The 57,671-nt window shown below is 63.2% G+C and carries 48 protein-coding genes and 1 tRNA gene (2 of these 49 running past the window's edge); 26 read left to right on the top strand and 23 right to left on the bottom strand.

Annotation, left to right across the window (positions count from 1 at the left end; all coding sequences use genetic code 11):
- Together CFE35_RS17745 and CFE35_RS17740 are read left to right on the top strand one after the other, a co-directional pair.
- Positions 1-10, top strand: the end of a protein-coding gene (locus CFE35_RS17745; protein ID WP_292932617.1) for an ATP-binding protein. 2,468 nt of this gene lie to the left of the window's left edge; only the last 10 of its 2,478 coding nucleotides appear in the window; its start codon lies off the left edge, out of view; the stop codon is at positions 8-10.
- Complete coding sequence (locus tag CFE35_RS17740) at positions 7-468, top strand: response regulator (RefSeq protein ID WP_292932615.1); 462 nt, start codon at positions 7-9, stop codon at positions 466-468. Before CFE35_RS17745 ends, CFE35_RS17740 begins: the two co-directional genes overlap by 4 nt.
- 98 nt (positions 469-566) lie before the next feature.
- Here CFE35_RS17740 and CFE35_RS17735 read toward each other — a convergent pair whose 3' ends face one another.
- Complete coding sequence (locus CFE35_RS17735; protein WP_292932613.1) at positions 567-980, bottom strand: hypothetical protein; 414 nt, start codon at positions 978-980, stop codon at positions 567-569.
- A gap of 261 nt (positions 981-1,241) precedes the next feature.
- Between CFE35_RS17735 and CFE35_RS17730 the strand changes: the two genes are divergently transcribed.
- Positions 1,242-2,123: a TIGR00730 family Rossman fold protein gene (locus CFE35_RS17730; protein WP_292932611.1), complete on the top strand. Its 882-nt coding sequence runs from the start codon at positions 1,242-1,244 to the stop codon at positions 2,121-2,123.
- Here CFE35_RS17730 and thiD read toward each other — a convergent pair.
- From thiD to glmM, 3 genes are read right to left on the bottom strand one after another with little or no spacing between them, the layout of a single operon-like run.
- Positions 2,120-2,866, bottom strand: coding sequence for a bifunctional hydroxymethylpyrimidine kinase/phosphomethylpyrimidine kinase (gene thiD / locus CFE35_RS17725; protein WP_292932609.1), 747 nt, complete (start codon positions 2,864-2,866; stop codon positions 2,120-2,122). The genes CFE35_RS17730 and thiD overlap by 4 nt on opposite strands.
- Positions 2,863-3,087: a DUF1272 domain-containing protein gene (locus tag CFE35_RS17720; protein ID WP_292932607.1), complete on the bottom strand. Its 225-nt coding sequence runs from the start codon at positions 3,085-3,087 to the stop codon at positions 2,863-2,865. The genes thiD and CFE35_RS17720 overlap by 4 nt, the downstream gene beginning before the upstream one ends.
- Before the next feature lie 13 nt (positions 3,088-3,100).
- Complete coding sequence (gene glmM, locus CFE35_RS17715) at positions 3,101-4,438, bottom strand: phosphoglucosamine mutase (RefSeq protein ID WP_292932605.1); 1,338 nt, start codon at positions 4,436-4,438, stop codon at positions 3,101-3,103.
- A gap of 79 nt (positions 4,439-4,517) precedes the next feature.
- Between glmM and CFE35_RS17710 the strand changes: the two genes are divergently transcribed.
- Positions 4,518-5,813 (top strand): dicarboxylate/amino acid:cation symporter, encoded by a 1,296-nt coding sequence (locus tag CFE35_RS17710; protein WP_292932603.1) that lies wholly within the window; start codon positions 4,518-4,520, stop codon positions 5,811-5,813.
- On the opposite strand, the gene CFE35_RS17705 is transcribed toward CFE35_RS17710, so the two are convergent.
- A complete protein-coding gene (locus CFE35_RS17705; protein WP_292932601.1) occupies positions 5,810-6,970 on the bottom strand; it encodes an AI-2E family transporter in 1,161 nt (386 codons plus the stop codon). The two genes, CFE35_RS17710 and CFE35_RS17705, sit on opposite strands and share 4 nt — an antisense overlap.
- A 110-nt stretch (positions 6,971-7,080) precedes the next feature.
- Positions 7,081-8,259, bottom strand: coding sequence for an N-acetyltransferase (locus CFE35_RS17700; protein WP_292932599.1), 1,179 nt, complete (start codon positions 8,257-8,259; stop codon positions 7,081-7,083).
- Between the two features lie 134 nt (positions 8,260-8,393).
- On the opposite strand from CFE35_RS17700, the gene CFE35_RS17695 reads away from it, so the two are divergent.
- A complete protein-coding gene (locus tag CFE35_RS17695; protein WP_292932597.1) occupies positions 8,394-9,515 on the top strand; it encodes a fatty acid desaturase in 1,122 nt (373 codons plus the stop codon).
- On the opposite strand, the gene CFE35_RS17690 is transcribed toward CFE35_RS17695, so the two are convergent.
- Genes CFE35_RS17690 through CFE35_RS17680 form a run of 3 tightly spaced genes read right to left on the bottom strand, consistent with a single transcriptional unit; the run spans position 9,494 to position 11,142 of the window.
- On the bottom strand, positions 9,494-10,270 hold the full coding sequence (locus tag CFE35_RS17690) for a sulfite exporter TauE/SafE family protein (protein WP_292932595.1): 777 nt from the start codon (positions 10,268-10,270) through the stop codon (positions 9,494-9,496). The genes CFE35_RS17695 and CFE35_RS17690 overlap by 22 nt on opposite strands.
- A 4-nt stretch (positions 10,271-10,274) precedes the next feature.
- Complete coding sequence (locus CFE35_RS17685) at positions 10,275-10,799, bottom strand: rhodanese family protein (protein WP_292932593.1); 525 nt, start codon at positions 10,797-10,799, stop codon at positions 10,275-10,277.
- Positions 10,800-10,803: 4 nt separating this feature from the next.
- Positions 10,804-11,142 (bottom strand): metalloregulator ArsR/SmtB family transcription factor, encoded by a 339-nt coding sequence (locus CFE35_RS17680; protein ID WP_292932591.1) that lies wholly within the window; start codon positions 11,140-11,142, stop codon positions 10,804-10,806.
- 69 nt (positions 11,143-11,211) lie between these two features.
- On the opposite strand from CFE35_RS17680, the gene CFE35_RS17675 reads away from it, so the two are divergent.
- Positions 11,212-12,105, top strand: a complete 894-nt coding sequence (locus tag CFE35_RS17675; RefSeq protein ID WP_292932589.1) for an MBL fold metallo-hydrolase — start codon at positions 11,212-11,214, stop codon at positions 12,103-12,105.
- On the opposite strand, the gene lptG is transcribed toward CFE35_RS17675, so the two are convergent.
- The 5 genes from lptG to phaC form a co-directional block, all read right to left on the bottom strand.
- Positions 12,089-13,189, bottom strand: a complete 1,101-nt coding sequence (gene lptG, locus CFE35_RS17670; protein WP_292932587.1) for an LPS export ABC transporter permease LptG — start codon at positions 13,187-13,189, stop codon at positions 12,089-12,091. The two genes, CFE35_RS17675 and lptG, sit on opposite strands and share 17 nt — an antisense overlap.
- Positions 13,179-14,411: an LPS export ABC transporter permease LptF gene (gene lptF / locus CFE35_RS17665; protein WP_292932585.1), complete on the bottom strand. Its 1,233-nt coding sequence runs from the start codon at positions 14,409-14,411 to the stop codon at positions 13,179-13,181. The genes lptG and lptF overlap by 11 nt, the downstream gene beginning before the upstream one ends.
- A gap of 99 nt (positions 14,412-14,510) precedes the next feature.
- The gene (gene clpS, locus CFE35_RS17660; RefSeq protein WP_292932628.1) at positions 14,511-14,939 is read right to left on the bottom strand and encodes an ATP-dependent Clp protease adapter ClpS; all 429 of its coding nucleotides are present in this window, start codon (positions 14,937-14,939) and stop codon (positions 14,511-14,513) included.
- 198 nt (positions 14,940-15,137) lie between these two features.
- A complete protein-coding gene (locus CFE35_RS17655) occupies positions 15,138-15,938 on the bottom strand; it encodes a phasin family protein (protein WP_292932583.1) in 801 nt (266 codons plus the stop codon).
- A gap of 193 nt (positions 15,939-16,131) precedes the next feature.
- Entirely contained in the window at positions 16,132-18,027 is a 1,896-nt protein-coding gene (gene phaC / locus CFE35_RS17650; protein WP_292932581.1) for a class I poly(R)-hydroxyalkanoic acid synthase, read from the bottom strand.
- Between the two features lie 163 nt (positions 18,028-18,190).
- Here phaC and CFE35_RS17645 point away from each other — a divergent pair, with 163 nt between their 5' ends.
- The 12 genes from CFE35_RS17645 (at position 18,191) to CFE35_RS17590 (ending at position 29,618) form a co-directional block, all read left to right on the top strand.
- A complete protein-coding gene (locus tag CFE35_RS17645; RefSeq protein WP_292932580.1) occupies positions 18,191-19,390 on the top strand; it encodes an LL-diaminopimelate aminotransferase in 1,200 nt (399 codons plus the stop codon).
- A 41-nt stretch (positions 19,391-19,431) separates the two neighbouring features.
- Positions 19,432-20,244, top strand: a complete 813-nt coding sequence (locus tag CFE35_RS17640) for a crotonase/enoyl-CoA hydratase family protein (RefSeq protein ID WP_292932578.1) — start codon at positions 19,432-19,434, stop codon at positions 20,242-20,244.
- 87 nt (positions 20,245-20,331) lie between these two features.
- Positions 20,332-20,405: transfer RNA gene (locus CFE35_RS17635), tRNA-Cys, on the top strand.
- Between the two features lie 167 nt (positions 20,406-20,572).
- Positions 20,573-21,769, top strand: coding sequence for an integrase arm-type DNA-binding domain-containing protein (locus tag CFE35_RS17630; protein WP_292932576.1), 1,197 nt, complete (start codon positions 20,573-20,575; stop codon positions 21,767-21,769).
- On the top strand, positions 21,766-22,665 hold the full coding sequence (locus tag CFE35_RS17625; protein ID WP_292932575.1) for a hypothetical protein: 900 nt from the start codon (positions 21,766-21,768) through the stop codon (positions 22,663-22,665). Before CFE35_RS17630 ends, CFE35_RS17625 begins: the two co-directional genes overlap by 4 nt.
- Before the next feature lie 172 nt (positions 22,666-22,837).
- Positions 22,838-23,011 (top strand): helix-turn-helix domain-containing protein, encoded by a 174-nt coding sequence (locus CFE35_RS17620; RefSeq protein WP_292932574.1) that lies wholly within the window; start codon positions 22,838-22,840, stop codon positions 23,009-23,011.
- A gap of 14 nt (positions 23,012-23,025) precedes the next feature.
- Positions 23,026-23,727, top strand: a complete 702-nt coding sequence (locus CFE35_RS17615; RefSeq protein WP_292932573.1) for a hypothetical protein — start codon at positions 23,026-23,028, stop codon at positions 23,725-23,727.
- A gap of 207 nt (positions 23,728-23,934) precedes the next feature.
- On the top strand, positions 23,935-24,306 hold the full coding sequence (locus CFE35_RS17610) for a hypothetical protein (RefSeq protein WP_102156544.1): 372 nt from the start codon (positions 23,935-23,937) through the stop codon (positions 24,304-24,306).
- Positions 24,303-26,135: a type IV secretion system DNA-binding domain-containing protein gene (locus CFE35_RS17605; RefSeq protein ID WP_366557156.1), complete on the top strand. Its 1,833-nt coding sequence runs from the start codon at positions 24,303-24,305 to the stop codon at positions 26,133-26,135. The genes CFE35_RS17610 and CFE35_RS17605 overlap by 4 nt, the downstream gene beginning before the upstream one ends.
- The gene (gene mobF / locus CFE35_RS17600) at positions 26,135-28,900 is read left to right on the top strand and encodes a MobF family relaxase (protein WP_292932567.1); all 2,766 of its coding nucleotides are present in this window, start codon (positions 26,135-26,137) and stop codon (positions 28,898-28,900) included. The genes CFE35_RS17605 and mobF overlap by 1 nt, the downstream gene beginning before the upstream one ends.
- Before the next feature lie 73 nt (positions 28,901-28,973).
- A complete protein-coding gene (locus CFE35_RS17595; RefSeq protein ID WP_292932565.1) occupies positions 28,974-29,279 on the top strand; it encodes a type II toxin-antitoxin system RelE/ParE family toxin in 306 nt (101 codons plus the stop codon).
- A gap of 9 nt (positions 29,280-29,288) precedes the next feature.
- Complete coding sequence (locus CFE35_RS17590) at positions 29,289-29,618, top strand: HigA family addiction module antitoxin (RefSeq protein ID WP_292932563.1); 330 nt, start codon at positions 29,289-29,291, stop codon at positions 29,616-29,618.
- A gap of 39 nt (positions 29,619-29,657) precedes the next feature.
- On the opposite strand, the gene CFE35_RS17585 is transcribed toward CFE35_RS17590, so the two are convergent.
- From CFE35_RS17585 to CFE35_RS17560, 6 genes are all read right to left on the bottom strand, one after another.
- Positions 29,658-31,196, bottom strand: coding sequence for a hypothetical protein (locus CFE35_RS17585; protein ID WP_292932561.1), 1,539 nt, complete (start codon positions 31,194-31,196; stop codon positions 29,658-29,660).
- Positions 31,193-32,221, bottom strand: coding sequence for an ImmA/IrrE family metallo-endopeptidase (locus tag CFE35_RS17580; RefSeq protein WP_292932559.1), 1,029 nt, complete (start codon positions 32,219-32,221; stop codon positions 31,193-31,195). Before CFE35_RS17580 ends, CFE35_RS17585 begins: the two co-directional genes overlap by 4 nt.
- Positions 32,221-36,264, bottom strand: coding sequence for a TaqI-like C-terminal specificity domain-containing protein (locus CFE35_RS17575; RefSeq protein ID WP_292932557.1), 4,044 nt, complete (start codon positions 36,262-36,264; stop codon positions 32,221-32,223). Before CFE35_RS17575 ends, CFE35_RS17580 begins: the two co-directional genes overlap by 1 nt.
- Positions 36,261-39,545, bottom strand: coding sequence for a helicase-related protein (locus tag CFE35_RS17570; protein WP_292932555.1), 3,285 nt, complete (start codon positions 39,543-39,545; stop codon positions 36,261-36,263). Before CFE35_RS17570 ends, CFE35_RS17575 begins: the two co-directional genes overlap by 4 nt.
- Before the next feature lie 142 nt (positions 39,546-39,687).
- Entirely contained in the window at positions 39,688-40,932 is a 1,245-nt protein-coding gene (locus CFE35_RS17565) for a type II toxin-antitoxin system HipA family toxin (protein WP_292932553.1), read from the bottom strand.
- Positions 40,929-41,141, bottom strand: coding sequence for a type II toxin-antitoxin system Y4mF family antitoxin (locus CFE35_RS17560; protein ID WP_292932551.1), 213 nt, complete (start codon positions 41,139-41,141; stop codon positions 40,929-40,931). Before CFE35_RS17560 ends, CFE35_RS17565 begins: the two co-directional genes overlap by 4 nt.
- A 350-nt stretch (positions 41,142-41,491) precedes the next feature.
- On the opposite strand from CFE35_RS17560, the gene CFE35_RS17555 reads away from it, so the two are divergent.
- The 4 genes from CFE35_RS17555 (at position 41,492) to CFE35_RS17540 (ending at position 46,220) form a co-directional block, all read left to right on the top strand.
- A complete protein-coding gene (locus CFE35_RS17555; RefSeq protein WP_292932549.1) occupies positions 41,492-42,394 on the top strand; it encodes a zincin-like metallopeptidase domain-containing protein in 903 nt (300 codons plus the stop codon).
- Positions 42,395-42,844: 450 nt separating this feature from the next.
- Positions 42,845-44,911 (top strand): Tad domain-containing protein, encoded by a 2,067-nt coding sequence (locus tag CFE35_RS17550; RefSeq protein WP_292932547.1) that lies wholly within the window; start codon positions 42,845-42,847, stop codon positions 44,909-44,911.
- Positions 44,911-45,531: a TadE family protein gene (locus CFE35_RS17545; RefSeq protein WP_292932545.1), complete on the top strand. Its 621-nt coding sequence runs from the start codon at positions 44,911-44,913 to the stop codon at positions 45,529-45,531. Before CFE35_RS17550 ends, CFE35_RS17545 begins: the two co-directional genes overlap by 1 nt.
- Positions 45,522-46,220, top strand: a complete 699-nt coding sequence (locus CFE35_RS17540; RefSeq protein ID WP_292932543.1) for a hypothetical protein — start codon at positions 45,522-45,524, stop codon at positions 46,218-46,220. Before CFE35_RS17545 ends, CFE35_RS17540 begins: the two co-directional genes overlap by 10 nt.
- Here the strand turns inward: CFE35_RS17540 and CFE35_RS17535 are convergent.
- Entirely contained in the window at positions 46,217-46,750 is a 534-nt protein-coding gene (locus CFE35_RS17535; protein ID WP_292932541.1) for a hypothetical protein, read from the bottom strand. The two genes, CFE35_RS17540 and CFE35_RS17535, sit on opposite strands and share 4 nt — an antisense overlap.
- A gap of 143 nt (positions 46,751-46,893) precedes the next feature.
- Here CFE35_RS17535 and CFE35_RS17530 point away from each other — a divergent pair, with 143 nt between their 5' ends.
- Positions 46,894-48,039: an aminotransferase class I/II-fold pyridoxal phosphate-dependent enzyme gene (locus CFE35_RS17530; protein WP_292932539.1), complete on the top strand. Its 1,146-nt coding sequence runs from the start codon at positions 46,894-46,896 to the stop codon at positions 48,037-48,039.
- Between the two features lie 55 nt (positions 48,040-48,094).
- On the opposite strand, the gene CFE35_RS17525 is transcribed toward CFE35_RS17530, so the two are convergent.
- Positions 48,095-51,196 (bottom strand): autotransporter domain-containing protein, encoded by a 3,102-nt coding sequence (locus CFE35_RS17525; protein WP_292932537.1) that lies wholly within the window; start codon positions 51,194-51,196, stop codon positions 48,095-48,097.
- Between the two features lie 439 nt (positions 51,197-51,635).
- Here CFE35_RS17525 and CFE35_RS17520 point away from each other — a divergent pair, with 439 nt between their 5' ends.
- Complete coding sequence (locus tag CFE35_RS17520) at positions 51,636-52,325, top strand: response regulator transcription factor (protein ID WP_292932536.1); 690 nt, start codon at positions 51,636-51,638, stop codon at positions 52,323-52,325.
- Between the two features lie 8 nt (positions 52,326-52,333).
- A complete protein-coding gene (locus CFE35_RS17515) occupies positions 52,334-53,737 on the top strand; it encodes a HAMP domain-containing sensor histidine kinase (protein WP_292932535.1) in 1,404 nt (467 codons plus the stop codon).
- Here the strand turns inward: CFE35_RS17515 and CFE35_RS17510 are convergent.
- Complete coding sequence (locus tag CFE35_RS17510; protein WP_292932534.1) at positions 53,693-57,112, bottom strand: glycosyltransferase; 3,420 nt, start codon at positions 57,110-57,112, stop codon at positions 53,693-53,695. The two genes, CFE35_RS17515 and CFE35_RS17510, sit on opposite strands and share 45 nt — an antisense overlap.
- A 248-nt stretch (positions 57,113-57,360) precedes the next feature.
- Between CFE35_RS17510 and CFE35_RS17505 the strand changes: the two genes are divergently transcribed.
- Positions 57,361-57,671: the start of an FAD-binding domain-containing protein gene (locus tag CFE35_RS17505; RefSeq protein WP_292932533.1), read on the top strand. Its footprint extends 922 nt past the window's final position; the window shows 311 of its 1,233 coding nt (coding positions 1-311); the start codon lies at positions 57,361-57,363; the stop codon falls past the right edge of the window.

Below are 57,671 nucleotides of genomic sequence, written 5' to 3'. Positions count from 1 at the left end.
TGCAGCATGACCTATCAGGGCCAGATCCCGACCGCGTCTTCGGCTGAAACCCCGGCGCAAGATGCGCAGGCGATCCAGATCAAGGCGCTCTACATTGAGGATGATCCGATCAACCGGCTGGTCGTGCGCGATATGCTGGGGGTGGTCGGCATCGGCTACGAGGAAGGCGTCGACGGGCCGGATGGCCTCGCCAAGCTTGAAGGGGGCGAGTTCGATATCGTGCTGGTCGATCTGCGTATGCCGGGGATGGACGGGCTGGAAGTCACGCGGCAGATCCGCGCGCGCTGCGATGCCAAGGCGGCCGTACCGATCGTGGTGATCACCGCCGATACCGGGTCCGGCATCCAGCAGGATTGCCAGGATGCAGGGGCGCAAGACTTGCTGCTCAAGCCCGTGGCGATGCAGCCGCTGCTCGATACGATCTGCCTGCAGGTCCTGTCGTCCAACCCTGACATGGAAATGATCTGAGAGCGCAAGCAGTCACTCCGCCGCGCGCAAGGCAACAGCCGGCCTGCATAGAGCAGACCGGCTGGGCCCGGCGGTGGGATTGCAGTGCCGTGCGCGGCTCAGCAACCCGGGCTATCGTCGTGGCCGTGGCTGTGGCCATGATCGTTGTCGTGACCGTGATCCTTGTCGTCATCGCGATCATGATGGCCGAAATGGTGGCCTTCGTTGTTCTTGCCCTTCTCATATTCGTGCCAGTCGCGCGGCCCTGCGTGGCGGCGATTGTCGAACTGCCCGCGATTGTCCCCGCCGCGCTCATACCTGTCGCTGCGTCCGCGGCTGGCAAAGTCATCGCGGTTCGTCCGGGCGGAGCTTCCAACGTTGACCGAGGCGCGAACCGGGGCGGGAGCGGGCGCGCTGAAGCGGACGGCAGCGGGGAAGCTCTGGGAGGAGCGGCGCGCTTCGGCATGGGCGGTACCGGCACTCAGCAGTGCAGCGGTGGCAAGGGGCAGCAGCAAGCGGTGAAGAGGGGGCATTGCGGGGTCCTTCTCGGTTGGATCCCGTTCGTGTTGGGCCTGAGTCCGTTGAAACTTCTTGTTAGGGCCGGGTTATCAATCATGGTTGATTTCGCCCTAATGCGCGGCCCCGCAAGGCGCTGAACGGCCCGAACGCCGGTCTTTTGCATGTGCGAAACGGCGTTAATCGCACCGCTTCGGGGCTATCTGCGGGGAGCAAAAAGTTAAGCGGCGCGCGCGGCCCATTGCGGTTTGAGGCAGCCCTTGCGAAACGTTTCGGCCATGACCGAGGAAGAAATCGCCCACGAACTGACCCGCCGCCGCTTCTACAAGGCCGAGCAGGAAGCCGGGTTCGTCGAATCGCACGAATGCATTACCCCGCAGCAGCAGGACCCGGCCTATCGGCTGGCTTTCCGCGACATCGATTTCCTGCTGCGCGAAGAATTGCGCCCCGTCCGCTTCCAGCTCGAACTGCTCAAGCCGGAAATGCTGCTCGATGAAGCGGGGATCGGCTCGACGCTGGTGATCTACGGCTCGGCGCGCATTCCCGCTCCTGACGCAGCGGAGGCCCGGCTGGCTGCGGCGACAACGCCGGAGCAGCGCAAGGTGGCCGAGCGGCTGGCGGCCAAGGCGCGCTATTACGAGGAAGCGCGCAAGCTGGCGCAGATCGCCAGCCGCAGCGCGATCGTGGAAAATGGCCAGCGTCATTTCGTGGTCTGTTCGGGCGGCGGGCCTTCGATCATGGAAGGGGCCAATCGCGGAGCGGCGGAAGTGGGCGCGGAATCGATCGGGCTCAACATCGTGCTGGAGCACGAGCAGAGGCCCAATGCCTATGTGACGCCGCACCTTTCGTTCCAGTTCCACTATTTCGCGCTGCGCAAGATGCATTTCCTGCTGCGCGCGCGGGCGGTGGCGGTGTTTCCGGGCGGTTTCGGGACGTTTGATGAACTGTTCGAACTGCTCACGCTGGTGCAGACGGGCAAGATGAAGCCGGTGCCGATCCTGCTGTTCGGCGGCGACTTCTGGGGCCGCGTGGTGAACTTTCAGGCGCTCGTCGAAGAAGGCGTCATCGGCCAGCAGGATCTTGACCTGTTCCGCATCGTGGAAACGGCGGAAGAAGCCTGGTGCCACATCACCACGTTCTACGGGCTCGACGTGCCCTAGCGGACGGCAAAGTGCCCCAGCGGGCCGCTCCCTGCGCCAAAGCCGGGCGCAGCGAGGAGGGCGGCGCGCACGAACTGCCGCGCCTCGGCCACCGCGTCCGCCAGCGAAGCCCCGCGCGCAAGATGCGTGGCGATGGCGCTCGATAGCGTGCAGCCGGTGCCGTGGGTGTGGCGAGTTTCGATGCGCGGCGCGGTCCAGACCACGTCTTCTGCGCCTGGCACAGCCAGCCGGTCGGTTACCTCCGGTCCTTCGGCATCGCCGCCTTTCGCCAGCCATGCGATCCCCCGCGCCCGCAGCGCCGCGTCGCCGCCCAGCGCGGCCAGTTCGGGCACGTTCGGCGTGGTCAACGTGGCGAGCGCCATGAGCCGCTCGAAGGCCGCAATCGTCGCGGCATCGGCCAGCGCCGCGCCGCTGGTGGCGATCATCACCGGATCGAACACCACCGGCACGCCGAGGCGCTCCAGCCGCTCCGCCACCACGGCGGCGATTTCGGACGAACCCAGCATTCCGATCTTCACCGCATCGACGCCAAGATCGCCCACGCAGGCATCGATCTGCGCGGCGACCATCGCGGGGCTGGCCGCCTCCACCATGCTGACGCCGGTCGTGTCCTGCGCGGTGAGCGCGGTAATGGCGGTCATCGCGTAGCCGCCGAGCATCGTGATCGTCTTGATATCGGCCTGAATGCCCGCCCCGCCGCCGGAGTCCGAACCGGCGATGGAAAGGACGCGGGGGACAGTCATCCCTTGTACTTTCGCACCGCCGATGGGGGGTGTTTGGCGTGCAGCGCCTTGGCCCGGCTGGGCCGGTCCATCAGCTCGCCGCCGCAATTGGGGCAACGATCATCCAGCGCCTCGGCGCACTCCGCGCAGAAGGTGCACTCGAACGAGCAGATGAACGCGCCGGGCGCTTCCGCCGGAAGATCGGTGCCGCAGCGTTCGCAATCGGGGCGCATTTCCAGCATGACGGGTGCTCCTTCAGGCGGCCTTGCGCACGGCGTCGCAGATCATCTCCACCACCTGTTCGACTTCGGCGGCATCGTCGGCTTCGGCCATCACGCGGATGACGGGCTCTGTGCCCGAAGGGCGGATGACGAGGCGGCCGCGCCCCGCCAGCTGCGCTTCTGCCTGCGCAATCACCGCCTTGACACTGTCGGCTTCGAGCGGCTTGCCGCCTGAAAAGCGCACGTTCTTGAGGAGCTGCGGCACGGGATCGAACAAGTGCAGCGTCTCGCTCGCGGGCTTGCCCGAAGCGATGAGCGCGGCCAGCACTTGCAGCGCGGCCACGGTGCCATCGCCGGTCGTACCATGATCGGTCAGGATCATGTGGCCCGATTGCTCCCCGCCCACGTTGAAGCCGCCCTCGCGCATCTTTTCGAGCACGTTGCGATCGCCCACCGCCGCGCGCACAAGATCGAGGCCGAGGCCGTTGAGATAGCGTTCGAGGCCAAGGTTCGACATGACCGTGGCGACCACGCCGCCGCCGCGCAGCGCGCCAAGGGCATGCATCCGCCCACCGATCAGCGCCATGATCTGGTCGCCGTCGACCGTCTGGCCCTTTTCGTCGACCACGATCAGCCGGTCCGCATCGCCATCGAGCGCAATGCCGATATCGGCGCGCACTTCGCTGACGCGGGCCTTGAGCGCATCGAGATGGGTGGAGCCGACGCCCGCGTTGATGTTCTTGCCATTGGGTTCGACGCCGATGGCGATCACTTCCGCGCCCAGTTCCCACAGGGCGGAGGGCGCGACATGATAGGCCGCACCATTGGCGCAATCGACCACGATGCGGAGGCCATCAAGCCGGACATTGTGCGGGAGCGAGGCCTTGACCGCATGGATATAGCGGCCGCGCGCATCCTCGATCCGGCGGGCGCGGCCGACATCAACCGCATCCGCCAGCGCAAGATCCTGCGCGAGCATCGCCTCGATGGCGAGCTCGTCCTCATCCGAAAGCTTGAAGCCATCGGGGCCGAACAGCTTGATGCCGTTGTCCTCGAACGGATTGTGGCTGGCCGAGATCATCACGCCGACATCGGCGCGCATCTCACGCGTCAGCAGCGCCACGGCGGGCGTGGGCATCGGCCCCAGCAGCACCACGTCCATGCCCACACTGGTGAAGCCTGCGGTCATCGCGTTTTCCAGCATGTAGCCGGAAAGGCGCGTGTCCTTGCCGATCACCACGCGGTGGCGGTGATCGCCGCGCAGGAAATAGGTGCCCGCCGCCTGGCCCACCTTCATTGCGGTTGCCGCCGTCATGACCCCGGCGTTGGTCCGGCCCCGGATCCCGTCGGTGCCGAAAAATTTGCGTGCCATTGCCTGAAACAAGTCCTTGCGAGAAGCGCCCATCGGCGCGGATTGCCATATGCCCCTACACGCTTAATGTCACCGAGCCATGAACCAAGCGATTAATGATCCATCATCCGGTGAGGCCCCTAGCGGCTTTGTCCTGCCACCGATTGCGCAAGTGCCTGCGCTGTGGACGTTCGCGTCGCTCGCCATCGGGCTGGGTGGGGGGCTGGCGCTGGCGTTTGCAGCTCCGCAAGCCTTGCCGGCTGTGCTGATGGTGTCAGAACCGATTGGCGATTTGTGGCTGCGCGCGCTGCAGGCAACCATCGTGCCGCTGGTGGCGGCGCTGCTGTTCACCGGCACGGTGCAAGTGGTCGCCACGGCCAATGCCGGGGCGCTGGCGCGGCGCAGCCTTGGCCTGTTCCTCGCCGTGTTGGGGCTCAGCGCGGCGACGGCGCTTTCGCTTACGCCGTTTCTGCTCACGCTCATGCCGATCCCGGGTGAGGCGGGGGCCGCGCTGCGCGCCACGCTGGCCGCGCCGCCCTCCGGCCCGCTGCCGGGCATGGCCGAATACTTGCGCGCCATCGTGCCGACCAATGTGATCGACGCCGCCGCGAATGACCGGATGCTGCCGATGATCCTGTTCGTGGCGGTGTTCGCGCTCGCCAGCACGCGGATCGAGGCCCGCCAGCGCGCGATGCTTGCCACGTTTTTCGCCGCCATCGCCTCGGCCATGCTGGTGGTGATCGGCTGGGTGCTGGCGGCAGCGCCGGTGGGCGTGCTTGCGCTCAGCCTGACGGTCGCGGCCAAGACTGGCTCCGCCGCCATAGGCGCGCTGGCGCATTATGTGCTGGTCGTGATCCTCACCGGCTCCGCCGTGCTCTTGATCGGCTATCTCGTCGCCGTGCTGCTGGCGCGGCTTTCGCCGCTGGCATTTGCGCGGGCGATGGTGCCGGTGCAGGTCTTCGCGCTGTCCACGCAGTCCTCGCTCGCTTCGCTCCCGGCGATGCTGGGGGCGTGCAGCAAACTCGATGTGCGGCCCGCCACGTCCGAATTCGTGATGCCGCTCGCGGTCGCCTTGTTCCGCGCGACGAGCCCGGCGATGAACCTTGCGGTCGTGGTCTATGTGGCCAAGTGGTACGGCGTGCCGCTGACCGCGCCGATGCTGGTTTCGGGCTGGATCATGGCGATCCTCGTCTCGCTCAGCTCGGTCAGCCTGCCCGGCACGATCAGCTTCATCGCCTCGGTCGGGCCGATTGCCATTGCCATGGGCGTACCGGTCGCGCCGCTGGCGCTGCTGGTGGCGGTGGAAGTGCTGCCCGATCTGATGCGCACGCTGGGCAATGTGACCAATGATGTGGCGGTGACCGCGGCGGTCGACCGCTGGAACCGGGAAAGCTAGCCGGAGCGGGCGGCAGCCGTCGTCGTTCCGGGGCGGAACAGCGGTTCGCCCAGCAGGAAGCCGATCACGTTGGGGCGGCCAAGATTGTCGAGCATGGCCTCGAGGATCAGCAGGATCGGCACCGAAAGCAGCGCGCCGGGCACGCCCCAGATCCACGAGAAATAGCTGATCGCGAGCAGGATCGAAACCGGGCTCACCGTCAGCCGCGCGCCGAGGATCGCGGGCGTCACGAAATTCGCCTCGATGGCGTGGAGCCCGAGGAACGCAAGCATCGGGACGATACCCACCGCCACCGAACTCGCGGTGCCCAGCCCGACCAGCGCGAGCAGCGCCATCATCGCCAGCGGGCCGAGGTAGGGCAGGAAATTGAACACGAACGCGAGGCCGCCCCACATGATCGGCGCGCTCAGCCCGAAGGCATATGCCCCGCCCGCCACGATCACGCCGACGCCGAGGTTGATCAGCGCAACCGTCAGGAGGTAGCCCGCCACGCGGTCCTGCACATCGCGCATGACGCGGGCGATGCGCACCGATGCGTTGGCGCTGTGGCCATCGCGGGCAAGGCGGCGCTGCACGCGCAGGCGCGTGTCGATCATGAAGAACGTCATCAGCAGGGTGACAAGCACTTCGAGCACCACGCTGGGCGTGGCAAAGGCGACCTGTTCGATCACCGAGGGGCTGGCTAGCACCACTTCGCGCGGGCTGTGGCCCATCAGGCGCGCCAGTTGGCGGTTGAAGTCATTGATCCAAGCAAGATTGCCGCGCAGTTCGGCAAAGCGGCGGCTGACGACCTGCAGCATGTCGGGCACCTGATCGACCATCGCGAACGCCGGCTGGAGGATCAGGCCGAGCGCGGCGACGATAACGCCGGTCATGATGAGGAGCGCCATCAGCGCAGCGAGCATGCCGGGCAGGCCGATGCGGCTCAGCCGATCAGCCAGCGGGGCGAGGATGATGGTCATGACCAGCGCCGTCACCGGCGGCAGGAACACCACCGATCCGATCGAGAGCACGAAGGGCAGCGCGAGGAACAGCCCCGCCATCAGCAGCAGCACGATTGCCGATTGCAGCCGGGCGCGCGTGTCGCCCGTCCATTCGTCATGGGCACGGGGCAGGACGGCGGGGGCTTCCAGATCAGGATCGGGCATATCGGCCATGTCCGGCGTTCTGCGCCTCGCGTGTGGCGGGATCAAGGCCGGACAGGCGTATTAACGTCTTGTTCGCCGTGCAGATAAACCGCCCCAGCCTGCTCCCCCGGCCTGCTCGCTCAGCTTGCGAGGCTTTTCCCGTAAATCACGTATTCCTTGTTGACCTTGCTATCGATGGCATCGGCGATGGCGACCATCCCCTGATTGTCATCGAGGATCCAGCCGATCTCGCCGCGTGAGGAACCGTAGCGAGCGACAGCATTGCGGCGGATGTATTCGATCATCATGAAAGCGAGCTGGCTTGCAAGGCGGGAGGCCTGCAGCCGCTTGCGCACACCCATCAGCGGCACGCGCATGGTGCGGCTTTGCGGTTTGCGCAGCCACAGCAGCAGCTTGGCCCAATTGAACGGGAACAGCGATCCGCCCATGGGTTTGAGCACTTCGTTAAGATCGGGCAGCGTCATCATGAAGGCCACCGGCTCGCCGTCGTATTCGGCGATCATGATGAGGTCTTCGCGCACGATCGGTTTGAACTTCTTGCCCGCATAGGCAATCTCGGTATCGGTGAAGGGCACGAAGCCCCAGTTGTCCGACCACGCGTCGTTCAGGATATCGAGGATCAGCTTGGCCTCGGCATCGAACTTGCTCTTGTCCACGCCGCGGGTGCGGATGCGCGGGTTCTTCTCGCCCGAGGCGACGATGCGCTGGATGAGCGGGGGGAACTCCTTCGAGATGTCCAGCTCATACGTGAGCAGCGACTTGGCGGGCGCATAGCCCATGGCTTCGATATAGGGCGGATAGCGCTTGCTCTGGTGGCCCATCATCACGGTGGGCGATTGTTCGAAACCGCGCACCAGCTGGCCCGGTTCTTCCCAGATCGACATCGAGATCGGGGCGAGCACGCGGGTCATGCCCTTCTCGCGCAGCCAGTCCTCGGCGCGGGCGATCAGTGCCTTGGCGACGGCTTCGTCCTCGGCCTCCATCAGGCCCCAGTTGCCCGTGCCCGGCCCCATCCCCTGCACCGGGTCCATTGCGGTGGCGAGCTTGTCGATATGCGCCGAGATGCGCCCGACCACTTGTCCGCCGCGCCGGGCGAGGAACAGCTGCACTTCGGCGTGTTCGAAGAACGGGTTCTTGCCGGGGGTGACGAGTTCGGTCGCTTCCATGCGCAGCGGCGGTACCCACGCCGGGTCCTGTGCGTTGATGCGATAGGCCAGGTCCACAAAGGCAACGCGATCGGCCTTGCCGGAAACCGGGGTGATGACTACTTCGCCGCTGTTCGTTGGGGTTCCGGCCACGATCTTGCCTTTGTTTGGAAGTATTAGGGAAAAATGCAGGGCTTGCCTGCGTTGGCCCGGGCCGGATTGTCAAGCCGGACACGGCTCAAAGGGTCTCTGGACAAGCAGTCTTGGGTCTATCAGGAAATCATCGCATGTTCGCCTCCCCCTCGCTCGAAACGGCCCCGCAGCCGCTAGCCGCTGCGTCCGGAGAAGCCGTCATTCTGGCGCGCACGCCAGATGACAAGGCCATGCTGCGCGCCGCCGTCGAACTGACGCGCGATCTGGCCGAGGCCAAGCCATCAGTGTTCTGGCCGGATATGCTGGCTTCGGCGCTGACGGGCTATGGCGCGTTGGCGGGCGCGATCCTTGTCCGGAACGCATGGGCTGCGGCGGCGCTGGGCGTGCTTGCGGCGCTCGCGCTCTACCGGGCGCTGCTGTTCATCCACGAGCTTTCGCATATCCACAAGAACGCCCTGCCGGGCTTCCGACTCGGGTGGAACCTGCTTGTCGGCATTCCGCTGCTCACGCCCTCGTTCATGTATGAAGGCGTGCACCCGCTGCACCATGCGCGCACGCGCTATGGCACGGTGGAAGACCCGGAGTATCTGCCGCTCGCGCTGATGAAGCCGTGGTCGCTGCCGGTGTTCCTGCTCACCGCGCTGCTGCTGCCGGTTGCGTTGCTCGTGCGCTCTGCCGTGCTGGTGCCGCTGGGTGCAGTCATCCCGCCGCTGCGCCGCCTTGTCTGGGCGCGCGCCTCCGCGCTCGCGATCAACCCTGCATTCCGCCGCCGTCCGCCTGAAGGCGAGTTCGCGCGGTTGGTGCTGTGGCAGGAAGCGGGCGCGGCGGGCTGGGCGTGGTTCCTGCTCGGCTGGTCGGCCACGCACGGCTGGCGTCCTTTGCTGATCGGGATTGCCGTGATCGCGCTGGGCGCAGTGCTCAATCAGGCGCGCACGCTGGTGGCGCACTTGTGGGAGAACGAGGGCGAGGCGATGACGGTGACGGGGCAGTACCTCGATTCGGTCAACGTGCCGCCGCCGGGCTGGGCCACTGCGCTGTGGGCACCGGTCGGCCTGCGCTATCACGCACTGCATCACTTGCTGCCTAGCGTGCCCTATCATGCGCTGGGTGAGGCGCATCGCCGCCTGACCGCTGAACTGGGGCAAGGTTCGACGTACGACAAGTCTAGCTATGCCGGGTTGTTTCCGCTGCTCGGGCGGCTGGTGCGCAGCACCATGCGTAAGCGGTCCGGGAGTCAGCGCCCCAGCGCGACGTAAACGCCGACGGCGATCACCAGCAGGGCAAAGCCCTTTTCGACCACGCCGCGATGGTTGGCGAGCGCCGCCGTGCCCTTGATGCCAAGCGCTGCACCCGCTGCGCCGCCGATGGCGAGCACGCCGACCAGCGGCCAATCGACATAGCCGGACAGCGCGTAGGACGTCGCGGTCGTTGCCCCCAGCGCGGCGACGATCACCAGCGAAGTGCCGGAGGCATAGCGCATCGGCATTGCGGTTGCCGCGATCAAGCCGGGCACGATCAGAAAGCCGCCGCCGATCCCGAAGAACCCGGCCAGCAGCCCAGTGCCGAGACCGATGGGCACAAGGCGCGGGAGCAGATAGCCTGCAGTGGTGGCTGTGAGCCGCACGTCGGCCCGTTCTTCGCCCCGGCGCGGGCGCAGCATCGCAAGGCCCACGCCGATCATCAGCAAGCCGAACAGCATCAGCAAGCGCTTGCCATCCAGCGCTTTGCCGATCTCCGCGCCGATACCGGCACCGATCACGCCGGCCAGCGCAAACACCCCGGCGCAGCGCCACTTGACCGTGCCGGCGCGGGCATGGCCGGCAAGGCCGACCAGCGCGTTGAGCGTGACCGCGACCGCGCTGGTGCCCACCGCCGCATGGGCGGAGGAGACGCCGACGGCGTAGACCAGCAGCGGCGTCATCAGGATCGATCCGCCCGCGCCGAGTCCGGCGAGGATCAGCCCGATCGCCGCGCCAGAGCCCAGTGCGGCAAGGATCATGGCCAGCGGCATCGGCTCAGACCGTGGATCTGGCCGCCGGGCGCCGGTTCCACGGCATCGCGGCGAGGAGCTTGGCCATGCCGCACCAGCCGGTGATCCCGGCAAACATGAGGCCCGCACCGACAAACGCTGAAAGGCCGAGAAAGGCGGGGTGGAACAGCAGGCCCATCACAACGCCAAGCAGCACGAGCGCGCCTGCGGTGATCTGCACCTGCCGCATGATCTCCAGCGGAGCCTTGCGGTTTTCCGCCACCGGCAGGCCCGCCGCGCGCCACGCATCGAGTCCGCCTTCAAGCAAGTAGGCCGGGCATTCGCTCGCGGCGGCGAGCCGCGCGGCATTGGCCAGCGTGCGCATGCCGCTGCGGCAATGATAGACCACGGCAGGCGCATCGCCGACACGGTTGAGTGCATCGACAGGGCGGTTTTCTGCACCGGGGATGCTGGCGCGGGCGTGCTCGTCGGGGCTGCGGATATCGATCAGGCGCGCGCCTTTGGCGACCAGCAGGCGGGCTTCGTCGGGGGTGATCACGGGCAGGGTCATGGCTTCAGTCCTTGGTGTGCGATTGTGTCGGGGCGCAGTAGAGTTGGTAGAGCGTGGCGAGCAGCGCCTCGATCCGGGCATCGGCGATCCGGTAGCGCAGGACTTGCCCTTCGCGCGTGAAGGCGACGAGGCCTTCCTCTCGCAGCCGCGCCAGGTGCTGCGAGAGCGCCGATTGCGAAAGGCCGACGCGCTGGGCGATGTCGCCCACTTTCATGTCTCCCGCTTCGACCAGCGAGCAGAGCACCATGAGCCGGTGCGGGTTCGCCAGTTCGCGCAGGATCGCGGCGACCATCGTGGCGTTGGCCTCGAACGTGGCAATTTCGAGAGGGGGGTGGGTCAACATGATGCTTATATATCAGGACTTGCTAATTTAGCAATACCTAATATAAAGGGCTCTCGAAAGGACCCTGTGATGCATGCCAGCCCCGAAATCCTCGCCTTCTTTGATGAGCCGACTTTCACCGTGACCTATCTCGTGGCCGATCCTGCCACCGGTGCTGCTGCCGTAATCGATCCGGTGCTCGATTTCGATGCCGCCTCGGCACGCATCGGTTCGGCCTCAGTCGAAGCGGTGCTGGCGGCGGCGGCGGCGCGTGCCTGGCGGATCGAAATGGTGCTCGAAACCCATGCCCATGCCGATCACCTCAGCGGCGCAAAGCTGATTGCCGCGCGCACCGGGGCGTGGATCGGTATCGGCGCGCATATCGGTGAGGTGCAGGCCACGTTCGTGCCGATGTTCGGAGCGGATGACGTGCTGCCCGATGCCCGCGATTTCGACCGGCTGCTGCATGATGGAGAGATCGTCCCGCTCGGCAATCTGGCCTTCACCGTGATGCACACGCCGGGGCACACCGCGGCCTGCATCAGCTTGCGCATCGCCGACGCGGTGTTCGTGGGCGATACGCTGTTCATGCCGGACTACGGCACTGCACGGTGCGATTTTCCGGGCGGCGATGCCCATGCGCTCTATGCGTCTATCCGCCGCCTGCTGGCGCTGCCGGACGCGACGCGGATGTTCCTCTGCCACGATTACAAGGGGCCGGGCCGGACCGAATTTGCTTGGGAAACGACGGTTGCCGAGCAGCGGCGCGCCAATGTGCAGGCGCATGATGGCATCGACGAGGCCGCTTTCGTGGCGCTGCGGCAGGCGCGCGATGCCACGCTCGCCCCGCCGCGGCTGCTGCTGCCTTCGATTCAGGTGAACATTCGCGCCGGGCGATTGCCACCCGCCGATGCGCACGGCGTGCAGGCGCTGCGCTTGCCGCTGCGCGCGGGCGATGAAGGGGCCGCTACTCTTCTGTCCTGACCAGCACCGTCTCACCGATCAGCAGGAACAGCAAGAACGGTGCCCATGCCGCCAGCAGCGGCGGGTAGCCGCCGAAATTGCCCATCGCGAGCGCGGCGTTGTCGACCACGAAATAGGCAAAGCCCAGCGCCATGCCGATCACCGCGCGCACGAACAGCATGCCCGAGCGCGCCAGACCGAACGCAGCGACCGCGCCGAGCAGCGGCATCAGCAGCGCGGAGAGCGGGCCGGACAGCTTGTGCCACCATTTGCCTTCCAGCTCGCTGGTGCGATAGCCCGCGCCGCGGATGGCCGCGATGGATTGCGAGAGGCGCGTGATCGATTCGCCATCCGCATCGGCCTTGCGGATCACCACTTGCGCCGGATTCACGCTCCGCGCGAAGATCTGCGCGTCCGGATAGGTCAGGCGGCGCGCGCTTTGCACGTCGAAGCCGGAGGGGCGGCTGAAATGCCAGCCCGGCTTCGCATAAGTCGCCTCTGGTGCGCGCACGATCTCGGTCACCATGCCGGCGTGGTCACGGCGATACCAGCTGACGTCGGTCATGCGGGTGCCTGCGCCGATCCCCTCGACCGCGCGCGCAAACAGCAGGTTGCTGCCATCCTGCAGCCAGACGTTGGTCTTCACCGCGCTGTCACGCGGGATCGCGCCGTAATCGACCGCCTGCCACGCCTTGAGCATGGCGGTGGAGCGCACCACCACACGCTCGTTGAACGCAAACGTCGCGAGCGAGGTGACCGCCGCGACGAGGAACAGCGGCGCCAGCACCTGGTGCGCGGAAAGCCCTGCGGCCTTGAGCGCAATGACTTCGCTGTTCTGGTTGAGCGTCATCAGCGTGATGATCGTGGCCAGCAGCACCGAATAGGGCAGGAACCGGCTGATCAACTGCGGCACGCGCAGGCCTGCATAAGTCAGCAATTCGCCCTGCCCATTGCCGGGGGCGGCGAGGATGCGGCCGCTTTCGCTGAGGAGATCGAGCATCTGCAGCACGAGCACGAGCATCAGCAGCACAGCGACGATCCGCACCCCGAACATGCGCCCGATATAGAGCGTGATCGTGCGCGAGGGGAAGAAATCAAGCTGCATCGACAGCTCCAGAGCCCGTGGACGCCTGCGGCTTGCGGGCGGCAAACAGCTTCATCACCGCGCGCGTGATCTTGGCAAAGGCGGTTTCCAGCCCGCCGATGGGCTGGCCGCCGGGCACATAGGCCAGCCGCCAGTACATCGACACGATCAGCGCCGCGAACAGCACGAACGGGCCCCACAGCGCCAGCGTGGGATCGACCCGGCCGAGGCTGGAGACGTCCTGCCCATATTCGTTGACCTTGTGATAGGCGACCACCATCACGATGGACACGAACACGCCCAGCGCCGAGCTGGAGCGCTTGGGCGGCACCGCCAGCGCCACCGCCAGCAGCGGCAGCAGGAACATCATCGCCACTTCCACCAGCCGGTAATTGAGGCTGGCAATGCTCTGGTAGCGCGCGGCCTGCGTGGAATCCTTGCTCCAGCCGATGCGCAGCAGTTCGGGCAGGAAGTATTCGCGGTCCCGCTCGCCGCGGCTGCGGAACTGCTCGATCTTGGGCAGATCGATGGGCAGGTCATGCGTGGCAAAGGTCAGCACGCGGGGGGAATTGATGCCGGGGCCATCCTGCACGATCTGCCCTTCGGACAGGCGCAGTATCACCGTGTCCGGGTTTTCCTTGTTGGCAAAGAACTGGCCCTCGCGCGCTGAGATGACCAGTACCTGCCCGTCCTTGCTGGCGATCCGCGCAAAGATGCCGCGCAAGTCCCGCCCTTCGTCGCGGCTCGAATCGACACGCAGCGCGGTGCGGTCCTGCAGCGTGTTGAACTCGCCCACCTTGATCGAGGCCCCCAGCGCGCCCGAGCGCAGATCGAACTGGAGCTGTTCGTAGTAGTAGCGCGAGAGCGGCTGGAGATAGCCGACGATCAGCAGATTGAGCGCGGCGAGCACCACGGTGAAGAGATAGGGCACGCGCAGCAGGCGGGTGTAGGACAGGCCCACCGCGCGCATCACGTCCAGTTCCGATGACGTGGCAAGGCCCCGGAACGCGAGCAGGATGCCCAGCATCAGGCCAAGCGGAATCGCCAGGCTGGCGTATTCGGGCAGGAGATTCGCCAGCATCTTGAACACGACGCTGACCGGCCCGCCCTCGGTCGCCACGAAATCGAACAGCTTGAGCATCTTGTCGAGCACGAGCAGCGACGCCGCGATCACGAAGACCGCACACATCGGCACGAACACGAGCCGGGCGATGTATCGATCAGTGGCGGTAAGGAATGGCAAGGTGGGGGCGGCTCGCTGGGACCGGGAGGACGGCTTCGGTTAGCCCGGTTCAGGGCCCGGCGGAAGACGAAATCACCTATTGGGCGACTGCCCCGCGAATCACGCCTTTTCGAGCGTGCACTGCAGCGGGTGCTGGTTCTGCCGGGCGAAGTCCATCACCTGGTTCACCTTGGTCTCGGCGATCTCGTACGGGAAGATGCCGCAGACGCCGACGCCCTTCTGGTGGACATGGAGCATCACGCGCGTGGCCTGTTCCAGATCCATGCCGAAAAAGCGCTTCAGCACCATCACGACGAATTCCATCGGGGTGTAATCGTCGTTGAGCATCAGCACCTTGAACATGCTGGGCTTCTTGGGGCGCGTGCGGGTCTTGGTGGCAATGCCGACCTGATCGTCACCGTCGTTGCCGCCGCCAGCCGGATCCTTGGGCTCATCCGCAGCGCGCACGGCGACATGCACCGCAAATGCGGCACCATAGGCGGCACTAAAGATCTCAGGGCCCTCAAGGGCACCGTGGTTGGCGGTCATGTTCATGGCGTGAGCGCAATATCGCATTGCAGGGCGCTGCGTACAAGAGGCGGGTCAACACTTGGCCTCAAAGTCCGGGATCCGGACCTGCTCCAGCGCCAAGTCTGGCAAACGTCAAACGGGCCGGACAGGAAATCCCGTCCGGCCCGTTTCGTGTTTGCAGTCAGCCCGCGCCGCAGCGCGAGCGAACCTCGCCGATCAGGCGGCGTGCTTGATCTTTTCGACTGCGAGGCTGACGCGGTTCGAGATCGGCTGGAACGCTTCGCTGGCGAGCTTGAGCATCGCTTCGCTGTTCTTCGAGGTCGCGGCCATCGCGGCATCGAACTGCTTGCGCATCATCGCGTTCTGCTTCTCGAAGAATTCGGCCGGCGACTTCACCGAAGCGAGTTCCTTGATCTCGGCCTGCATCGTCTCGACCACGGTCTTGGTCTCGGCGGCATAGCTCTTGGTCATTTCCTGCAGGCCGGTGGCGAGGATCTTGCTCGATTCCACGACGGCTTCGACGTTGCCCTTGGTGAAGGCGCCCATGTCGCCCATCGCGGCCTGGCTCTTTTCGAGCGCGGCCTTCGCCTTCGCGGCGGCTTCCTTCATCGCGGTCTGGATGGTTTCGGTCATTTCGGTGGTGCTTGCGGTCATGATGGTAAAATCCTTCTGCGTGGTGGCCGCGCTCTTCGTGGAGGCGGCTTGCTTGTTGCTGGTCTTGATCAGAGTCGTGTTGGGCTTGGCGGCGGCCTTCACGGCGGGCTTTGCAACGATCTTTGCTGCTTTGGCCTTCCGCACGGGCTTTGCCGCCGACTTTACCGGCACGTCCGCAACCGCTGCAGGAGCAGCAACCTTGCGGGGGCGGCCGGGCTTGCCCTTTGGCTTTTCGGGAGCAACCTCGGTGATTGCTGCCTCAGGCGCTTCCGGCTGCGCGAGCGGTGCGGCCGGAGCAGCTTCGACCACGACGGCCGGCGCTGCTTCTGCTGCGCTTGCGATATCCTGGATCTCGTCTGCCATGGCTGTAATGCTCCTGCGCCGGACACGGCCCTTTCACACAAACCAACAATCTGGCGTGGCAAAGGATCGTGCTGCACTGCACAAATTAAGAGTGCGGGCGCGAAACGTCAAGTCCCATTGTGCACTGCACAATAAAAAGAAACGCCCGAAACGGCACTCACCATGACGGGCCAATGTGCGCTGGCGGCGCGGCTCAGCGCGTCTTCACATAACGCCCGGGCGCATCCTCGATGACCGCATCACCCCGGCCGCCGGGCGCGCGCTTGCCCTTGGCGGGCACCGTGGCAGCGTCTTCAGCGCGAATCCATGCGATCCAGTCCGGCCACCAGCTGCCCTTGGTTTCGCGCGCGCCTTCCACGAATTCGGCCAGAGTCGTGGGCGTGCCATCGTTCAGCCAATACTGGTACTTGCCGGCCTCCGGCGGGTTGACCACCCCGGCGATATGGCCCGATCCGGCCAGCAGGAACCGCCACGGGCCTGACAGCAGCCGCGTCAGTTTCCACACGCTCTCCGCCGGCGCGATATGGTCCTCACGCCCGGCCTGAATGTAGCAGGGCGTGGCGATCAGCCTGAGGTCGATCGGCGTGCCGTCGATCTCCAGCGAATCGGGCATGACCAGCCGGTTGTCGCGGTAGAGGTCTTCGAGATAGGCCTTGTGCCACTTGGCCGGCAGGTTGGTGGTATCGCCGTTCCAGTGCAGCAGGTCGAAAGCCGGATAGTCCTCGCCCAAAAGGTAATTGCTGACGACATAGTTCCAGATGAGGTCGGTGCCGCGCAGCAGGTTGAACGTGGCGGCCATGTAGCGCCCATCAAGATAGCCGTCGGTCACCATGCTCTCGAGCATCTTGATCTGGCTGTCGTCGATGAAGCTCTTGAGATCGCCCGCCTTCTCGAAATCGACTTGCGCGGTGAAGAACGTGGCCGAGCGCACTTTGTCCGCCTCGCCGCGCCGCGCCAGCAGCGCCAGCGTCGCGGCCAAGGTGGTGCCTGCCACGCAATAGCCGATGGTGTGGACCTGCGGCACGCCGAGGCGCTCCCGCACGACGTCGATCGCCTCCACTTGCGCGCGAACGTAGTCGTCCCACAGGATGTCGGCCATCGAGGCATCGGCCGATTTCCACGAGACGACGAACACAGTGAGGCCCTGCTCCACCGCCCAGCGGATGAAGCTCTTCTTCGGGTTGAGATCGAGAATGTAGAACCGGTTGATCCACGGCGGGAAGATCAGCAGCGGTACGGCCAGCACGTTCTCGGTGGTCGGGCTGTACTGGATCAGCTGGTAGAGCGGGGTTTCGTGCACCACCTTGCCGGGGGTGATCGCGATGTTGCGCCCCAGCTCGAACGCCTCGGGGTCGGTGTGGGTGAGCTGGCCCTTGCGCACGTCCGCCAGCAGATGCTCGACACCCTTGACGAGGTTTTCGCCGCGCGTTTCCAGCGTGCGCTCGATCACCACCGGGTTGGTCATCGGGAAGTTCGCCGGGCTGAGTGCATCGACCACCATCTTGGTGAAGAACTGCACTTGATGCTGGCGTTCGGGCGTCAGGCCTTCCACGTCCTCGGCCATGGCCGTCAGCCGTTCGGCGAGCAGCAGGTAGGTCTGGTGCAGAAGCGCGAACCATGGCTGATCGTGCCAGCGCGGATCGGCAAAGCGCCGGTCCTTGCGGGGGAGCGGCGCGTCCTTCGCTTCGGATGCAGCGGAGCCGATGCCATAGCGGCCGAGCACGGTGGTCCAAAGCTCCAGCCCGTCTTCCCACAACTTGGCCTGCGTTTCGGCCTGCGCCAGCGGCATCGCGGAATACCAGGTGCTGAACAGGCTGGTCCAGCGCGCGGGATCGGCAATGCGCGCGGCCACCGGCTCGACCTGACCCACTTGCTCCGCGCCGAAATCGAGCCACATCTTCTGAAGCTTGGCCGCAGACATCGCCCAGTGCTGCATGTCCGCAGGCCCCGGCGGCGGGGTGGACGCGGTCGGCAGGAACGGCGCGAACATCGCCTGCATCGCCTCTCCCTGCTGGCGCATGAGATCCTCGATGACGGTGCTGTCGATTGGCAGTTCCGGCGTCTCGGTCGGCGTTGCGGGCTCGGTCATGGTGATGGGATCCCTGTTTCGCTTGGCCAGTTGCACTCGCCACCATCCTATAGCGCCGATTGCGGCGCTTGTGATCCCTTCCGGTTTCCATGCTGTGACGATTGTCGTAAGGGGCCTGATGGCGCGGTACTTTTGCTGCGCCACAGGAGTGCGAGAAACCACCGTGACCGAAGAATTCTACCGCATGAAGCGCCTGCCGCCCTATGTCATCGCCGAAGTGAACGCGATGCGGGCCGCCGCGCGCGCGCGCGGGGCAGACATCATCGATCTCGGCATGGGCAATCCCGATCTTCCGCCGCCCGCGCACGTCATCGAAAAGCTGTGCGAAGTGGCGATGAAGCCCGATGCGCACGGCTATTCGGCGTCCAAGGGCATCCCCGGCGTGCGCAAGGCGCAGGCCAACTATTATGCACGCCGCTTCAATGTGGAGCTGGACCCTGAAACCGAGGTCGTGATGACCATGGGTTCGAAGGAAGGGCTCGCCAGCCTCGCTACCGCGATCACCGCGCCGGGCGACGTGGTGCTCGCGCCCAATCCCAGCTATCCGATCCACACCTTCGGCTTCATCATCGCGGGGGCAACGATCCGTTCGGTGCCGACCACGCCCGATGAACGCTACTGGGAATCGCTCGACCGCGCGATGCGCTACAGCGTGCCGCGCCCTTCGGTGATCATCGTGAACTACCCCTCAAACCCGACGGCCGAGACGGTGGACCTTGCGTTCTACGAGCGACTCGTGGCGTGGGCGAAGGAAAACAAGGTCTGGGTGCTGTCGGACCTCGCCTATTCCGAGCTCTATTTCGACGGCCAGCCGACGCGCTCGATCCTCGAAGTGCCGGGGGCGAAGGATGTCGCGGTCGAGTTCACCTCGATGTCGAAGACGTTCTCGATGGCCGGCTGGCGCGTGGGCTTTGCGGTGGGCAACAAGCAGCTCATCGCGGCGCTGACCCGCGTGAAATCGTACCTCGATTACGGTGCGTTCACGCCGATCCAGGCCGCAACCTGCGCCGCGCTCAACGGCCCGCAGGACATCGTCGAGCAGAACCGCCTGCTCTATCAAAAGCGCCGCGACGTGATGGTCGAGGCGTTCGGCCGTGCCGGGTGGGAAATCCCGTCTCCGCGCGCCTCGATGTTCGCCTGGGCGCCGCTGCCGCCAGCTCTGCGCGAGATGGGCAGCCTCGAGTTTTCCAAGCAGCTCCTCACCCATGCCGAAGTCGCGGTTGCGCCCGGCGTCGGCTATGGAGAGGACGGCGAGGGCTATGTCCGCATCGCGATGGTCGAGAACGAGCAGCGCCTGCGTCAAGCCGCGCGCAACATCCGCCGCTATCTTTCCAGCATGGGCGTCAACGCCAGCGCTGCCTGAATAGCGAGCACGAGCAAACCAGACATCAGCCGGAGAGGGCCATGAACTTCCACGACCGCGTCAGCGTTACCATCGAAGACCACGTTGCTCATGTCCTGCTCGACCGGGCGGACAAGATGAACGCGCTCGACGATGCGATGTTCGAGGCGATTGTGGCGGCGGGTTCGCACCTGCACCACACCAAGGGCGTGCGCAGCGTGGTCCTCTCCGGCGCAGGGCGCTCGTTCTGCGCCGGGCTCGATCTTTCGAGCATGGGCAACACCGATCGCTGGGGCGCCAATGGCAGTGGGGGCGGCAACCTGACCGACCGCACCCACGGCAATGCCAACCGCGCGCAGCAGGCCGCGATGGTGTGGCGCAAGCTGCCGATGCCGGTGATCGCGGCGGTCCACGGCGTGTGCTTTGGCGGCGGTCTGCAGGTTGCGAGCGGGGCAGACATCCGCATCGCCCACCCCGATGCGCGCATGGCGGTGATGGAAGTGAAGTGGGGCCTTGTGCCGGATATGGCGGGCTATGTGCTGTGGCGCGGCAACGTGCGCGATGATGTGCTGCGCGAACTGACTTACACCCACCGCGAGTTCAACGGTACCGAGGCCACTGCCTTCGGTTTTGCCACCCATGTCGATGCCGATCCGCTAGGCCGCGCGATGGCGCTGGCGCGCGAGATTGCGGGCAAGAGCCCGCATGCCGTGCGCGGCGCCAAGCTGCTCACCAATCGCACCGCCTATATGGACGAGGACGAGATCCTCATGGCCGAAAGCGTGGCGCAGCACGAACTTATGTATTCGCCCGGCCAGATCGAGGCGGTGAAGGCCGGTATGGAAAAGCGCGCGGGCGAATTCGGCGATCCCTGATGGCGCTTGCGGGGCCAACCTGAAGAATCCCGTTGCGGCCAGCCCGGCGCTCGGCTAACCGCGCCGCTCCACGCTGATGCGCATCGAGGCCCGATGGCGGAGTGGTGACGTAGCGGACTGCAAATCCGTGCACGCCGGTTCGATTCCGGCTCGGGCCTCCAGAATCCTGTTTGGCGATGCTCGCTGACAGTTGATAAAACCACTAATTTCCGGTAGTTATAAGGCATCCGCTGGTTGTCAGCGGGTGCCTCTGAATGCCTATAATTGCAGGTGTTGGGGGCCTTTTTCTGGGGCCTTTGAAAAAATCCCCAATGAGCCGAGGCCCCTTATGGCGCTGACCGACACCGCGATCCGAAATTCCAAGCCCAAGGCAAAGCCCTACAAGGTCACAGACGGGCAAGGCTTGTATCTCTTGGTCAATCCCACAGGCAGCAAGCTGTGGCGCGTTAAATACAGCATACACGGCGTTGAACGGAAACTTGCCTTAGGCTCATACCCCGAGATCACTCTGGCAGAAGCGCGCGCCGGTCGAGACGCAGCCCGCAAGCAATTGGCCCATGATGTGGATCCCAATTACGCCAAGCGGCAGGCACGGATCGAGGCGAGCATTCGAGCAAGCTGCACCTTTGCTATCGTGGCTGAAGAGCTGATCGACAAGAAGACCCGTGAGGGGCTGGCAGAGCCTACGCTGAAAAAAATGCGCTGGTTCGTGAAATTGCTCGGCACCGATTTTGCGAACCGCCCGGTTTCCGACATCACACCGCAGGAACTTTTGCACGAGTTGCGGAAGCACGAGCGCAGGGGTCGTTTGGACACGGCAAGCCTGCTACGAGCCTTCGCCAGCCGGGTGTTTCGTTATGCTGTTGCGACGGCGCGAGCGGACCGTGATCCGGCCCAATTGCTGATCGGGGCATTGACAATTCCAAGGGTCAAGCATTTTCCCGCGATCACCGACCCGGAGCAATTTGGCGGACTGTTGCGGGCAATCGATGACTACCAAGGCGATCCCGCTGTCATGCATGCGCTCAAACTTGCGCCCCATGTCTTCCAGCGTCCGGGCGAATTGCGCCAAATGGAATGGGCCGAGGTCAACTTTGAAAAAGCTGTCTGGACCATACCGATAGCAAAGATGAAAATGCGCCAGCCGCATTCGGTGCCATTGTCCCGGCAAGCCCTTGCGATCTTGACGGACATGAAATCCCTGTCCGGTTCAGGCCGCTTGGTCTTCCCTTCGATCCGCACCAGAGCAAGACCGATCAGTGATAATACAATGAATGCCGCTTTGCGGCGCATGGGTTTTTCCAAAGAGCAGATGACCGCCCACGGCTTCCGCACCTCCGCATCATCCCTCTTAAACGAATCGGGCAAATGGAATCCCGATGCCATTGAGCGCGCCCTTGCGCACATGGTGGCAGGAAGTGTTCGGCGCATCTATAATCAGTCAGCTTATTGGGGCGAACGCGTCCTAATGGCCCAGTGGTGGAGCGACTATCTGGACGAGCTGCGAAAGGGCGGAAGCAGATGACAAGCAACCCCGGTGCAGGATGGAAGGTCTTCGCTGACGGGGAAGATTCCGAAAACGTACCGCTCTGGCGAGCCTTGGCGCAATTCACTGCTGAGGACTTGGACGAGGGCTTGAAAGCAAACGCGGTCGTCATCGGAAAGGCGCAGCCCGTCGCGTCACGGTACTACAACATGGCATACGCCGTCAGTATGGTTTCGGGGTTCCTGCTCACCATCTCACTGGCGGGCCTTTTGCTCTCACCGACAACCCAATCCGCAAACCTGTTTTCTGCTCTTACCCTGGCGGCATTTGCCGCCACAGCGGCTCCACATGTCTGTCGGCAGCTCTACCAATATGGCTTTAAGACCCCGGATGTGCCTCTGCCGCTACCGCACGCGCCGGACCCGCACTTTGAGGGATTTCTGGGTATTCTCCAAAAGGCATCAGGCCCGCGCGCCTTTTACATATCCCGCTTTGGCAATCGGCGAGTGTTCCTCGACCGGCGGCAGTTTTTCGGCAAGCTGCGATACTTCCTGTTTTCCGAGCACAGCGCAGATCGCGCATTTGTCATGCGCTTTCGCACAGGTCACTCCCTTCCCGGCGACATTTTCCTTCACCGCGACGACGTTGACAAGATGCTCGCCATGGCGAAGCCGAAGCGCAAAGGGGGGCCGGGCAGGAATAGCAAATACCGCTACGAGGATGCGATTATCGCCCTGTTCGGCGATCCTAGTTTACAGACGATAGACCTGAGCGACCGGGTGGCAGCGATGCGCGCCATCAAGGAACGGCTCTCTTTCTGGTTCGAAGCCAACGCCGACGAGTCTGGTGACGTGCCGCGCGGGGATCAATTGGCCCCCATTGCCGAAAAAATTATCGCTCAACTGAAAAAATCGCAGGCCATCAGGCAAGGCTGACGGGTAGTTTCGTTTTTCGGACCCGCTCTGTCATTTCTGAGCGGCACCTGACATTTCTGTCTTGGCGATCAATGGCAGATTTCTGCGGCCTTCCCATTGCTGGACGACCCACCGGCAACCCTGTGCAACCTGACATGTCTCTCGCCGCGAGTCGGCATTCAAGGAGACGCACATGGAACTACTGGCAATCTCTATCAACGACACCGCCAAGGCTCTCGGCATCGGGCGGTCGTCGGTTTACTCGCTGCTCAAATCGGGCAGGCTTGACGCGATCAAGATTGGCAGGCGGACCCTGCTGACCACCGAATCCATCATGCGATTATCGCAGACCCGAGCCGACATCTGAGCCGCAAGCGTTCGGTGATCACGGCCCTGTTATCGGTTGGGTCACCCCGCGCCTGCGTTTTCCTCACCATCAAAAACACCCGCAATCGTGATTCCACGAAAGGATGCCCCATGTCCATTTTCCAGCGCGCCATGGACCGGCTTGCCGATTTCATCTGGACTGGCCGCAAGGTCAATCTGCGCTTCACCGCCGAATATCGCACCGCCTGCTATGCGATACCGATCATCAACAAGTTGCTCGCTGAGGGCGAGGACGGTGACACATACCGCACCGCGCTAATCCCGTGGCATGAAGCCGAACGACCGCCCATTGCTTCTTATCAGGGCGACACCTCTCGTTGCCGGATTGACGGGCCGTGGCAGATCGCAGGCCGTGACTGGCTCCCACTTGGCGGTTTGATCCTGTCACCCGGCGTTACCGCCCATCTCGATCCGTTCGAGGCTCAGGCGCTGCGCGAGAAGATGCAGCAGGCGATAGAAGACGTCATTCGGGCATGGGTGCGCGATCATGATCTAACCGCCTTGCCGCCCGTCCCAGAGCATTTCGACCGGCGCAGCGCCGACCGGAAAGCCAAAGCGTTGATCGCCGTTCGGACATCTGGCGAGCAGATTTCCGCATCAGGCACTACCGCCACCGATGATAGCCAAGATTGCTGTCCCGGCGAACTGACCGACGCCCCCTGCGACACTTGCCGGAAAGGGCCGGACCATGGCTGACCTGACAATCTCAAAGGCAAGGTTGAGGGGCTGCGATGCTACGCATCGAGCCAGCAATTCAGATACACACCTCACGCACGGGTGCATGGCGCAATTCCGCCAGTTTTCGAGGGCGCGCCGAGGGTGCGCGGCAACGGCCAATCTCCAGAACCGCGCGCTTGCTGCGTTTTTCGAGGGTGCGCTGCGCACCCTCAGGGAGGTGGCGGCATGAGACCCGTCCATCATTCTGTCCGCCTGCCCATTGCAGTGGACAAAGCGCTTCGGACGCTGGCCGAGAGGCAAAAGATCAGCGTTTACGCGATGCTTCAGCGCAGTGTGAAAGCCGGAATTGCTGCGCAGATAAACCCTCCAACACGCGACACCAGCAATCAGGAAATGCTCGCCGAACTGGCATCGGTCAGCACCCGCATGGTCGATGTCGAGCGGATGCTTGACCGCGCACTGTTCACCGCCTGCGCAGCTTATTGTTATGCGCGCCATGCGGCGTTGGGTGCGCGAACGTCTGATGAGGCCGTCACCGCCGAGATCAACGCAGCCTATGACCGCCAGCGGCGGCGCGCGCAGGAGGGCCGGGAATGAACCAGTCTCACGACCGGCGCGCCCATGCTGATGCCCTACGCCGCCACAACCGAAACAATCAGGCCGCGCGCTTCCGGCGGCAGGCCAATATCATGTTGGCGTCCATCGCAATGGGCGCAGTCGCAACACCTTATGTGCTTTTGGACCAGCAGACGATGCAGACAGCGGGAACATTCGCTGTCGCCAAGGCAAAGTTGTGGTTTGCCCAAGGAACGGTTGTCGATCCGGCTTTGACGATCAGCCTGGACGGACAAGCCTACGCCGTTCCAGCCCGCGCAGTTGCCGCGCACCCCTATTACGGCAGCGCTGCGCATAGCGTATGGGCCTACGGGATATTCGGCAGTTCGCTGGGCTTTGCCGGATGGCTGGCGTGGCTGTTGCTGTTGCGCGGAGCCATCGCCCAGCGACGCGACCGCGCTTTGCAAGACCGGGTGATTGCCGGAACTTTGGTGACGACCGAGGCGGCGCTGGCAAAGCTGACCTATACTGAAGCCGACCCCCGAGCGCTCACCATCGGCACGGTCCCCCTACCCCGCAGGCTGGAAACCCGGCACATGGCTATGATCGGCACGACCGGCAGCGGCAAGACCACCGCCTTGCGCCAAATGCTCGACGGCATCGAAGCGCGCGGCGAAGCTGCCTTGGTCTACGACACGAGCGGCGAGTTCGTTGCACATTACTACCGGCCCGAGCGCGGCGACGTGATCTTGAACCCGTTCGACGCCCGGTGCGCATATTGGTCGCCCTTTGCCGAGATTGCCCACCCCGCCGACGCCGACCGCATCGCCCGCCAGCTTATCACCGAGACCGGGCAAGATGACAGCGACGCGTGGCTGGACACCAGCCGCATTTTGGTCGCCAACATGATCAGGGCGCTCTGGCGCGAAGGCAACGCCACCTTGCCCGCTTTGCTCCACGCCTTGCAGGACCGGACCAAGGACGACCTGAAAACATGGCTGGCGGGCAGTTCTTCGGCGCGCACCTTTGCCGACGACGCCGACCGGGCCACGGCCAGCGTGCTGTTCATGCTCGCCAAGGCCGCTGACCTTGTCCAGTTTTTGCGGGTTGATGGCAGCGGAGGCACGCCCTTCGCTTTCCGGGATTTCATCCACGGGCTGGACAAGCGGAAGGGCGCAAAGCCTTGGATATTCGTGCCCCGTAAGGAGGATTATTTCGAAGCATCCAAGCCTTTGCTCGCCTGTTGGCTGGAGTGCGCGGCCAGCGCAGTGCTGGGCCTTCCCCCATCAGCCGACCGGCGCATCTGGTTTGTGCTCGACGAGCTGGCTGACTTGCCGCGCGTCGATAATCTGGCGCGATTGCTCCCCGAAGGCCGCAAGTTTGGCGCGGCGGTGATTCTGACGTTTCAGGCGCTGGGCCAGATGCAGCACCGCTACGGCCCGAAGATCGCCGGAGCCATGCTCGGTTGCTGCAACACCAAGCTGTTCCTGCAAACCATCGACAGCGAAACCCGTGTCTGGGCCAGCCAGACCATTGGCGAATGCGAGGTCGAAATCCAGACTATGACCGACGCGCTGGCCGACGACGATGACAAGCCCCGCACCACGCTTGGCAAGATACGCAAAATGCGGCCCGCCGTTCTCGAAAGCGAACTGCGGCTGCCCAAGTTCGAGGGTTATCTGCTGCTGCCCGATGGCTTGCCGGTGGCCCGGATCAGCCTCACCGCTGATCATATCGCACGCCATGGCCCAGCCCGTCAGCTGGGATTTGTGTCCGGCGATATTGGGGCCACCCATTGGCAACCGCCATCGACCACCACGCCAACAGCTTCACCACCGACAAAGCCTAGCGGCAGCAAGGGGCCAGTCTGATGGTCGCATCTGTGTCCGCGCTGACCAGTTCGGGTCAGGCCGCCAGCTACTATGAATCCGCTGGCGAGTATTATGCCAACGGCGGCGAGTCCCCATCAGAATGGCAGGGCAAAGGCGCAGAAGCGCTGGGTCTGTCAGGCGATGTGGACCGGGACAAGTTTCGCGACTTGCTGGACGGCAAGGTTGCCGATCAGCAGTTGGGCACGACCCGCGACAGCAAATTGGAGCATCGTCCCGGTTGGGACGTGACTTTTAGCGCGCCCAAGTCTGTGTCGATCATGGCCGAAGTTGCGGGCGACCGGCGATTGGTCGCGGCACATGGCGCAGCGGTGAAAGCTGCGCTTGCCCATGTCGAGCAGCACATGGCCGCAACCCGCATCCGAGACGGCGGCGCGGTGAACCGTGAGGCTACCGGCAATCTCGTAGTCGCCAGCTTTCAGCACGGCACGAGCCGCGCCCAAGACCCGCAGCTTCACACCCACAATGTCATTCTCAATGCCACCAAGGGCGAGGACGGCACTTGGCGCAGCCTTGAACCGCGCGCGATCTACCAACTGCAAAAGCAGATTGGTGCGATCTACCGGCAGGAGCTGGCCTTGAAGGTCCGAGAACTGGGCTATGAGATCGTGGTGGGCAAAGGTTCCATGTTCGAGATCAAGGGTGTTTCCCCTGAGGTCATGGCAGCATTCAGCACCCGCAGCGCCGAGATCGAGGCTGCACTTGGGGAACGCGGCACGTCCCGGGATGATGCGACCGCCGCCGAAAAGCAGGTTGCCGCGCTCGACACCCGGCAAGCCAAAGTTGCCGCCGATCCGGCGGCGCTTGTCGCGGACTGGCTCGATACCGCCAGTGCAGCCGGGTTCGGGCCGGAAGCAAGGCTGGCAATGGTCAAAGCGGCCGAGGCGATTGCAGGCAGGGGCGACCATCGCACCACGATAGAATTGCAAGGTGACAGCGCCGCGAGCCGTGCCGTTGCCCATGCCGCCGACAAGCTGGGCGAACGGCAATCGGTATTTTCCGTTGCCGCCTTGCACGAGGAGGCCGGGCGCGTATGGCTTGGCAAAGTCAGCTATGCCCAGATCGGGGAGGCCATTGCAGCGGCGACAAAGCAGGGCGAACTGATCGACCGCACCCACATCGACCGGCGCGGCGCGGAATTTGCCGGGTTCACCACCCGCGCCAATGTCGAGACCGAGGCCAAATTATTGCGGATCGAGGCGGAAGGGCGCGGCGCTCTATCGGCCATCGCATCGCCGTTGGCCGCAGCCAAGGCTGTAGCCAGTGCATCGGCGCAGGCCGAGCGGAGCGGCCTTGGCTGGAATACCGACCAGCGCACCGCCACGCAGCAGCTCTTGACCAGTCGCAACCGCATCACCGCGTTGCAAGGCTATGCTGGCACGGCCAAGACCACCACCGTTCTGGCAACTTTTGCTAGAGAGGTCGAGGCGCAGGGCATCCCAGTCGTCGCACTCGCTCCGACCGCATCGGCGGCAATGGTCTTAGGCGAGGCGCTTGGCGCGCGCAGCGACACCGTTGCACGGCATCTGTTATCCCCAGAGCGCCCAAGTCAGGGCCAACCCGCTGCATGGATTGTAGACGAGGCGTCGCTGTTATCGGCGCGCGATACGGCCAGACTCTTCGACCTGGCGGAAAAGCAGAACGCCCGCGTCATTCTTGTGGGCGACGTGAAGCAGCTTGGATCGGTCGAGGCAGGCGCTGCCTTTGCGCAGCTGCAAGGCGCAGGCATGGAAACTGCAAAGCTGGGCGAGATCGTGCGGCAGACCAACATGGCAACCAAGGACGCCGTGCTGGCATCCATCGAAGGGGACGCTCGAAAGGCCCTTGCTGCGCTGGACCGGGGCGGCGGCAAGATCATCGAGAATGCCGACCGCTCGACACGCTTTGCTGCCATCGCCGAGCAATATGCCAAGCTGGACAAGGCCAGCCGTGCCAGAACCCTTGTCATTGAGCCATCGCGCGAAGGGCGTGACACGCTGACCGCTGACATTCGGGCTGCGCTTGCCAAATCCGGCGCGTTGACCGGCCCCGTCGTCACCATGCAAAGCCTTGCCAACAAGGGGCTGACCCGAGCCGAGGCTCGCGACCCGATGAGTTACGACAAGGGCGATGTTGTTCGGTTCACCCGCGACTATGCCGACAAGGGCGTTGCACGCGGCGAAGCCTATCGCGTCGAGAGCATTGACCCGGCGAAAGCCGCCATCACCCTCAAATCAGATGACGGGCGCGAGGTGGATTGGCGCTTGCGGCAATGGGGCGCGGGAAGCAGCCAGACATTCGCGCAGCAATCGCTCGAACTCAAAACCGGCGACAGCATCCGGTTCACCCGCAACGACCGCGAGGCAGGGCGGATCAACGGTGCGCGCGGCGAAGTGACCGCGATTGATGTGCAGGCCCGCACGGCGGAGGTTCGCAACCCGCGCGGCCAGACCCAGACCTTGAACCTTGATGCTGCCCGCGACCAGCACATAGCCCATGCCTATGTCGAAACCGCCTTTGCCGCCCAAGGCCGCACCGCCGATCATGTCATGATCCATGCCGATAGCAAGGCGACCAACCTGATCGACCAGAAGTCATTCTACGTCGGCATATCCCGCGCCAAGGAGACGGTTGCGATCTTCACCAATGACAGGTCAAAGCTGGTGTCCGCCATCAGCGAACGGGCCGGACTGGTGCAAACAGCCATACCGCAGGCGGCTATGCAAACGCCAACAGCGAGGAAGGTTATGGAGGCCGGGTTAGGTTAATCCGGCATGTCGGGTCACCGCAGACCGTATGGCGTCACTTGACACCGTACGAATTGTCGGAGTAGGAACGTCCATGAAGATCAGAAACGTGGTCCACAAGGGATTGCGGCGATTCATCGAAGTTGACGATGAAAGCGGCCTTCAACCCGCCGTTGTCGCCAAGGTCCGGCGTATCGTATCCTTCCTCCAAGATATGGAACGAGAGGACGAATTGCGCACCGTGCCAAGTTGGAAGGCTCATATGCTGACCGGCGACCGCAAGGGCCAGAATGTTTGGGAGATTGGGAGCCTGTTCGTCACCAAGAATTGGCGGATGACGTTTCGGATCGACCGTGACGAGATCGAAATCATCGACCTCGACTATGAAGATTACCACTAGGAGGTGGGCATGAGTGCGATTGCAGGCATCCGCTTGAGGAACCCGGCCCATCCCGGCAGCTTCATCAAGTATGACATCATCGAACCGCTTGGCCTTTCGGTCACGGCGGCGGCAGACGTGCTGGGCGTAACGCGCGCCACGCTATCGACCTTACTCAACGAGCGCGCGCACCTGTCGCCCGAAATGGCACTGCGGCTCGAAAAGGCCTTCGGCGTGTCAATGGACACCCTCATGCGGATGCAGAACAGCTACGACATCGCGCAGACCCGCAAACGCGCAGATGAGATCGAGGTCATGCCGTTCAGGGGTAAGCCGATTGAACCACAGGCAGCGGCCTGATCGACCTCAAGTCATTCTCGCGGGCAGCAATGTCCGCGTCTATCGCTGGCGAAGCGGAAACCGGGACGAGCTGAAAACAGCAGTCACGGATTTCTTCTTGGTCGAACAGGCCGTCACAAGGGCTTTGACGGCAGTGATAGCGGCCTGCACGTCTGCTTTGACAATTGGCTGTGTCGGATTGTGTGACAAGGGATTGAGGATCAGCTTTTTGTGCTGGTTTAGCCCGCCAATCGCCGCCTTGCGACCAGCGTCCGGCGCTGCATGAGCGGCAGCTTTTTTCAGAAGATCGTCGAGCTTTATCTTTTGCGGATCATCCGCATAGGCAAACAGGATGTTGTGATTCCGGCAATAGCGCCGCAGCGCCAATTCGCACGCGGTGCGTGCGTAGTTTGCGGCCGCAGCGGGCTGAGGAGGGTTTTCGTCCAGGAACCTCTTTGCTTGCTTCAGAGTTTCGTCAACGAGGTTTTCGCTCGAATTCCAAACCGATGGACGCAGCAATCCGTCGCCATCGACACTCTCGTAAATCTCGACGCACTTCCAAGGCTTCCCGAGTAACTGCTCCCGCGCCATTTCGAACCAGAAGCGATCATGCGTGAGCAGAATAATCTGCCAGTCCTTAAACTCAGTGGCGATCACTTCTAGCACCGGACGGCGGTGCGAATGATCAAGACTGATGAGCAGGTCATCGAACACCAGCAATCGCAACGCATCATCGGTCGTTGGAACGCAGGCCATCCGACCGGCAAGGTAGATCGCAATGGCAAGCGCGGATTGCCGTCCTTCGTTCAGGAAGCTCTGATGTGCTGGCGGCGTATGATCGCGGAAATTCACATTGGCAGTGAGCGTGACATTCCGGAGCGTCTTACGCTCCGCGTCGTAGTTGACTCCATAAAACGTGAAGCCGACAAGTTCGAGCGCATCTTGCGTCAAAACATCAACCAGCCGCCGGAGAAGCGGCTTTGCCTGCCCTTCAAGCGCCGTGATCGCCTGACCCATGCCATCATTGAATTCGTCCAATGCCGTTTGAAGGACGGCAACAAAATTCTTGGGCCGTCGCTGACCTGAACCACCGGCATATTGCTCGGTACGTGAGAAGGCATTGGTGACGGCCTGCCAGAGTTCGCCCACATTCCTTTTCGCCCCACCGGTCACCGTCGCTTCAAAGTCGGCGATCAAGTGCGCCACAGCAACATGGAACAGTTCGGGTTTGTCATTGGGCGTTGCGCCCGTGTTCATCTCGATGAGCCGCGTGTGGCTAAGGAACGCCGATTTCCGGGCGACATCTTGTATGTCTGCCGTGGGATGTCCCGCCGCCGACCAATGGTACTCGGTCTTATCAGTCAGGGTCACGCGCACGCTGGGTTGAGGGGGATCAGTAAAGACATTGTGCAGCGGCATGATGTCTTGCGCGGAGGATGAAAACAGGCCGCGCAACGCTCGGTAGATTGACGATTTGCCTGAACCGTTTTCGCCGTAGGCCAGCATGTTGCAGCCATCCAGCACTATGTCCGCCGGAGCCAGCGCCGGAAAGGCGCGGAAATCGGAAATCTGGATTCGTTCAATACTCACACCACTCACCGCCCCGCTCCCCCATACCGCAATCCTGCCATGCTCTCGATCCGGCTTGCGGCCCTTTCCACCAAGCTCACGTCCACCTGCGCCGTGCCGCCCTTGGCGACATGGCGCTTGAGGTATTCGGCAGACTTCGTTTCCAGCCCTGCCCGCCGCGCAACCAGCCATGCCACGGCTTCGGCTTCCATTTCGCAGATGTGTTCTTCCAGCCCGCGCCGGTTGGGCCAACCGCTGTGATCGTGATGACCGCCGCATTCGCCAGTGTGGCCGCAAAAGATGTGGCCGAGTTCGTGGGCGATGGTGGCCAGTTGCTGGGCCGGGGTCATCCGGTCATTGACCTTGACGCGCCAGACCGGAATCCAGCGCTCCTTCTTCTTGGTCTTTTGGGAGATGCGCGGCAATTCGCTGGAAACGACAAAGCCGTGTTCCTCGCCCGGCCTGGGCTGGGGCACGGGCAAATCCAGTTGCCCCTGATAGGCGGCGGTTCCGGCCAGATTGAAGCCCATCCGGTCCCGTTCGATATGCACGCGAAACTGCGTGGATTTGAGGCAAGCGTCGGATAGCCGGTCCAGCGCAGCGGCAATATTGGCAGGATGCACCGCGCCGGTTACCGCGAAAGGATCGTTCATGGCCTCCCGGTTGATCGGCGGGCCGGTGTCTTCGATGTCATAGACATGGACCACCGGCGCAAAGGGCATCAGGATGATGATGGGCCGGGCATCGGCCAAAACGTGCCGCCCCGCCGTGCGCCATTCCTTGGCCGAGGCGACGGCGGTGGCCCCCCGGCGCTGGATCTGGATCAGGCGCGCGTTGAACACCGAATGACGGCGGAAGCGCGCGCAGAATTCCATGAATTCGATCAGATCATCGGGCTTTTGCGTTTCCAGCGAAGCATAGAACAAGGCGCTCAATTGATCCGCCACGGGAGGACCGGCTTCGGGCGGCGGCGCGGCTTCCGGTTCGGGAATGGGGGCGGCAGAGGCAGCGGCGGGTTCGCGGACCAGGGGCCAGCGCCACCGCCAGCCCGCCATCAGCCGCGCCCTTCGATGATGCGGATCGCATCTATGCTCTGGAGATCGAACAGCGTGGCATAGAGCCGCGTAGCGGGATCGGCGAGCTGGGCTGACCATGCGTCGGCGGCGGCGGCGAGCGCTTCGCCTTCCAGCCCGGCGAGTTTGTCCAGCCCAGCCTCACGCGCCGCCGCAAAGGGCGAAAGCCCGCGCGCGGCCAGCTCTTCGGGGAAGAAGAGTTCATAGACGAAGGCGTTGAGGAGGGATTCTAGGCGGTTGCAAACGGCGAGTTTTCCCGCTTCGCGACTGCGTGTGATTACAATGCCCATCAACGCCAATGTTGCCTTTTCATCTGGCGACATATCCGGGACAGGCACGGTGAGCATCCTGTCTCTGAGAAAACGAGGACGGCCACCATTAAAAGGATCGCCGTAACTCGAAAACCGCATCCGGTAATAAAAATCCATCGGCTTCGACATCAATACCGCCAAAATTGCCCACGGCTCCTCAGGTATAAAAATGAATGCCGTATTGTTAAGGCAGTATTTTTCCGTGTCAACGAAGGCATGCAATTCAGTTGATGTCTCGTTATAAGCAATTTTCTCTTTATCAAATTCAGACCAGTACGCGCATGAACGCAACTCCCACCAATATTCCCCCTTATCGCCTCTAGCTTTCAATTCTTCGCGCCATTTTGATAAGTGCTGGTGCAGTGTGGGGTATGCTTCCTTGAAAATAGCTTCTGCTGCTGATTCCTTTTTGCCAGACCATGGCCAGCCGCCGCGAACATTAGCTCCTGAAGCAATAGCAATTACGTGCTTCCCAGAATATCTGTGGCCCCATCGCTCTATTTCGCCACCGTCAATCCAAGGCCGAATTAAACCGGCTGCAGAATCATGACCGTCGATGAGTTTTTCTCGTTCAACATCATTGATGAGAAACGCCTTCACGAAACCAGTTTTGATGCCCAGATAGAAACGGTCACCGACAACGTGTTTCAGCTTTGTCGGCATTGATTCCATAGAATCTGCAATTTTTCGATATTCCGTTGACGCGAAGCTCCAGCCATTTGCGTCAAGTTCGCTAGGTTTGATGCTAGGCTCAACGTCGCGCACCATTTGGCCGACCTTAGCAATGTCATCGACGCTCTTAATCGTGAGCGCGCGGAATGGCTCATCCCGCCCTTCAGCATTTACGCCAATGTAAACCGTGCTGTCCACCGCCGCCTTGAAAACCGGCATTTCTCCGAAATCAACAATGACAACAGGCTGGAGGTGCTTGCTGAGCAGTTCCCGGCTTGGCCCTCCATATCCGGCGCGCATATAATTGTTCGAGGTAATGAACGACATGACACCGCCACTGACCAAAAGGTCTTTTACCACTTTAAAAAAATAGGTGAGCAGGTCAGATGAGCCGGAGAAGAATTTCGGGTAGTTACTTTTCAGCGCTAATTTCAGTTTTGGGTCGATTTTTCCAGCACGGACATACGGCGGATTTGCGAGCGCGATGTCGAAATAAGTGTCATTTGCGGACCGTTTGAAGCCGAACATCAACACTGGGTCAAAAAATGGTGCGAAGTTGTTTTGGTCGAATGGCCGCCACTGGGCGACGAGCTTCACCTCGTCACTAGAAAGCGCGCGATCATCCTTAAGCAGTTGCACAAGCTGCTCGATAAGGTCGTCGATCCCTTTTTGGATTTTACGCTTGGCAGCGCCATTGGCGGCTGTGAACAGAGAGGCGAACTCCCCGCGTAGCTTACCGAGGGTAACGTCGATTTGCTTGTCTTGCAGCTCCATCTGCCCCTTGCGGTGCAGCGGGGTCAGCGTGTTGGCGGCAACCAGCTTGGTTTCCAGATTGGGCAGCGGGGTGATGCCGCGATTGGGGCGGGCATCATCGGCCTTCTGCTCCACCGCCAGGCTGATGAAGCAGCGCAGCTTGGCGATCTGCACCGCGATGGGCTGAATATCCACACCGTGAAGGCAGCGTTCGATCAGATAGAGCTTGCGCGTGTAATCGGGATAATGCCCGCTGCCAAACGCGGCATCGAACTTGTCGAGCTCTGCCTGCGCGGTGGCCATGGCTGCCTCACGCTCGTTGGGCGCAAGCACGGCTTCGGCGCGGGAGAGATTGTTTTCGTAATAGGCGCGGTTGCGGGCCTTCCACTTGTCACCACCGGGATCAAGCACGGCCAGCGCATGAACCAGCTTTTGCAGCAGCCCAAGCGGGAACGCACCAGACCCGACCGCCGGATCAATCGCCTTGCAGCTTTCAATCGCCGCGATCAGCGCATCGACCTGGGCGGGGGTGAAATCATGCGTGCGGCTGGCAAAATCGAGCAAAGCGCGCAGGCGGGGTTCCACAAGCGCCTCCCCTTTCGGGGACGTGTTGGGCTGGGGCTTGTTCCCGGTCGCTTCCAGCCCCAGCTCACCCGGAGCGGCCCCGAAATCAAGACCGGGTTCGGCAGGCCGGATGCCGCCTTGTTCGGGCGCGGGCGCGATTTTGGGCATGAGATAGGCCAGCAGCGCCTCATCCACCATGAATTCCACCACTTCGCGCGGCGTATAAAAGCTGCCCGATTTGTTGCGCGCGGTGGTCTTGGTATCCTCGTTGTAGGAGGCGAGCAGGTTTTCAAACACCTTGCCGAGCAGTTCGGGATCGAGCGCGGCTTCCTCTTCCAGCGGGGTGTTTTCCTCGATGGTGAACTTGTAGCGTTCGAACAGGTCGATCAGGCCTGAGACGTTGCGCGGGCGCACGGCCTTTTCGTAATATCTCGAGAGATCGACGGCATCCTCGCCGCCGTAGAAAATCCGGTTTTGCAGTTTGGGCTGCTTGTCGGGCTGATCGGAGAAGCCATCGACGCGCAGGATCAGGCGCTGGCGTTCCTTTTCCGCGCGGGCCTTGCGTTCATCCTCAGGACTGGTGATTTCGGTATCAAGGCATTCGAACAGGCCGCCATTAAGGAACGGCACCTGATTGAACAGCGCTTCCGCCGCGTCCTTGTCCGCAAACTTGGCCTCGTGCCGGAAGACGTGGTGGCCGAGGTAATCCTTCGATTGGCCATCCTCCTCCTTGCGCCAGCGCCGCTGATCCATTTCAGTGTTCAGCGTGGCAAAGAACAGGTTTTGCAGCACGGCCAGATAAAAATCATGGCCCGCCGGCGTGGATTGCGGCGGGGCCTTGAGCAGCTTGCCAAGGGTGTCGGCACTGAACAGATCAAGCGGGACCAGCCCCTTTTCCTTGATGAACCACACGAACATCAGCCGCGTGAGCAGCCGGATCAGGCCAACTTCCTTGCCGCCATCATCGGCAGGCTGGCCCTTGGGAAAGGTGACCAGTTCTTTCTTGGTGCTGGCCCAGGCGAACCAGTCCGCCAGCTCGGCATAGAACCGCTTGTTGAGTTCCGCCGCCGAAAGCGTTTCGATCCAGCGATCATAGAGATCGCGGAAATCAGCCGGGGCCTTTTTGCGAGCGATGGCAGCCAGCGAGAGATCAGCCAGAATTTCCACATGGGCGCGGTGCGGCTTGGCCAGATCAATATCCTTGACCAGCGAAATCCGCCCACCCACGACATCGCGCGAGGGATCACGCCGGTTCGCGCGCCGGTCGATCACCGCCAATGTCGCTTTACCCGCATGGCGGAACAGGATGATCGCTGGCATGGCAAAGCCGCGATTGAACTCGCGCACAATGGTGACGAGTTCGCGCCGGGACCATGTGCCATCGTCAAGATCGACGGCAAGGAATACGAAGCTGTCAATCGCGCCGCGCTGGAATGTCGCCCCTGTTTGCGGGGCGGTGTTGCGCGAAAGGGCGGGCAGTTCATCGCCGGTAAGCTGGAACAGGAAATGCACCGCACGGATACGCGGCAGGCTCTCTGCCAGCTTGGCCGGATCGATGTTCAGTTCGGCGATGAACCTGGCAGGGCTGGTATCAATCGCCAACGTCTTGGGGCTGGCATAGCCGATGCTACCGAGCAGCCGCGATACAGTGGTTTCGAGATTGCCAGAGGCAAGCGCGATGGCAGCGTCCCTGAGCTGCGGCAGCGTGTCGGTCGCATGGCTCATGCCGTTTCCCCTTCACCGCGCACGATCAGCCAGGTGATGAGTTCAAAATCCCCTTCGTGGCGCGGCTGTGCGGTTTCATCCGCCAATTTTCCACCACGCCCTGCAGCCAAGGCACCCAGTGCGCGCGTGGCGTAGCTGGCGCGGATCGAGTTTACTGCTGCAATGGCCAGCTTGTCATAGGCTTCCATGTGCTGGCCTTTGCCCGTCTCCGCATCAAACGCCTGGCACAATGCCTCAAACGGTTCACTGCGGCCAAGACACAATGCGCGCATCGCATCGAGGATGGTCTTGGGTGAAGCGAAGCCATGGCGGATCGAGCCGTCATCACGGACATAGACAAGAAAGAAGGGATCAAGACCGCCGACCGCTTTCTCGCTGCCTTTGGCGATGTCGCCGTTTCTTTTGAGGCAGAAAATGACGCCGGGATCGAGCGTGCCGCCTGCGATAGCGACGGGTGCAATCGCGCTGATTCCGATAGGTGCTGTGCGCAGTTCTTCCTCGTTTTCGCGGGCGAACTGGAGAAGATCGGCGCGAAAATCCTCCAGCGAGAATTCAGCGAGCGTTACACCCTCTTGCCCATCTTCCAGATCGAAAACTTCGTCCTTGAGGCGAAGCAATTGCTTGTCGCGCCATTGTAGATCAGCCTCGGCAGCTTCCTTGGCATCGGCAAGGATGTTGTCGTCACCAGTGGCAGACAGATCGACCAGCGCCATGCGAGCTTCTACCCGGCCCTTGAGGTTGATGTAGTGGTTGAGATCGGGCGTCGGCCAGAAATTGACCATTTTGATGCGATCATTGAGGCTGCCGATACGGTCAATCCGCCCGAACCGCTGGATCAAGCGCACCGGGTTCCAGTGAATATCGAAATTGACGAGCAGATCAGCATCCTGAAGGTTTTGCCCTTCGGAAATGCAGTCCGTTGCGATCAGCAGGTCAATTTCCGCATCCTGTTTCAAAGCCTTCATCCCGGCGCGCTTCTTGGCGCGCGGCGCAAAGTTGATCAGAATGTCCTGATAGCGCGCCTTGCCAAACGTCGCCTTGGTGGCACCGCCGCCAGTGACCAGCGCCGCGTTCAGGCCAAGTTCCTTTGCGAACGGCACAAGCTGTTCGTAGAGATATTCCGCAGTGTCCGAAAATGCCGTGAACACGATAACCTTGCGATTGGCCTCACCGGAACGGTTGGTGGTAGGGTTTGTCGCTTTATCGGTCAGGATTTTCTTGAGGTCTGCGAGTTTGGCATCGCGCGGCGGCGTTACTGCGAGCGCGGAAACCCGTAGCGCATCGAGGCGAGCACGATCCGCCTGCAAGGCTTTCGCCCAGTCATCGATTTTCATGTGCGCAAGGTTGAATTTCAGCGCACCACCCACTTCGAACGCTGTTTCCAGTTCTTCGTCCCCATCCGTTTCGTCAGGAAGTTCAGTGTTAGCAAGGGCATGGACATTACCCGCTTGAAATTCGCCAATATCGCGCAGCCGCGCGTCGATACGATCACACAGCCTCGCCATTGACGATGCGAATGAATTTACCGAACTTTCTAGCCGCTTGAGCAAGCCGGTTTTGATGATACCGATCAGGAAGCGTTCGCGGTTGCCCTGATCGAAATTCCCGCCGGGATCATAAAGGTGACGCTTATCGTCGTTCACATAACTGATGGGATTATAGAGAGCTAGCTTCAGGTCGCTGATTTGATCATGCACATGCGCGAATGCCGGAAACTGGCCCTCAACATCGATTTGTGAGAAAATCGATACCGGACGGTCGCGGGTTGGGAAGTGGCCAATGGCGTCCATGGCCGCCGTATAATGCTTCTCCACGTGCTTGCGGGAACGGGCAATGGTGACGCCATCAAGCAGGTTAAAAAGCGCGGGAGGGAGCCGACCGATCAGCGCATCGCGATCCTTGCCACCTGCTTTGATCCAATCCTTGAACTTGCGTCGCGCATCGCCGATTACCCCACCAAGATTGTTGACGCCGAGTTCGGCAAAGGCGTCAGGCTTGCTCGCCAGCATCAAATCGAGCTGGCTTTTCAAATCCGATAGATCGTTGTTCACCGGCGTTGCCGAGAGCATCAGGACTTTGGTTTTGATGCCCGAGCGGATTACTTCGTCGAGTAATTTCTCATACCGTGTTGTGCGCCCCGGCCCGTTTTCGTCAGCCGATTTTCCACGAGATGCTGTCCGAAAATTATGAGATTCGTCAATGACGACGAGGTCATAGTTCCCCCAATTGACAGTCCCCAAATTGATGTCCCCGACCCTACCAGCGGTTCGCGTCAAATCAGTATGTGACAGCACGGTGTAAGAAAATTTGTCCGCCAAAAGCGGGTTCGTCTCGTTATTATTTTGCGCGAGAAACTCGGTCCAATTGTCCCGCAGTTTTTTCGGACACAAAACCAGAACACGCTGGTTTCTAAGCTCAAACCATTTGATTGCGGCAAGCGCGACATAGGTTTTGCCCAGGCCGACGCTATCTGCGAGGATGCATCCATTATGCCGGTCTAGTTTCGAAAGCAGCGCCCGCACACCATCGCGTTGAAACTCAAATAGCATTTGCCAGATTGCGGTTTCGGTAAACCGCGCATCGTTGAGCCGCTCTTCCTCAAGCGTCTGATCCGAAAGGAACTTCCCGAAAAGATGGTAAAGCGTTTTGAAATAGACAAATTCGGGGCTGTTATGCCGATAAAGGCGTTCTAGCTGGCCCAACACTTCGTCGCGCACGTCTTCCGTCAGCGATTCATCCGACCAGATTTCATCAAACCATTTCCGCAAATCGTCGCGATCCCGGTCGCTATCAACGATGAGGTTTAGTTCGATATTTGGTTCGTCGGTGAAGCCCAACCCTTTGAGCGTGAAGTTCGAACTGCCAACCATTGCATGTTCACGGCGTCCATCGTCGACGTGAAACAATTTGCCGTGAAGCAATCCTGCACGCTTCACGGATCGGACTTCCACCCGAGAGCGTATCCAGTCTGCACAACGCGATGCAGCGGAACTTTTGCGCATGCCCTGTGTCAGGGTCAGCCCGTCTTCGTCCAATGAAAATGCCGGAGGGCAGAGGCTATCCGAATCGATGCTATCGAGAAACCTCGGTTCGCCAAACAAAAACCGCAGACCTGCAATTTCATCTAGAGTTTTCGCCATTTGGTCATAGGCAAAGCTCGTGAAATAGGCAGAAACGATAGACAACTTACTGTCGGGTACGGCCTTTGAAGACAAAAATTTATGTGCGGGACCACGAGCACGATTATCTCTGATGCCTGAAAGGGAGTTTCCGTCGCTCATAACAATCCCTGATCTACACCGAACTTACGGCGACATTTAATTTTCAATGAGTCAAAATTGCCCTTTGACAAGTGCGATGTTGTTCGTGGCACCTCTTTGGTTAGTATCCCGAATATCGGCGTTTGGATCGCTCTTCCAACCATTATCGAACCACGCATTCGAGATGAAAAGCGCGTTCGCTGATCATGGACCTTGCCGTTGAGAATTCTGCAGTGCAAAAAGATGGCTCTGAAAGCTCAGCATCAATCGCAGCAATGACTGCCTTGCACAATTGCCCAACGCGTGCCCGTACAAACGGCGCACCAAGCTGAGCATCAGTGGCGAACCGGTCCCAATGGCGCGATTCAATGTCGTTAAGTACACCCTTCCCGCCGATTTTCATCGCCAACTTTGGGGACAGTTCGGCGTAGATAACTGTTGAAAGCAGATCATAAAGCGGGGCGAGCGTGATCGCTCCTTGCTGGTGCAGAAGGCTGAAATTCTTGGCGTGAGCATCGGCATTGCCAATGATCAGGTTGAAGATGGCAGCGTCGAGCAGCCGCAGAATGTCGCGCGGCGGGCGGGTTGCCGCGCGGCGCAGTAGGGCAAAGCAGTCTGGAAAGTTTGGCCCACCCTCACTGGCATATTTGCGGTGCGACGGGACGCCGAGGGCTTGCGCGAAATCCTCCTGATGGAGGCGGATCAAATCGCCCGCTGGACCGATGGCGCGGTCATAGCGCGTGATCAGCAGGAAAGACCGGTCTTGAACGGTGCGCATTTCGACCGGGGCAACATCCAGTCCGACCGCCCGCGCCAGCGACATGCAGAAATATTCGTTTTCCGTGGTGCCCGCGAACCTTGCAATGGGCGGCTTGAGGATGTGGCTGGTTGGCTGTCCCGGCGCTGGCAAGGCGATTTGACCGTCGATCACCAGCACCGGCAGCTTGGATTGTGCGCCTGCCAGTGAAAGCCGCAGCCCGTCTTCGCCCGCCAGCATCGGGCGCAGCGGCAGATGGTCGAGCAGTCGCACGAGATCGTCATCATTGAGCAATTTAGGGGCGGCGGCGCTTGGCGGTGCGGGCATTTCGCCTTCCGGCAGAAGTGTCAGCGCGCCTGCAACTTCACCGCCCAGATATTCGAGCAGCCTGAATTCGTTGTCAGCCGAGACGCCGAGCGCGCGGGCAATCGCGGTCCGCTGGCCTTCCTCTGGTAAGATGCCCCCGAAAAAGGGCTGGCAGGCACGGCGGTTGAACGGTTCGGCCTGTTTGGGCAGAGAGAAGGACAAGGCCGGTGCCGTGGCGTCTGCCAGCCATGCCGCGTCATAGGCGAATTGCGTGTCGCCATCGGGGCCAAGGTAGAGACAGCCGGTGACGCGCCCATCCCACCAGACTTTCAGTCGGTTGCTCATGCGCCGCCCGTAGGCGGCGTTATGGCAATGTCGCAGCCCAAGGTCGTGATGACGCGCAGCACCTTTTCAAGCTGAAGCGTTGGCTTGCCAGCTTCGAGATCGACGATGAAGCGAATGCCAACGCCGCTCACTGCCGCAAGCTCTGCCTGCTTCAGCTTCTGCGCCTTGCGTTCGCGGCGCACGATGAGTCCAAGTGAGGTGCTGTCCATGTTACCGAGCGGGACATTGCAGCCAAAGGCGGCAATTTGCAAGTCTCATTTTACCGAGCGGTAAAACTTGAGGGATTTTCGGCGAATGTATCCGCCATATTCCCGTTCAGGAAACTGCTCTCACCTTTGAGCAGAGCGCCGCCAGCGGCGCACCCTTTCCATGTTTCGAGGAAGAAAGAGGCGCTGCCTCTCTCTCCCAGCAAGGTGCCGCTTTGGGGCCGTGGCTCACTGCGCTGCGCCCGCACCACCCCCGGCACCGGACCTTGCCCCCACTCTCTCCGCCCCTCGCCGGGTCGGCAGGGGTCATGCGCGGCATGACCCGCTGCGCGGATTGGAAGGGAGCAAACACCATGAACAAGCAAGACCCCCATAACCGGATCACCGACCGCATTCTGGCCGAACTGGAACAAGGCACCCGCCCGTGGCTCAAACCGTGGAGTGGCGGCGACATGGCAACCACCGGCAGAGCGCGGCCACTACGCGCCACCGGTCAGCCCTATCGCGGGATCAATGTCCTTTTATTGTGGATCGAAGCGCAGGCGTCTGGCTTTGTCAGTCCCTCGTGGATGACCTACCGGCAGGCGCAGGCATTGGGTGCGCAAGTCCGCAAAGGTGAAAGCGGCGCAGCGATTGTCTATTACGGCGACAGCAACAAGACCGTTCGCGACGAAACCAGCGGCGAAGACAAGGCTCAGTCGTTCCGCTTTCTGAAAACCTACACCGTTTTCAACGTGGCGCAGATCGACGGACTTCCCGAGCGCTTCCTTATCATACCCGAACCAACGCCCGAGGCGGAACGCATCGAGACCGCCGAGGCATTCTTCGCCAGCATTCCCGCAACTGTGAACCATGGCGGCGACAAGGCTTATTACATGCCGTCAGCCGACCGCATCCAGCTTCCGCCTTTCGCAGCTTTCCATGACGCCCAGAGCTACTACGCGACCCGAGGCCATGAAACCTTGCATTGGACCAGCCACAAGAGCCGCCTTGATCGCAGCTTTGGCCGCGAGAAATGGGGCGATGAAGGATACGCCCGCGAAGAACTATGTGCGGAGCTTGGCGCAGCATTCCTTGCCGCAGACCTTGGCATTGCCCTTGAGCCGCGCCCCGATCATGCCAGCTATATCGCGAGTTGGATAAAGGTCCTGCAGAACGACACCCGCGCCATTGTCCAGGCTGCTGCCTATGCCGAGCGCGCCGTAGCATACCTGCACCAACTGGCGCGCACCGAGGACGCGAAAGAGGCAGCATAGCCGCCGATGATCGAGGCCGCCCCGAAAAAGGGCGGCCAGTTCATTTGGCCCGCACCACCACCCCGTGATTTTGCCGCTCCCTTCGGTCGCGGCTTGTGCTATCCTATTGTTTGTCCAGTGTGATTCCAGATTGCAGGATCGCCGAACTGTGGCCTTATTGGGGGCCTTTCTACAACACCCAAATCAATAACAAACTGAAAAAACAGTCCTAAATTGTCAGAATTCGATTCCGGCTCGGGCCTCCATCTTCCTCTCACGCGTTCGGAATTGTCCTTCGTTGGAGCCTGTACGCAGGGGGGACAGGCGCGCCTGAGGGATACGTCTCAAGGCCAATTGGCGCACTTACCATCGCCGCGGCCAGCGCCACTTGCGTAGAGGCACCGAAACAAACTTTTCAGCAAATTTACGATTTGGAAGGCCGTCTGCGCGCATGGACGGAGCTTGGGTATCTTGCGTGCTCATGCCCTGACCATCGCTGGCTGGGCAGCGGTGCGCGGCAAAGTCCATTTGCTGGAGGAATGTTGCCACATGCTGCGCCGGTCGAAAGCCATGGGAGGCACCGTCAGAGCCTCGCTGCGATCGCTGATCGGCAGCTTGCTGCACGATACGGCGGGCAACACGCTGGGCATTGCCCTTGCCACGATCATTCTGCTCGTGAGCCTCGCGGGTAGCGGCACCGATATGGCGCGCGCCTATATGACCAAGACCAGCTTGCAGAACGCCTGCGATGCGGGCGTGCTGGCAGGCCGCAAGGCGATGGCGACGTCTGGCACATACGGCACGGCGGAGACGGCGAAGGCGAACAAGATGTTCAACTTCAACTTCAATCCGAACGCCACCAACGCCGATTCGATCACGTTCAGCACCTCGTCGACAGGCACCGGTGCGGTGAGCGGCACGGCCTCCACCGTCATGCCCACGGCTGTGATGGGCCTGTTCGGGTTCAAGAACATGACGCTGACGGTGGAGTGCAGCGCCGAACTGCAGATGGCGAGCGCCGACGTCATGTTCGTGCTCGATACCACCGGTTCGATGGCGTGGACGCCCCAGAACGTGAACGTCAACAGCGGCCCCGGTTCCAAGATCGTTGGCCTGCGCGCGGCGCTCCGCGATTTCTACAAGACTGTTGCCGCCGCCGTGGTCGACAAGACCAACACGCGCATCCGCTTCGGTTTCGTGCCCTATACCGCAACGGTGAACATGGGTGGCCTCGTCGCTTCGGGGGCGCTGCCGACGAGCTATTTTGCCGATACCCAGTCGTTCCAGACTGCGCTGGCGAAGTTCGATACGCCGGTCTACGTCGGCACGGCGGGCTCTCCGGTTCCGGGCACCGAGACGTATGGTTCGAACATCACGTCAGCCAACTGCACCAACTGGGGCAAGAACACGTGGCCGACCAACATCGGCACGCCGGTGAGCGGCGGCGGCTCGCCCCCCGCAGACACGACCAGCACCAGCTATTCGTGGCGTTCCTGGACGCTGGTCTCCGGCAGCGGCTCCAGCGCGCTCGGCACTTGTGTGCGCAATCGCACGGTGACGACCACGACTTATGTGACCCGCTATCAGTTCACCAACTGGATCTTCCAGGCTGCGACGGTCGATGTGTCGGCGTTCAAGGGCATGGGCACGGTGCCGGTGGTGACGAACATTTCCTCCACCGCGACAGTGCCGACTGCGGGCACTTATGACATGCCTTCGCTGGCCGCGCTCAATGGCACGCCGGGTGTCACCGGGCTGACCACGACCAACACGAAGTGGGATGGTTGCATCGAAGAGCGCCAGACGGTGCAGAACCTTGCCATGAACCCGGTGCCGAGCGGCGCAACCGACCTCGATATCGATTCGGTGCCCACCAACGATGCGACGCGCTGGAAGCTCTATGAAAACGATCTGGTCTGGTATCGCGGCACTGGGCTCGGCCCGCGCACGGCCACGTCCATCCCCTCGGGAGTCGCACGCGAAGGCTCGCAGTGCCCGCCGCGCGCCATGCTGTTCACCGAAGTCGATACGACTGCGCCAACCGTGGTGCCGACCTGGCTGGATACGTACATCAACACCCTGGTGGCCGCAGGCAGCACCTATCACGATCTCGGCATGATCTGGGGCGCGCGCCTCGCAAGCCCGACCGGCATCTTCCAGTCGAACGTCACGGAGGATTCCACCAAGTATCCTTCGGTCAGCCGCCACATCATCTTCATGACGGACGGTGACATGGCGCCGACCATCGACAGCTACAGCGCCTATGGCGAGGAAATGTACGATAACCGCGTCGCGCCTTCGGGCACGAGCAGCACGACCCTGACCAACTATCACAACAACCGCTATCTTGCGGCCTGCACGCGCGCCAAGAACCTTGGCTACACGATCTGGGTGATCGGGTTCGGCACCTCGCTGACGACGCAGATGACCACATGCGCCACGGCGGGACGCGCTTATTACGCGAGCGATACGACCGCGCTCAACAACACCTTCAAGTTCATCGCCGGCCAGGTGGCCGACTTGCGGATCAACAAGTGATGTCTCATCCAGTCCCTCGTCGTTCGTTGTTGCGCCGCCTGCTGCCCCGTCTGCTGGACGATCGGCGCGGGGTGAGCGCGATCGAGTTCGGCATGACCGCGCCGATCCTGTTCCTCGTCGTGTTCGGCACGCTGCAGGTCGCGCAGAGCTACTATGTCAACACCGTGCTCAACGGCGCAGTCAACGCGGCCGCGCGCAAATCCTCGCTGCAAAGCGGGCAGACCAGTGCGACCGCGCTCGACACGCTCGTTTCGACGATGGTCAAGTATGTGATGCCCACCGCGAACGTGACCTTCACGCGCAAGAACTACGCTGAGTTCACGCAAGTCGGCAGGCCGGAGGATTTCACCGATACCAACAAGAACGGTGTCTATGATGCGACCGAATGCTTCGTCGACATGAACGGCAACAGCCTCTGGGATGCCGATATGGGCAAGACCGGCCTTGGCGGCGCAAACGACATCGTGGTCTACACCGTCACCGTTAGCTACAAGCAGTGGTTCGGATTTGCGAAGATGTTCGGCCTGCCCGAATATCAGACCATTCCTTCGACCACGATCCTCAAAAACCAGCCGTTCGCGACCCAGGCGACCCGCACGGGGGTTTCGAAATGCCCATGATCGCGCGCCTTGTCCCCAGCTTGCACACTGCGCCCCGCACTCCGGGGCGGCGGCTGCGGCATCTTCTCGGGCGGATTGCGCGGGACACAGGCGCAACCAGTGCGATCGAGCTTGGCCTTGCCATGCCGTTCCTCATGGGCCTTGCGCTGACAGGGACCGAAGTGGTCAGCCTTGCGCTTATCCACGTGAAGCTCAACCAGCTTGCCATCACTGTGGCGGACAACGCCAGCCGCGCCAAGCAGACTCAGGTCAACGGCGCGCCGCAGTTTCGCGAATACGATGTCAATCAGGTGTTCCGTGCCGCGGCGCTGCAATCCGAGGATCTCGGCATTCCGGTGCGCGGGCGGATCATTCTTTCCAGCCTGCAGGTGAATGGTTCGGGCGGGCAGTGGATTGCCTGGCAGCGCTGCTGGGGCAAGAACACCTGGCCCTCGCGCTATGGCACCCAAGGCACCGGCATCACCGGCACGGCGTTCAAGGGCATGGGCTATACCTCGACCAAGATGACCGCGGACGCCGGCACCGCGATCATGTTTGTCGAGATCGCCTACGACTACAAACCGTTCTTCCTTGGCAGCATCCTGCCGGCGAAGCTGATCCGCAAGGAAGCCGCGCTCTATGTGCGCGACGACCGCGATCTGACACAGATCTACAACCCCTCGCCCACGCAGCCGGTCGCGACCTGCTAGGACGCCTGCGCGGCTTCAGGTTCGGCTGAGGGTGCGGGGACGAACTTGCTGATCAGCCAGACGATGGCGGCAAACCAGATCGCCCCCAGCACGACGGCGAGGAGTACCTGCCGGAAATCCTCTCCGGCCTGAATCACCGGTGCGTTGAACACGGTGATGAACAGCATCGTGCTCTGGTTGCAGACCAGCGCCGCCCGCCCCGCGACGACAAAGAATAACGCGCCGATCATCAGCACGAGCGCCAGCACGATGAGCGCCGGACTGCCCGTCGCCGTGCCGGTTTGCAGCAGGAAGCTCATGCCCGCGCCGGTCAGCGCACCGATCAGCGCGCCGGGCAGGGCCTTCAGCGAAAGCTCGTGCAGCGCCGACCACGCCCACAGCAGCAGGAAGCCGGCATAGAGCGGCGTGACATGGAGCCAGGCTCCGAGTGCCACGAACCCGGCAACCACGAGGATCACCCCCAATGTCACAATGGCGGCCTGCCCCAGAGGCAGTTGTTTCGGCGCAGCAGCGCCTGCAGTTGTCGACATGATCACACTCTCCCGCCGCGTCCGGTGCGGATCGTGCCGCCCGGATCACCGGGCAAAGTTCGCGCGGGGCAGATGTCCTGTCAACCACGGCGTCACATTCAGGCCCTTTGCGCCGCTTCCTGCGCGGTGCTAATCGGCCCGGCATGATCCCGCAGCTTGACCCGTTTCACGCCATCACCATCTCAGCGATAGCCCAGCGGCTCATGGCGGAGGGGCGCTCTGTCATCCGCATGGAATATGGCCAGCCTTCCACCGGCGCTCCGGCCGCGGCGCTCGCCCGCGCGCGGGCCGTGCTGGACGAGGAGGACAAGGGCTACTGGGAAAGCACGCAGCTGCTGGAGCGGCTGGCGCGCCATGTCGAGGAGACCACCGGCGTCGCCATCTCGCCCGACCAGATCGTGCTGACGTGCGGCGCTTCGCCTGCGCTGGTCATCGCCTTGTCGTTGCGCTTTGCACCGGGCGCCCGGGTCGCGGTGGCGCGGCCGGGCTATGTCGCCTATCGCAATACCCTGCGGGCGCTGTCGATCGAACCGGTCGAACTGCCATGCGGGCCAGACGTCGGCTATCAGATCACTGCTGCCGCGCTGGCCGCGCTCGATCCCGCGCCCGATGGCGTGATCATCGCCAGCCCCGCCAATCCCACGGGCACCGTGATCGCGCCGGATGAAATGGCCGCGATTGCGAGGGTCTGCCGCGCGCGGGGCATTCGCATCGTTTCGGATGAGATCTATCAGGGCATCACCTATGGCGCGCCCGCCAGCTCGATGCTGCCGTTCGATCCGCAGGCCATCGTGGTCAACAGTTTCTCCAAGTATTTCAGCATGCCGGGCTGGCGGCTGGGCTGGCTGGTCGTGCCGGAGGAACTGATCGATCAGGCCCGCGCGCGGATGGGCAACCTGTTCCTCACCCCGCCTTCGCTCAGCCAGCATGCCGGGCTCGCCGCGCTTGATTGCGCGGAGGAGCTCGATGGCCATGTGCGGACTTATGCGCGCAACCGCGATCTGCTGCTGGCGGCGCTCCCGGCGATGGGTTTGGCCCGCATCGCGCCGCCCGATGGCGCGTTCTATGTCTATGCCGATGTTGGCCATCTGACACAGGATTCGATGGCCTTCTGCATCAGGCTGCTGGAGGAAACCGGCGTGGCTACCGCGCCAGGGATCGATTTCGATCCGGTCGACGGGCACCGCTTCGTGCGCTTCAGCTTTGCGGTTTCAACCCCGCTGGTGGAAGAAGCCATCGCGCGCATGGTCCCGTGGTTTCAGGCCCAGGGAGAATTGGCGCAGGGCTGAAACGAAAAAGGGGGCAGCCCGCAGGCCGCCCCCCTCCGCATTCCGGATCAATAGCTTAAAGCGCGATGGCGAGCGATGCGCGGCCGGTGTAGCCGGTTCCGCCGCCCTGCATCTTTTCATAGCCGCCGCTGATCTTCCACGTGTAGTCAAGCCCGCCCTGGATCAGGCTGACTTCGCCGGTCCACGCCGAGGGCAGCTGCTGGCCCGAAAGCGTGAAGCTGTCGCCGCCGCTGGCGGCACCGCGGTTGAACGTGGCGATCGTATCGCCCACTTCGCCCGAGATGCGGCTGCGGCGGCCGCCTTCGACTTCGATGGTGAAGGGGCGGTTCTCGTAGTCGCCCGGGGCGGTGCTCCAGCTGGCGACCAGCGTCGTGGTGCCGTTTACCACCTGGCTCGTGCGGCCAGCCAGCGTCAGCGCCAGCGGGGCGTTGCCCTCTTCGGTGTAGCCGTTTTCCTTCAGGCGGAAGTATTCGATCGTCGCGCGCGGCTTCAGCTTGAAGTGATCGCCGACGGCAACCGTGTAGGACAGCCCGCCTGCGCCGGAGATCAGCGTGCCCTTCCACTTGCCGCCCGCGCCGTAGCCAAAGGCCTGGCCATTGACCGTGCCGCTGAAGGTTCGCGTCGAGGTGAACGAGGGGCGGCCATAGCCAACCCGCGCATAAGCATAGAACGGACCCGAGGCGAGGCGCCAGAACGCCGCCAGTTCGACATCCTTGACCTTGACCTTCTGCGTGGCATCGGTGGTCGAATTGCCCGAGAAATAGGTGAACGAGCCGCCGACATGGCCAAAGCCAAGCGCCTTCTCGAATCCGAGCGAGAGACCGCCGCCGCTGTTGCTGTAGCCTGCCGTGACACCGGCGGTCTTCTTGCCCTTGAAGTAGATCGGCTCCAGCCAGGCGCCCGCGCCGCTGATGGTGAACCAGCTCGAATCATCATCGATCCGCCGCGCGGCAAGGCGCGTGCCGCGCGCGAGGAGATCGAGCGAACCGCCCGCGTAATCGGGCAGCATCTGGTTGAACTGGGTCTGCAAGGTTGCGGTATCCGCAGCCTGCAACAGGCTCGTCTGCAGCAGGGTGTCCTTGCCCGCGTTGGCGATGATCGCGTTGTAGGCCTGCGATTGCGGCACGTTGAGGCCGATCTCGCTCGCGGTCTTGCGCGCGATGGTCAGCGTCACGTCGTTGCCAACGGCAGCCACCGTGCCCTTGAACAGCACCGGCAGGTTGAGCGCCGAAGTGGCGACATTGGCGCCGCCCGTCAGCGTGCCGGCGCTCAGCACGGTATAAGTGCCTTCTGCCTTGGCGAGCGAGGTGACCGTGGCCGCGATCTTTGCGCCGCTGGCGAAGTTCGCGGTCGTCGCGACCAGCTTCGACGAAGTGCCCGCCGCGCCGTCGACATAGACGCCCAGCGTGCCGGTCGCGCCGACATCGAGCGACTTGATCGTGGTCGTCGTCGCCGCGTTGGCGCCGAAGGTGCCGCCGTTGACAGTGACCGCCAGCTGCGAGCCGCCGGTCACGGTGCCGCGATAGATCGCCTTGTCGGTCAGGGTCAGCGTGCCGATCTGGTCGTTCAGGATCAGCGTGCCGGTGAAGCGCGAATTGGCCGCCATCGCCATCGTGGCCGTGCCCGTGCCGAAGTCGATGTCGCCGATGTACTTGGCATCGTCGGCCAGCTTAACCGTGTCGTTACCGGCGGCGAGGAACGTCTTGCCGGTGATCTTGCCCGAGCCGACGTCGAGCGTGTCGTTGCCGCTGCCGGTGTAGATGTTGCCGGTGATCGTGGTGTAGACCTTGGCGGTATCGGGATCGTAGCCGGTCGCGTCCTTCTCGGTCTTCTGGGCGGCGGCATCGGTGGCGTTGAGGTACTGCTTGATCGTCACGCCCGAGGTGTTGGACGAGACGTCGATCGCGGCGAGCTGGTCCTCGCTCGAACCCGTCACCGAAATGTCGCCGGTGTTGTCGATCGCGGTCAGCGTGCCGGAAAGGTCCTTGATCGCCGCCGAGGAACCGATGCCCGGCTGGCTGATCACGGCGCTGATCGTGCCGCTGTTGTTGAGCGAGCCGACCGTGGAACCGGCATTGATGAGCACGCCCACCGCGCCCGAATCGACGGTCGTCGCAGTCACGCTGCCGCTGATGCCGATGCCCTTGGTCAGCGTGACATTGCCGCCCTTGCCGCCGATCACGACCGCCGAAGCGTTGGTCGAGCTGAACGTGGCGCTCGCGGCCACGCTGCCATCAATGGCAAGCGAATAGGTGCCGGTGCTGCCGGCAACGCCGCCAACGGTGATATTGTTGGCGCCGCCGATCTGGAGCGCCGGGCCATTGCCGACCGACTGGATCGAGCCGGTCGTCTCGGCGGTGGAACCGCTGCCCGAAGCCGTGGTCACGATAATGCCGCCGCCCACGTTGCCGTTGATCTCGACCGCAGCCTTGCCGGTCGAGAGCGCGCTGCGCGGCAGGGTCTGCGTCGAATTGTCGTCTGCGGTGTAGGAGGCGTTCTGCGAAAGCGCGCCGTTGATCTTGACCGAGCCGCCGACATCGCCGTTGACGACCAGCGCCTGCGCGCCGCTGCCGACCACGCCGATAGTGCCGCCCGCGTTGACGTTGCCGGAAACAGCGCCGGTGCGCACGCCAACGGAATTGTCGCCCTTCACCTTGATCGTGCCGGTGTTGGTCAGCGATCCGGTCAGCGCCGAATCCACTGCAATGCCTGCCGAATTGAGGCCATCGACGGTGATCGCGCCGGTGTTGGAAATCGTGCCGGTGTAGGTGCCGCCCGGCGCGACGCGGATGCCATAGCGCCCAGTTGCCTGCGCGATCGGGCCTTCGGGGATGCCGTTTTTGTCGGTATCTGGCGGGGTGAAGGTTTCGAGCACCTGGATCGTGCCCGCGTTGGAGATGTTGGCAGTGGTCCCGCTCTGGACGAGAATGCCGGTCGCGCCGTCGCCCGCGCCCATGTCGAGCTTGCCGCCGTCCTGCACCGTCACGTCCTTCGATGCATCGACGGTGACCGCAGTGCCGGTGTCGAGCTTGATCGAGCCGTCCTTCGCGACCGTGACCGCGCCAGCGGCGGACGTGAGCAGCGGGGCCGTCGTCGCGGTGCTCACCGTGGTGTCGGCGAACGCGGGGCTGGCCCCTGCCAGCAGGGCTGCCGTCATCCCGACCGGGGCGGCAGTGGCAAGAAGGCGAGCCGCGTGCTTCAGAGTGCGGGCGATCGGGGCTTTGCTGTCCATCGGTATCTCATCATCCGGCATGGGGAACGCCCGCCGAGATGGCAGGCAGCGCCCGTGTGGTAACCTGTCCGGCAGGCCGCGTCATCGCGGGCCGGCATTCATCGGTGCAAAATCGCGCTGAACCTTCCCGTTTCGTCAGGTTGTCCGATGCGATTTGCGCGCGTCTTAACGCGATTCTCCGCCATGGCTTAGCGGAAAATTTCAGCAACATTGCTGAGTTGTAAACTCTCCGTTCAGGTCAGGCGGTTCCCCGCAGAACTGCGTGCCGAACGGGCGCTCCGGAAAGCCCTTGCGAGGCGCTGCGAGGGTGGCCATGGTGCAGTTTCAACGCATCGCACTTGGTGCCAACACGGAAAATTGCCCAGTGGCAGGACGCATTCTGCTCGTCGAGGATGATCCCCAGATCGCGGACTACATCATGTCCGGGCTCGGCGAAGAGGGTTTCACCATAGACCGCGCCGACAATGGCCGCGACGGCCTGTTTCTGGCTACGGACAGCCAGTTCGATCTCGTCGTGCTCGATCGGATGCTGCCGGGGATGGATGGGCTGGCGCTGCTCAAGGCGATGCGGGCGGCTGAGGTGCCCACCCCGGTGATCATGCTCTCTGCGCTCGCCAGCACCGATGATCGCATCGCCGGGCTTACTGCGGGGGCGGACGATTACCTCGGCAAGCCGTTCTCGTTCGGCGAACTGCTCGCGCGCATTCAGGCGCTGCTGCGCCGCTCTGCCGGCGGGGTGCAGAAAGTGCAGGAAACCACGCTGCGCTGCGCCGATCTGGAACTTGACCGGCTGATCCGGCAGGTGCGGCGCGGCGCGCGCAAGATCGCGCTCCAGCCGCGTGAATTCCGCCTGCTCGAATACATGCTGATGCATGTCGGCGAAGTCGTCACGCGCACGATGCTGCTGGAAGCCGTTTGGGACTATCACTTCGATCCCGGCACGAACGTCATCGATGTCCACATCAGCCGCCTGCGCCGCAAGATCGACGACGGTGAGGAGAATGCCCTGTTCCACACCGTGCGCGGGGCGGGCTACCGGCTCGCCGCCGATTGATCAGACCCGTGGCTACGATCACTCCTCGCCGCTTGTTCCGGCGCGGTCTCTCGCCGACGATGGTGCGGCTGGTGACGGCGATCTTCGTGCTGCAACTGGTTTCCAGCGCGCTCGTGACACTGTTCGTGCGCGGGCAGATGCTCGATGTGGTGCGGGTAGACCGCGAACGGCAGGTCACTGAAGTGCGCGATGATCTGCTGGCCGCCTATTACGATGGTGGCCGCGCGGAACTGGCTGAATTCATCACGTCGCGGCGCGGCAGCGGGGCAGACCCGGCGGTGTTCGTCGCGCTGGTTGGCCAGGGCGCGCCGGTGCTGAGCAATCTCCTGCGGGTCCCCACGCTTGCAGACGGGCCGCGGCCCCAGCGCGTCGTGGTGCGGCGCGGGCCGGACCAGCCGCCCAGCGAAGGCCTGGCGCTGGTCGGCCAGCTGCCCGATGGCGAGCGGCTGGTGGTCGGCGTCGTCAGCCTGACCGAGCGGCGCATCGATGTCGCCTTCGCCGCTACGGCAGAGCTGACCATCGCGGTCGCGGTGCTGATGGCGCTGGTCAGCGCGCTCGTGATCGGCCTCGTGATCAGTCGCCGCACGCATCTGATCGCCGAAACCGCGGCGGAACTGGCCTCAGGCAACTTCGGCGCGCGCGTGCCGATCGAGGGGACGGGTGACGGGTTCAATCACTTGCGTCAGCAGATGAACCTCATGGCCGAGCGGATCGGCGAGCTTGTCGGACAGCTCAGCGCGGTCTCGGGCGCATTGGCGCACGATCTGCGCTCGCCGGTCACGCGGCTCTCGGCGGCGATCGATGTGGCGCTGGCCCGCGTGGAAGAGCCGCGCGCGGTGGAAGCCTTGCAGGCCGCGCGCCTCGATGCCGATGCCTTGCGCGCCATGCTGGAGACGGCGCTGGATATCAGCCGGATCGAAGGCGGCGCGGTGGAAGATCGCCGCCAGCCGATCGATCTGGCGGCCCTCGCGGAAGACCTGGTCGAACTTTACGATCCCCTGGCCGAACAATCGGGCGTGCGGCTGGAAACCCGGCTTGAGCCGGTGACGGCGGCGGCCGACCGCGAACTCGTCTCGCGCGCACTCGCCAACCTCATCGACAATGCGCTCAAGTATGGCGGCAACGCCATCACCGTCAGCACCCGGCTTGAGGCAAGCGCCGATGGGGAACGCTGGGCCGAGATCGCGGTGGAGGACAACGGCCCGGGGATCGCTGCGGCCGACCGGGCGCGCGCGGTTCAGCGGTTCGTGCGGCTCGATGATGCGCGCACCCGGCCGGGCGGTGGGCTGGGGCTGGCCATGGTCACCGCCGTCGCGCGGCTCCATGGGGGGAGCCTTGTGCTGTCGGATTCGGCGGCTACTGGCGATTCAGGCGGCAAGGGCCTGCTGGCGATCTTGCGTCTGCCCGCCTGAGACCTGATCTGTCGAGACGCGGCCCGTCCGCTCCAGCTTGCCCCAGCCGATGCCCAGCCCTTGCAGCGCCGCGCCCACCGCGCGGATCACCACGCCGTACATCAGCTGGCGATAGACGAAGCGCTGGCTGAGCAGCAGCAGCGGCGGGAAGCGCCGTTCGCGTACATCCAGCCTGTAGGCGACCCAACCACAGATGAGGTCGATCACGGTGAACGCGGCCCAATAGAGCGCCATGCGCAGCACGTCGGTCTGCGTCTGCGCCCAGCCGTGTTGCATCACCCGCACCGCCGTGCCGATGATCGAGACGGCGAGCGCAAGATCGATCAGCGGGGAAATCAGCGCGAACAGGATCTGGAACAGCCACGCCTGCGGCATGCCGACGAACGACAAGCCTGCGGGCTTGCGCGCCCACAGCACCGCGCGGTGCTTCCACAGGCATTGCAGCGTGCCGAAGGCCCAGCGGAAGCGCTGCTTCGATAGCGCGCCCAGCGTCTCGGGGGCTTCGGTCCACGCCACCGCGTCCTCGTCGTAGCACACCTTCCAGCCCGCCCGCTGGATCGCGATGGTGAGATCCTGATCCTCTGCCAGCGTATCTTCCGGATAGCCGCCGACTTCGCTGAGCGCAGATCGCCGCCACGCCCCGACCGCGCCGGGCACGACCATGATCGCACCGAAGCGCGTCAGCGCGCGGCGCTCGATATTCTGCGCGGTGATGTATTCCACCGCTTGCCAGCGGGTGACGAGATTGACCCGGTTGCCGACTTTGGCATTGCCGGCCACCGCGCCGACGCGTTCGTTCTCGAACCAGCGCACCAGCCGCGCGATGGTCTGCGGCTCGAACTGGGTATCGGCATCGAGCGCGACGACGATCTCGCCCTGCGCGACCGCCAGTGCGCGGTTGAGTGCGGAGGCCTTGCCGCCATTGACCATGGTCATCAGTCGCACGCGCGGGTTGCCGCCGAAGGCCGCCGCCACAATGGCGCTGGTGCGGTCCTTCGAACCGTCGTCCGCCACGATCACTTCCATGTGCGGATAATCACTGGCGAGGATGCGGCGCACGGAACTCTCGATCACGCGCTCCTCGTTATAGGCGGGGATGATCACGCTGACCAAGGGCTGATACCCGTTATCGAGAGCGGGCCGCTTTCTCCGATCCGGCACGAGCGCGAGGCCCGTGAGGCCCAGCGCGCGGATCACGCCCAGCGCAATCGCGAAGAAGAAGCTCCAGTTGAGCGCCGCCAGCAGCAGCGCGAGCGCCGAGAACATGGCGACATCGATGCGCACCGCAGCCAGATCCCAGCCCTTGACCTGCGGCATCACGTCATCCCGCTTGAGGCCCGCCAGCGTGGAGGCGGGCACCAGCCGGTAGCCATCGGCCTCCAGCCGCTCGATGATGTGGGGCAGCGCCAGCACGGTCTGCTCGCGGTTGCCGCCGCCATCGTGCAGCAGCACCACATTGGCGCTGCGTTCCGCCGAACCGTGCTCGATGGCGTCCACCGCGCGATTGGCAATGTCGTCGGCGCTGCGCTTCATCCAGTCGCCCGGATCGGCGTGAAGCCCGACCACGGTGTAGCCTTGGCTCTGCGCAATCAGCGCAGGCCCGAGCTCATCGGCGGTGGTCGGCTCGGCATCGCCGAAATAGGGCGCGCGGAAGAGGCGGGTGGAGCGGCCGGTATAGGCTTCGATCAGGCGCTGCGTGGCGTTGAGTTCCAGCCTGATCCCGGTGGCGGTATCTTCGGCCATGTTGGGGTGGGTGTAGCTGTGATTTCCGATCTCGTCCCCACCGGCGACCATGCGCTGCAGCAGGCTGCGCCCGGCCACGCCGTTTTCGCCGATGATGAAGAACGTGGCGGGCACGTGATAGCGCTCCAGCACCGCCAGTACCTCGGGCGTGTATTTGGGATCGGGGCCATCATCGAAGGTCAGCGCCACCAGCTTGGGCCGGTCCCCCGTTCGGCGCACGACATAGGGCGTGGGCAAACGGGAATAGCGCTCGTCATCGATCAGGGCCGGTTGACCGGCTGATGCGGCCACGAAATGAACTTCGCGGCTGCCGGCCTCGGGCACAGCGTCGATGCGCAGGATCTCGCCGTTGCCTTCGACATCCACGTTGCTGGCTTGCTCGATGTGGGCCAGATCGGGGCTTTTCCCCCGTCCTTCGCGCCAGGCCTGGAGCACGTCCCAGAAGCCCGGATCTTCCGATCCCAGCCGCCACAGCGCAACCGAACGCACGCCGAGCCGCGAGAGCATCTGCATCTGGTTCCAGCTGGCGGCGGCGTCCAGCATCCACACCTGATGGCGCGCCGCAGGCGTCGCGGCGTTCTGGTCTTCATCGTCGGTATAGCCGAAGCCGGTGTTGCCGCTGGCCTTGTCCCACTGCGGCGCGGCGCCGCTGTCGTGTGCGGTGAGCCAGGCTTCCTCCACGGTCTGCACGTCTGCAACCGATTGGCTGTTCGCGCCGCCATGCCAATCGTAGGCATAGTTGCCGAGCGCGACGATCACCTTATCCGACGAGAGCCCCTTGAGCTGGTCGGCCAGATGGCCTGCGAACCAGCCGATCGAAGCGATCGGACCGGGCTGCCCGCTCTGCCAGTGTTCGTCATAGGCCATCAGCACGACCTTGTCGGCCACTTCGGCCAGCCGCCGGGCCGACCAATCGGCATCATCGATCGGCATCGTCACCGCCACCACCCGGTGCTTGGGCGCAAGCCGCGCGTGAAGATCGGCGAGGAAGCCGCGCAGCGCGGCAATGCCGGGCTTGGGCAAGTTCTCGAAATCGACCATCACCCCGCCATCGCCTGATCGGTCGAGCGCGGCGTCGATCTGGCTGACCAGCGCGGCGCGGCGGGCCGGGCTTGCCATCAGCGCAGTCGCGCCCGCGCCATCCCACTTTGCGTTCGCTGCGTTCTGCAGCACCGGCACCACCAGCGGATGATGCAGCGCGGAGGTGAGCACCCGGCGCATCGGGGCATCCTCGGTGACCACGAGGTTGCCGCCTTGCCCGAGCGAAAACAGCGTTGGCGCGACCCAATCGAGCTGGCCGACATGGTGCGCAAGGGTCTGGGCGCTGCCGTCGGTCCACGATGTGTAGAAGCCCACGTTGAGGGCGTGGCCGCCGCCATGTGCTGCCGGTGCGGCGGCACGGCGGCCGAACAGTTGGGCCAGCTTGTGCGAGATGCGGCTGACCTGTGTTTTCAGCGGGAAGGGGGCCTGCCGTTCGAAGCCGAGCGGCAGCGGCGCAGCGGAAGGCACCGCCACGACGGTGGTCGCAAAGATCACGGCGGCCACCAGCAGCACGACAAGGCCAATGAACGCGCCGCGCCGGGTCAGGCGGCGGCGGCGGCCAGTGGGATCGAAGAAGATTGGACGAGACACCTGGCATTTCCCTGCGCTGTGCCGGACGCGGCATTCGGGCGCGCCAAGGCGCAAGGCCCCGCGCGGGATCGGTCTGCCGCAGCCGGATGGGTGACGATGGACGCCGGACAGGCAATCGGAACAGGGGACCGTCACGTCACGATTCCCGTGACAGACGTCCATCGTCAGGGGCCGCTCTAGGGCAGGGCCGCCGTCCGTCCCGTGATCGGATCATTACACTTTGGCCATCATTCACCGCATCTGCCCGCATGACCATCTGGGCGGCTGCGGGCGCGCGCGCCAAGGGACCGGCCATGTTCCGCATGACCACCCGCCGCGCTGCGCTTGATCGACTCCGGCAGTTCGTGCCGCGCGCAGGCGCGGCTTATGCCGCCGGGCGCAATACCGATCCGGGGCCGGGGCGGCCCACTGCGGTCTCGCGCCTGTCCCCCGCCATCCGCCACCGCCTGCTGACCGAGCAGGACGTCGTCGCTGAAGTGCTGGCCCGGCACAGTTTCAACGCTGCGGGCAAGTTCATTCAGGAAGTGTGCTGGCGCACGTACTGGAAGGGCTGGCTCGA

It is taken from the genome of Novosphingobium sp. PASSN1, from assembly GCF_002278815.1.
Note: the sequence above shows the minus strand (reverse complement) of the source record. Positions and strands in the feature narration are given on the sequence as shown.

What these genes read in the sequence shown, in the direction of transcription:
- CFE35_RS17685 (WP_292932593.1), bottom strand. Translation starts at nt 10,799, where the DNA reads ATGACCCTGCCCGTGATCACCCCCGACGAAGCCCGCCTGCTGGTCGCC.
- glmM (WP_292932605.1), bottom strand. Translation starts at nt 4,438, where the DNA reads ATGGCACGCAAATTTTTCGGCACCGACGGGATCCGGGGCCGGACCAAC.
- CFE35_RS17690 (WP_292932595.1), bottom strand. Translation starts at nt 10,270, where the DNA reads ATGCCGCTGGCCATGATCCTTGCCGCACTGGGCTCTGGCGCGGCGATC.
- CFE35_RS17720 (WP_292932607.1), bottom strand. Translation starts at nt 3,087, where the DNA reads ATGCTGGAAATGCGCCCCGATTGCGAACGCTGCGGCACCGATCTTCCG.
- CFE35_RS17570 (WP_292932555.1), bottom strand. Translation starts at nt 39,545, where the DNA reads ATGAGCGACGGAAACTCCCTTTCAGGCATCAGAGATAATCGTGCTCGT.
- CFE35_RS17675 (WP_292932589.1), top strand. Translation starts at nt 11,212, where the DNA reads ATGCATGCCAGCCCCGAAATCCTCGCCTTCTTTGATGAGCCGACTTTC.
- CFE35_RS17610 (WP_102156544.1), top strand. Translation starts at nt 23,935, where the DNA reads ATGAGACCCGTCCATCATTCTGTCCGCCTGCCCATTGCAGTGGACAAA.
- CFE35_RS17680 (WP_292932591.1), bottom strand. Translation starts at nt 11,142, where the DNA reads ATGTTGACCCACCCCCCTCTCGAAATTGCCACGTTCGAGGCCAACGCC.
- CFE35_RS17710 (WP_292932603.1), top strand. Translation starts at nt 4,518, where the DNA reads ATGAACCAAGCGATTAATGATCCATCATCCGGTGAGGCCCCTAGCGGC.
- phaC (WP_292932581.1), bottom strand. Translation starts at nt 18,027, where the DNA reads ATGACCGAGCCCGCAACGCCGACCGAGACGCCGGAACTGCCAATCGAC.
- CFE35_RS17525 (WP_292932537.1), bottom strand. Translation starts at nt 51,196, where the DNA reads ATGACGGCAGCCCTGCTGGCAGGGGCCAGCCCCGCGTTCGCCGACACC.
- CFE35_RS17625 (WP_292932575.1), top strand. Translation starts at nt 21,766, where the DNA reads ATGACAAGCAACCCCGGTGCAGGATGGAAGGTCTTCGCTGACGGGGAA.
- CFE35_RS17740 (WP_292932615.1), top strand. Translation starts at nt 7, where the DNA reads ATGACCTATCAGGGCCAGATCCCGACCGCGTCTTCGGCTGAAACCCCG.
- CFE35_RS17590 (WP_292932563.1), top strand. Translation starts at nt 29,289, where the DNA reads ATGAGTGCGATTGCAGGCATCCGCTTGAGGAACCCGGCCCATCCCGGC.
- CFE35_RS17560 (WP_292932551.1), bottom strand. Translation starts at nt 41,141, where the DNA reads ATGGACAGCACCTCACTTGGACTCATCGTGCGCCGCGAACGCAAGGCG.
- CFE35_RS17630 (WP_292932576.1), top strand. Translation starts at nt 20,573, where the DNA reads ATGGCGCTGACCGACACCGCGATCCGAAATTCCAAGCCCAAGGCAAAG.
- lptG (WP_292932587.1), bottom strand. Translation starts at nt 13,189, where the DNA reads ATGCAGCTTGATTTCTTCCCCTCGCGCACGATCACGCTCTATATCGGG.
- CFE35_RS17540 (WP_292932543.1), top strand. Translation starts at nt 45,522, where the DNA reads ATGCCCATGATCGCGCGCCTTGTCCCCAGCTTGCACACTGCGCCCCGC.
- CFE35_RS17620 (WP_292932574.1), top strand. Translation starts at nt 22,838, where the DNA reads ATGGAACTACTGGCAATCTCTATCAACGACACCGCCAAGGCTCTCGGC.
- CFE35_RS17530 (WP_292932539.1), top strand. Translation starts at nt 46,894, where the DNA reads ATGATCCCGCAGCTTGACCCGTTTCACGCCATCACCATCTCAGCGATA.
- CFE35_RS17565 (WP_292932553.1), bottom strand. Translation starts at nt 40,932, where the DNA reads ATGAGCAACCGACTGAAAGTCTGGTGGGATGGGCGCGTCACCGGCTGT.
- CFE35_RS17535 (WP_292932541.1), bottom strand. Translation starts at nt 46,750, where the DNA reads ATGTCGACAACTGCAGGCGCTGCTGCGCCGAAACAACTGCCTCTGGGG.
- CFE35_RS17705 (WP_292932601.1), bottom strand. Translation starts at nt 6,970, where the DNA reads ATGGCCGATATGCCCGATCCTGATCTGGAAGCCCCCGCCGTCCTGCCC.
- CFE35_RS17730 (WP_292932611.1), top strand. Translation starts at nt 1,242, where the DNA reads ATGACCGAGGAAGAAATCGCCCACGAACTGACCCGCCGCCGCTTCTAC.
- thiD (WP_292932609.1), bottom strand. Translation starts at nt 2,866, where the DNA reads ATGACTGTCCCCCGCGTCCTTTCCATCGCCGGTTCGGACTCCGGCGGC.
- mobF (WP_292932567.1), top strand. Translation starts at nt 26,135, where the DNA reads ATGGTCGCATCTGTGTCCGCGCTGACCAGTTCGGGTCAGGCCGCCAGC.
- CFE35_RS17595 (WP_292932565.1), top strand. Translation starts at nt 28,974, where the DNA reads ATGAAGATCAGAAACGTGGTCCACAAGGGATTGCGGCGATTCATCGAA.
- CFE35_RS17655 (WP_292932583.1), bottom strand. Translation starts at nt 15,938, where the DNA reads ATGGCAGACGAGATCCAGGATATCGCAAGCGCAGCAGAAGCAGCGCCG.
- CFE35_RS17545 (WP_292932545.1), top strand. Translation starts at nt 44,911, where the DNA reads ATGTCTCATCCAGTCCCTCGTCGTTCGTTGTTGCGCCGCCTGCTGCCC.
- CFE35_RS17575 (WP_292932557.1), bottom strand. Translation starts at nt 36,264, where the DNA reads ATGAGCCATGCGACCGACACGCTGCCGCAGCTCAGGGACGCTGCCATC.
- CFE35_RS17580 (WP_292932559.1), bottom strand. Translation starts at nt 32,221, where the DNA reads ATGGCGGGCTGGCGGTGGCGCTGGCCCCTGGTCCGCGAACCCGCCGCT.
- CFE35_RS17640 (WP_292932578.1), top strand. Translation starts at nt 19,432, where the DNA reads ATGAACTTCCACGACCGCGTCAGCGTTACCATCGAAGACCACGTTGCT.
- CFE35_RS17555 (WP_292932549.1), top strand. Translation starts at nt 41,492, where the DNA reads ATGAACAAGCAAGACCCCCATAACCGGATCACCGACCGCATTCTGGCC.
- CFE35_RS17695 (WP_292932597.1), top strand. Translation starts at nt 8,394, where the DNA reads ATGTTCGCCTCCCCCTCGCTCGAAACGGCCCCGCAGCCGCTAGCCGCT.
- CFE35_RS17735 (WP_292932613.1), bottom strand. Translation starts at nt 980, where the DNA reads ATGCCCCCTCTTCACCGCTTGCTGCTGCCCCTTGCCACCGCTGCACTG.
- CFE35_RS17605 (WP_366557156.1), top strand. Translation starts at nt 24,303, where the DNA reads ATGAACCAGTCTCACGACCGGCGCGCCCATGCTGATGCCCTACGCCGC.
- clpS (WP_292932628.1), bottom strand. Translation starts at nt 14,939, where the DNA reads ATGACCGCCAACCACGGTGCCCTTGAGGGCCCTGAGATCTTTAGTGCC.